Source organism: Bradyrhizobium sp. CCBAU 25360 (genome assembly GCF_028128695.1).
Classification (GTDB): Bacteria; Pseudomonadota; Alphaproteobacteria; order Rhizobiales; family Xanthobacteraceae; genus Bradyrhizobium; species Bradyrhizobium ottawaense.
The window spans coordinates 1-54368 of sequence record NZ_LBJA01000029.1; the positions used below are offsets into that span (position 1 = coordinate 1).

At 65.3% G+C, this 54368-nt stretch carries 60 protein-coding genes, 1 tRNA gene and 2 pseudogenes (1 of these 63 running past the window's edge); 31 read left to right on the forward strand and 32 right to left on the reverse strand.

All coding sequences use genetic code 11. The annotated features are described in order from the left end of the window. The 3 genes from XH81_RS06460 to XH81_RS06470 all read left to right on the forward strand — a co-directional run. The coding region (locus XH81_RS06460) for a DUF2118 domain-containing protein (protein WP_212436871.1) at window positions 1-297 on the forward strand (297 nt) is incomplete at its 5' end. A 148-nt stretch (window positions 298-445) separates the two neighbouring features. After that, window positions 446-1312, forward strand: a complete 867-nt coding sequence (locus XH81_RS06465; RefSeq protein WP_028140586.1) for an isocitrate lyase/PEP mutase family protein — start codon at window positions 446-448, stop codon at window positions 1310-1312. Further along, the gene (locus XH81_RS06470; RefSeq protein WP_018320639.1) at window positions 1309-1608 is read left to right on the forward strand and encodes an acylphosphatase; all 300 of its coding nucleotides are present in this window, start codon (window positions 1309-1311) and stop codon (window positions 1606-1608) included. The genes XH81_RS06465 and XH81_RS06470 overlap by 4 nt, the downstream gene beginning before the upstream one ends. A 173-nt stretch (window positions 1609-1781) precedes the next feature. Here the strand turns inward: XH81_RS06470 and XH81_RS06475 are convergent, their stop codons facing one another. After that, entirely contained in the window at window positions 1782-3302 is a 1521-nt protein-coding gene (locus XH81_RS06475) for a PAS domain-containing sensor histidine kinase (protein ID WP_028140585.1), read from the reverse strand. Between the two features lie 144 nt (window positions 3303-3446). Between XH81_RS06475 and XH81_RS06480 the strand changes: the two genes are divergently transcribed. The 3 genes from XH81_RS06480 to XH81_RS06490 are packed head-to-tail and all read left to right on the forward strand — an operon-like array spanning window position 3447 to window position 6119. Further along, window positions 3447-4004, forward strand: coding sequence for a GbsR/MarR family transcriptional regulator (locus tag XH81_RS06480; protein WP_028140584.1), 558 nt, complete (start codon window positions 3447-3449; stop codon window positions 4002-4004). 16 nt (window positions 4005-4020) lie between these two features. Further along, the gene (locus XH81_RS06485; RefSeq protein ID WP_028140583.1) at window positions 4021-4686 is read left to right on the forward strand and encodes a DUF4166 domain-containing protein; all 666 of its coding nucleotides are present in this window, start codon (window positions 4021-4023) and stop codon (window positions 4684-4686) included. Then, on the forward strand, window positions 4683-6119 hold the full coding sequence (locus XH81_RS06490) for a TIGR01777 family oxidoreductase (RefSeq protein WP_028140582.1): 1437 nt from the start codon (window positions 4683-4685) through the stop codon (window positions 6117-6119). Before XH81_RS06485 ends, XH81_RS06490 begins: the two co-directional genes overlap by 4 nt. 4 nt (window positions 6120-6123) lie before the next feature. Here XH81_RS06490 and XH81_RS06495 read toward each other — a convergent pair whose 3' ends face one another. Continuing rightward, complete coding sequence (locus tag XH81_RS06495) at window positions 6124-6978, reverse strand: LysR family transcriptional regulator (RefSeq protein ID WP_028140581.1); 855 nt, start codon at window positions 6976-6978, stop codon at window positions 6124-6126. A gap of 113 nt (window positions 6979-7091) precedes the next feature. On the opposite strand from XH81_RS06495, the gene XH81_RS06500 reads away from it, so the two are divergent. Then, window positions 7092-7514: a tautomerase family protein gene (locus XH81_RS06500; protein ID WP_028140580.1), complete on the forward strand. Its 423-nt coding sequence runs from the start codon at window positions 7092-7094 to the stop codon at window positions 7512-7514. Between the two features lie 44 nt (window positions 7515-7558). On the opposite strand, the gene XH81_RS06505 is transcribed toward XH81_RS06500, so the two are convergent. Both XH81_RS06505 and lipB read right to left on the reverse strand, forming a co-directional pair. Beyond that, window positions 7559-8272 carry a DNA helicase gene (locus XH81_RS06505; protein WP_028140579.1) on the reverse strand — a complete coding sequence of 238 codons (714 nt, stop codon included), beginning with the start codon at window positions 8270-8272 and terminating at the stop codon, window positions 7559-7561. A 196-nt stretch (window positions 8273-8468) separates the two neighbouring features. Continuing rightward, complete coding sequence (lipB, locus tag XH81_RS06510) at window positions 8469-9206, reverse strand: lipoyl(octanoyl) transferase LipB (protein WP_028140578.1); 738 nt, start codon at window positions 9204-9206, stop codon at window positions 8469-8471. A 95-nt stretch (window positions 9207-9301) separates the two neighbouring features. Between lipB and XH81_RS06515 the strand changes: the two genes are divergently transcribed. Together XH81_RS06515 and XH81_RS06520 are read left to right on the forward strand one after the other, a co-directional pair. Further along, the gene (locus XH81_RS06515) at window positions 9302-9544 is read left to right on the forward strand and encodes a FliM/FliN family flagellar motor switch protein (protein WP_011088012.1); all 243 of its coding nucleotides are present in this window, start codon (window positions 9302-9304) and stop codon (window positions 9542-9544) included. 220 nt (window positions 9545-9764) lie between these two features. Then, a tRNA-Leu gene (locus XH81_RS06520) sits at window positions 9765-9849 on the forward strand. 10 nt (window positions 9850-9859) lie between these two features. Here XH81_RS06520 and XH81_RS06525 read toward each other — a convergent pair. The 16 genes from XH81_RS06525 to XH81_RS06600 all read right to left on the reverse strand — a co-directional run bounded on the left by XH81_RS06525 (window position 9860) and on the right by XH81_RS06600 (window position 25381). Then, window positions 9860-10045, reverse strand: a complete 186-nt coding sequence (locus tag XH81_RS06525; RefSeq protein WP_038972899.1) for a hypothetical protein — start codon at window positions 10043-10045, stop codon at window positions 9860-9862. After that, a complete protein-coding gene (zigA, locus tag XH81_RS06530) occupies window positions 10042-11256 on the reverse strand; it encodes a zinc metallochaperone GTPase ZigA (protein ID WP_028140577.1) in 1215 nt (404 codons plus the stop codon). Before zigA ends, XH81_RS06525 begins: the two co-directional genes overlap by 4 nt. A 257-nt stretch (window positions 11257-11513) precedes the next feature. After that, window positions 11514-12335, reverse strand: a complete 822-nt coding sequence (locus tag XH81_RS06535; protein ID WP_028140576.1) for a DUF2182 domain-containing protein — start codon at window positions 12333-12335, stop codon at window positions 11514-11516. 51 nt (window positions 12336-12386) lie between these two features. After that, a complete protein-coding gene (locus XH81_RS06540) occupies window positions 12387-13016 on the reverse strand; it encodes a DUF1326 domain-containing protein (protein ID WP_028140575.1) in 630 nt (209 codons plus the stop codon). A gap of 233 nt (window positions 13017-13249) precedes the next feature. Continuing rightward, window positions 13250-14224: a tripartite tricarboxylate transporter substrate-binding protein gene (locus XH81_RS06545; RefSeq protein WP_028140574.1), complete on the reverse strand. Its 975-nt coding sequence runs from the start codon at window positions 14222-14224 to the stop codon at window positions 13250-13252. A 24-nt stretch (window positions 14225-14248) separates the two neighbouring features. Beyond that, window positions 14249-14965 carry a GntR family transcriptional regulator gene (locus XH81_RS06550; protein ID WP_038949975.1) on the reverse strand — a complete coding sequence of 239 codons (717 nt, stop codon included), beginning with the start codon at window positions 14963-14965 and terminating at the stop codon, window positions 14249-14251. A 23-nt stretch (window positions 14966-14988) separates the two neighbouring features. Continuing rightward, on the reverse strand, window positions 14989-15729 hold the full coding sequence (locus XH81_RS06555) for an SDR family oxidoreductase (protein ID WP_028140572.1): 741 nt from the start codon (window positions 15727-15729) through the stop codon (window positions 14989-14991). Window positions 15730-15751: 22 nt separating this feature from the next. Continuing rightward, the gene (locus XH81_RS06560) at window positions 15752-16522 is read right to left on the reverse strand and encodes an SDR family oxidoreductase (RefSeq protein ID WP_271596087.1); all 771 of its coding nucleotides are present in this window, start codon (window positions 16520-16522) and stop codon (window positions 15752-15754) included. Between the two features lie 15 nt (window positions 16523-16537). After that, window positions 16538-16918 (reverse strand): carboxymuconolactone decarboxylase family protein, encoded by a 381-nt coding sequence (locus XH81_RS06565; protein WP_028140570.1) that lies wholly within the window; start codon window positions 16916-16918, stop codon window positions 16538-16540. A 33-nt stretch (window positions 16919-16951) separates the two neighbouring features. Further along, window positions 16952-18190 (reverse strand): ABC transporter substrate-binding protein, encoded by a 1239-nt coding sequence (locus XH81_RS06570; RefSeq protein ID WP_038949972.1) that lies wholly within the window; start codon window positions 18188-18190, stop codon window positions 16952-16954. Between the two features lie 31 nt (window positions 18191-18221). Next, window positions 18222-19457 carry an ABC transporter substrate-binding protein gene (locus XH81_RS06575; protein WP_038949971.1) on the reverse strand — a complete coding sequence of 412 codons (1236 nt, stop codon included), beginning with the start codon at window positions 19455-19457 and terminating at the stop codon, window positions 18222-18224. A gap of 35 nt (window positions 19458-19492) precedes the next feature. Next, a complete protein-coding gene (locus XH81_RS06580; protein WP_097669427.1) occupies window positions 19493-20200 on the reverse strand; it encodes an ABC transporter ATP-binding protein in 708 nt (235 codons plus the stop codon). Further along, a complete protein-coding gene (locus XH81_RS06585; RefSeq protein WP_179880033.1) occupies window positions 20187-21959 on the reverse strand; it encodes a branched-chain amino acid ABC transporter ATP-binding protein/permease in 1773 nt (590 codons plus the stop codon). The genes XH81_RS06580 and XH81_RS06585 overlap by 14 nt, the downstream gene beginning before the upstream one ends. A gap of 2 nt (window positions 21960-21961) precedes the next feature. After that, complete coding sequence (locus tag XH81_RS06590; RefSeq protein WP_028140565.1) at window positions 21962-22897, reverse strand: branched-chain amino acid ABC transporter permease; 936 nt, start codon at window positions 22895-22897, stop codon at window positions 21962-21964. A 103-nt stretch (window positions 22898-23000) separates the two neighbouring features. Beyond that, window positions 23001-24395 (reverse strand): MmgE/PrpD family protein, encoded by a 1395-nt coding sequence (locus XH81_RS06595; RefSeq protein WP_097669426.1) that lies wholly within the window; start codon window positions 24393-24395, stop codon window positions 23001-23003. A 32-nt stretch (window positions 24396-24427) separates the two neighbouring features. Beyond that, window positions 24428-25381: an NAD(P)-dependent oxidoreductase gene (locus XH81_RS06600; protein WP_271596092.1), complete on the reverse strand. Its 954-nt coding sequence runs from the start codon at window positions 25379-25381 to the stop codon at window positions 24428-24430. Between the two features lie 152 nt (window positions 25382-25533). On the opposite strand from XH81_RS06600, the gene XH81_RS06605 reads away from it, so the two are divergent. The 4 genes from XH81_RS06605 (at window position 25534) to XH81_RS06620 (ending at window position 28872) form a co-directional block, all read left to right on the forward strand. Further along, the gene (locus tag XH81_RS06605; RefSeq protein WP_038949968.1) at window positions 25534-26907 is read left to right on the forward strand and encodes an MmgE/PrpD family protein; all 1374 of its coding nucleotides are present in this window, start codon (window positions 25534-25536) and stop codon (window positions 26905-26907) included. A gap of 43 nt (window positions 26908-26950) precedes the next feature. Next, window positions 26951-27340: a carboxymuconolactone decarboxylase family protein gene (locus tag XH81_RS06610; RefSeq protein WP_008557256.1), complete on the forward strand. Its 390-nt coding sequence runs from the start codon at window positions 26951-26953 to the stop codon at window positions 27338-27340. 7 nt (window positions 27341-27347) lie between these two features. Then, a complete protein-coding gene (locus tag XH81_RS06615; RefSeq protein ID WP_038949967.1) occupies window positions 27348-28154 on the forward strand; it encodes an N-acyl homoserine lactonase family protein in 807 nt (268 codons plus the stop codon). A gap of 109 nt (window positions 28155-28263) precedes the next feature. After that, window positions 28264-28872 carry a cysteine hydrolase family protein gene (locus XH81_RS06620; RefSeq protein WP_038949966.1) on the forward strand — a complete coding sequence of 203 codons (609 nt, stop codon included), beginning with the start codon at window positions 28264-28266 and terminating at the stop codon, window positions 28870-28872. A 12-nt stretch (window positions 28873-28884) separates the two neighbouring features. Here the strand turns inward: XH81_RS06620 and XH81_RS06625 are convergent, their stop codons facing one another. The 4 genes from XH81_RS06625 to XH81_RS06640 form a co-directional block, all read right to left on the reverse strand. Then, complete coding sequence (locus tag XH81_RS06625; RefSeq protein ID WP_097669425.1) at window positions 28885-30060, reverse strand: DUF305 domain-containing protein; 1176 nt, start codon at window positions 30058-30060, stop codon at window positions 28885-28887. After that, complete coding sequence (locus tag XH81_RS06630) at window positions 30057-30236, reverse strand: hypothetical protein (RefSeq protein WP_028140558.1); 180 nt, start codon at window positions 30234-30236, stop codon at window positions 30057-30059. The genes XH81_RS06625 and XH81_RS06630 overlap by 4 nt, the downstream gene beginning before the upstream one ends. A gap of 247 nt (window positions 30237-30483) precedes the next feature. Continuing rightward, window positions 30484-31017 (reverse strand): hypothetical protein, encoded by a 534-nt coding sequence (locus tag XH81_RS06635; protein WP_028140557.1) that lies wholly within the window; start codon window positions 31015-31017, stop codon window positions 30484-30486. Between the two features lie 11 nt (window positions 31018-31028). Then, complete coding sequence (locus tag XH81_RS06640) at window positions 31029-32204, reverse strand: zinc-dependent alcohol dehydrogenase (protein WP_028140556.1); 1176 nt, start codon at window positions 32202-32204, stop codon at window positions 31029-31031. 172 nt (window positions 32205-32376) lie between these two features. On the opposite strand from XH81_RS06640, the gene XH81_RS06645 reads away from it, so the two are divergent. Continuing rightward, entirely contained in the window at window positions 32377-33159 is a 783-nt protein-coding gene (locus XH81_RS06645) for an SDR family NAD(P)-dependent oxidoreductase (protein ID WP_028140555.1), read from the forward strand. Between the two features lie 418 nt (window positions 33160-33577). On the opposite strand, the pseudogene XH81_RS06650 reads toward XH81_RS06645, so the two are convergent. Continuing rightward, window positions 33578-33967 (reverse strand): annotated as a pseudogene (locus XH81_RS06650) (response regulator); the annotation flags it as partial. 219 nt (window positions 33968-34186) lie between these two features. On the opposite strand from XH81_RS06650, the pseudogene XH81_RS06655 reads away from it, so the two are divergent. Together XH81_RS06655 and XH81_RS06660 are read left to right on the forward strand one after the other, a co-directional pair. Then, window positions 34187-35355 (forward strand): annotated as a pseudogene (locus XH81_RS06655) (sensor histidine kinase); the annotation flags it as partial. After that, a complete protein-coding gene (locus XH81_RS06660; protein ID WP_028140553.1) occupies window positions 35355-36101 on the forward strand; it encodes a Crp/Fnr family transcriptional regulator in 747 nt (248 codons plus the stop codon). The pseudogene XH81_RS06655 and the gene XH81_RS06660, both read left to right, overlap by 1 nt. Here the strand turns inward: XH81_RS06660 and XH81_RS06665 are convergent. Beyond that, window positions 36094-36297 (reverse strand): hypothetical protein, encoded by a 204-nt coding sequence (locus XH81_RS06665; protein WP_028140552.1) that lies wholly within the window; start codon window positions 36295-36297, stop codon window positions 36094-36096. The two genes, XH81_RS06660 and XH81_RS06665, sit on opposite strands and share 8 nt — an antisense overlap. Before the next feature lie 234 nt (window positions 36298-36531). Between XH81_RS06665 and XH81_RS06670 the strand changes: the two genes are divergently transcribed. Then, window positions 36532-36732, forward strand: a complete 201-nt coding sequence (locus XH81_RS06670; RefSeq protein WP_038949958.1) for a hypothetical protein — start codon at window positions 36532-36534, stop codon at window positions 36730-36732. Window positions 36733-36911: 179 nt separating this feature from the next. Here the strand turns inward: XH81_RS06670 and XH81_RS06675 are convergent, their stop codons facing one another. Next, window positions 36912-37196, reverse strand: coding sequence for a hypothetical protein (locus XH81_RS06675; RefSeq protein WP_028140551.1), 285 nt, complete (start codon window positions 37194-37196; stop codon window positions 36912-36914). A gap of 302 nt (window positions 37197-37498) precedes the next feature. Here XH81_RS06675 and XH81_RS06680 point away from each other — a divergent pair, with 302 nt between their 5' ends. The 4 genes from XH81_RS06680 (at window position 37499) to XH81_RS06695 (ending at window position 39945) form a co-directional block, all read left to right on the forward strand. Continuing rightward, complete coding sequence (locus XH81_RS06680; protein ID WP_028140550.1) at window positions 37499-37705, forward strand: hypothetical protein; 207 nt, start codon at window positions 37499-37501, stop codon at window positions 37703-37705. Between the two features lie 2 nt (window positions 37706-37707). Further along, complete coding sequence (locus XH81_RS06685; protein WP_038972887.1) at window positions 37708-37908, forward strand: hypothetical protein; 201 nt, start codon at window positions 37708-37710, stop codon at window positions 37906-37908. Between the two features lie 64 nt (window positions 37909-37972). Continuing rightward, window positions 37973-39049: a flavodoxin family protein gene (locus XH81_RS06690; RefSeq protein ID WP_028140548.1), complete on the forward strand. Its 1077-nt coding sequence runs from the start codon at window positions 37973-37975 to the stop codon at window positions 39047-39049. Further along, window positions 39046-39945, forward strand: coding sequence for an NAD(P)/FAD-dependent oxidoreductase (locus XH81_RS06695; protein WP_028140547.1), 900 nt, complete (start codon window positions 39046-39048; stop codon window positions 39943-39945). The genes XH81_RS06690 and XH81_RS06695 overlap by 4 nt, the downstream gene beginning before the upstream one ends. A gap of 81 nt (window positions 39946-40026) precedes the next feature. Here XH81_RS06695 and XH81_RS06700 read toward each other — a convergent pair whose 3' ends face one another. Beyond that, window positions 40027-40965, reverse strand: a complete 939-nt coding sequence (locus XH81_RS06700) for a GlxA family transcriptional regulator (RefSeq protein WP_028140546.1) — start codon at window positions 40963-40965, stop codon at window positions 40027-40029. Between the two features lie 91 nt (window positions 40966-41056). Between XH81_RS06700 and XH81_RS06705 the strand changes: the two genes are divergently transcribed. Next, a complete protein-coding gene (locus XH81_RS06705; protein ID WP_028140545.1) occupies window positions 41057-41743 on the forward strand; it encodes a DJ-1/PfpI family protein in 687 nt (228 codons plus the stop codon). A 166-nt stretch (window positions 41744-41909) separates the two neighbouring features. Continuing rightward, entirely contained in the window at window positions 41910-43124 is a 1215-nt protein-coding gene (locus XH81_RS06710; RefSeq protein WP_028140544.1) for an ABC transporter substrate-binding protein, read from the forward strand. A 33-nt stretch (window positions 43125-43157) separates the two neighbouring features. Here XH81_RS06710 and XH81_RS06715 read toward each other — a convergent pair whose 3' ends face one another. Continuing rightward, complete coding sequence (locus XH81_RS06715; RefSeq protein WP_028140543.1) at window positions 43158-43415, reverse strand: hypothetical protein; 258 nt, start codon at window positions 43413-43415, stop codon at window positions 43158-43160. Between the two features lie 273 nt (window positions 43416-43688). Here XH81_RS06715 and XH81_RS06720 point away from each other — a divergent pair, with 273 nt between their 5' ends. Beyond that, on the forward strand, window positions 43689-44063 hold the full coding sequence (locus XH81_RS06720) for a hypothetical protein (protein ID WP_018320591.1): 375 nt from the start codon (window positions 43689-43691) through the stop codon (window positions 44061-44063). A gap of 7 nt (window positions 44064-44070) precedes the next feature. On the opposite strand, the gene XH81_RS06725 is transcribed toward XH81_RS06720, so the two are convergent. Both XH81_RS06725 and XH81_RS06730 read right to left on the reverse strand, forming a co-directional pair. After that, a complete protein-coding gene (locus XH81_RS06725) occupies window positions 44071-45348 on the reverse strand; it encodes a polysaccharide deacetylase family protein (RefSeq protein WP_038972881.1) in 1278 nt (425 codons plus the stop codon). Window positions 45349-45526: 178 nt separating this feature from the next. Further along, window positions 45527-46297 (reverse strand): polysaccharide deacetylase family protein, encoded by a 771-nt coding sequence (locus XH81_RS06730; RefSeq protein WP_038949951.1) that lies wholly within the window; start codon window positions 46295-46297, stop codon window positions 45527-45529. 115 nt (window positions 46298-46412) lie between these two features. On the opposite strand from XH81_RS06730, the gene mgtE reads away from it, so the two are divergent. The 4 genes from mgtE (at window position 46413) to XH81_RS06750 (ending at window position 50324) form a co-directional block, all read left to right on the forward strand. After that, window positions 46413-47834 carry a magnesium transporter gene (gene mgtE, locus XH81_RS06735; RefSeq protein WP_028140540.1) on the forward strand — a complete coding sequence of 474 codons (1422 nt, stop codon included), beginning with the start codon at window positions 46413-46415 and terminating at the stop codon, window positions 47832-47834. A gap of 173 nt (window positions 47835-48007) precedes the next feature. Then, window positions 48008-48325, forward strand: a complete 318-nt coding sequence (locus tag XH81_RS06740; protein ID WP_038949950.1) for a helix-turn-helix domain-containing protein — start codon at window positions 48008-48010, stop codon at window positions 48323-48325. 168 nt (window positions 48326-48493) lie between these two features. Continuing rightward, a complete protein-coding gene (locus XH81_RS06745; protein ID WP_038949949.1) occupies window positions 48494-49312 on the forward strand; it encodes an aldo/keto reductase in 819 nt (272 codons plus the stop codon). A 49-nt stretch (window positions 49313-49361) separates the two neighbouring features. After that, window positions 49362-50324 (forward strand): hypothetical protein, encoded by a 963-nt coding sequence (locus tag XH81_RS06750; protein WP_038949948.1) that lies wholly within the window; start codon window positions 49362-49364, stop codon window positions 50322-50324. Between the two features lie 1031 nt (window positions 50325-51355). Here the strand turns inward: XH81_RS06750 and XH81_RS06755 are convergent. After that, window positions 51356-52072, reverse strand: coding sequence for a DUF599 domain-containing protein (locus XH81_RS06755; protein WP_028143985.1), 717 nt, complete (start codon window positions 52070-52072; stop codon window positions 51356-51358). A 146-nt stretch (window positions 52073-52218) separates the two neighbouring features. Between XH81_RS06755 and XH81_RS06760 the strand changes: the two genes are divergently transcribed. From XH81_RS06760 to XH81_RS06770, 3 genes are all read left to right on the forward strand, one after another. Further along, complete coding sequence (locus XH81_RS06760) at window positions 52219-52881, forward strand: glutathione S-transferase family protein (RefSeq protein ID WP_028143984.1); 663 nt, start codon at window positions 52219-52221, stop codon at window positions 52879-52881. Between the two features lie 305 nt (window positions 52882-53186). Next, window positions 53187-53390 (forward strand): hypothetical protein, encoded by a 204-nt coding sequence (locus tag XH81_RS06765; protein WP_018321158.1) that lies wholly within the window; start codon window positions 53187-53189, stop codon window positions 53388-53390. Window positions 53391-53547: 157 nt separating this feature from the next. Continuing rightward, window positions 53548-54368 carry the 5' portion of a hypothetical protein gene (locus XH81_RS06770; protein WP_152102833.1) on the forward strand. 166 nt of this gene lie beyond the right edge of the window, so only the first 821 of its 987 coding nucleotides appear in the window; its start codon is at window positions 53548-53550; its stop codon lies beyond the right edge, outside the window.

Consider the following 54368-nt stretch of genomic DNA (forward strand, 5'->3'; position numbering starts at 1 on the left):
GGCGTCGAGGTCCCCGTCTATGTCTGGACCGAGACGGAAGCGACCTCGGCGCGGCTGATGCCGGTGACGACGGCCTCCGACACCGGCAAGAAGCTGCTGTGCCCGATGCCCGGGCTCATCGTCTCGATCGCGGTGACCGAAGGGCAGGAGGTCAAGGCCGGCGAGACGCTCGCGGTGGTCGAAGCCATGAAGATGCAGAACGTGCTGCGCGCCGAGCAGGACGGCACCGTGAAGAAGGTTCACGCCAGCGCCGGTGCGACGCTGGCGGTGGACGCGCTGATCCTGGAGTTTGCGTAAGGCGCTCCGGAGTACGACAGTCGACCCTCACCCTGAGGAGCCGCGCTTGCGCGGCGTCTCGAAGGGCGAGGCCACAGCCGGGCCTGCATCCTTCGAGACGCGCGCAAGAGCGCGCTCCTCAGGATGCGGAATTGAGAGTGAGGCACCCATGGCCTTTCGTTCCCGCCGCGAGAAACTGCGCCTCATCCTGTCGGGCTCGGCCTGCATCCATCCCGGCTCGGTCTATGACGCGATCTCGATCCGCATCGCCGAGGACCTCGGCTTTCCGCTTGGCATGTTCGGCGGTTCGGTCGCCTCGCTCGCGGTGCTCGGCGATCCTGATATCACGCTGATCACGCTCACCGAGCTTGCGGAGCAGATGCGGCGGATGTCGCGCGCAGCTAGCCTGCCGGTGCTGGTCGATGCCGATCACGGCTATGGCAATGCGCTCAATGTCCGCCGCACGGTGCAGGAGCTGGAGACCGCTGGCGCCGCCGGCCTCACCATCGAGGATACGCTGCTGCCGGCCGCCTTCGGTGAGGCGAAGACGCAGCTGATCTCGCTCGAGGAAGGCGTCGGCAAGATGAAGGCGGCGCTCGATGGCCGCAGCGATGCCTCGCTGGTCATCATGGGCCGCACGGGAGCAGCCTCGATCACCTCGATCGAGGACGCGATCCGCCGTGCGCAGGCCTATGAGGCGACCGGGGTCGATGCGCTGTTCTTCACCGGCATCAAGTCGCGCGCGGAGCTCGAGGCCGTCGCAGCCGCCACGCGCCTGCCGATCGTGCTTGGCGGTGCCCCGGAGGAGCTGAGCGCGCTCGACTATCTCGCCAGTCAGCGCGTGCGTATCGCGCTTCAGGGCCACGCGCCGATCGCGGCTGCGACGCAAGCCGTGTATGAAACGCAGAAGGCACTGCGCGAAGGCACGGCGCCGAAGGCGCTGAGAGGTCTGGCATCATCGGACCTGACCACCCGCGTCATGCGCGAGGCCGACGTCAAGGCGCGCAGCGCCGACTTTCTCGGGCTGAAAAAATGAGCCGGGCGATCCTCCAGGTGATGATCCGCGGCCGCGTCCAGGGCGTCGGCTACCGGGCCTGGGTCGAGTACCAGGCAACTGCGAGCGGCCTCGAAGGCTGGGTCCGCAACCGCCGCGACGGTTGCGTCGAAGCGCTGTTCGCGGGCGCACCGAAGCATGTCGCCGACATGGTCGCGCTGTGCCGCCACGGCCCGCCATCCTCGCGCGTGGACAGCGTGACGAGCGAGACCGCGAGCGCGGATGAGCTGAACCTGCGCAGGGCAGGGGAAGCGTTCTCGGTGTTGCCGACGGTGTAGGTGCTGTCTGTGCGCCGGCCGCATGGAAAGGTAAATGCCGAGCGGCTAAGTTGGTCTCGTAGGGTGGGCAAAGGCGCTCTTGCGCCGTGCCCACCACGACTTTCGCGATCGTCGTGAGATGGTGGGCACGCTTCGCTTTGCCCACCCTACGAAGTGTTCACCTCTCGAGAACCTCACCGCGGCAGCTTGGCGATCGCTTCGCTCAGCTCGTGGATTTCGTACGGCTTGCGCAGGATCGGGAAATCGCCGCGCACGCCGGCGGCGACGTCGCTGTAGCCGGTGGCGAGCAGGATCGGCAGGCCAGGACGGATCTGACGGAGGCGATGGGCGAGGCTGAGCCCGTCCATCTTGCCGGGCATGACAATGTCCGAGAACACGAAGTCGACGCCGCTATTCTCGATCTCGCGCAAGGCGGCTTCGGCGTCGGCGACCCGGCGGACGTGGTAGCCCAGCTGCTCCAGAAGACCGATGCTGACGAGCGCAACGTCGGGATTGTCCTCGACCAGCAGCACCGTGCCGCTGCCTTGGAAGGATGGTCCTTCAGCCGCTTCTCGCAACGGCGTGTCTTCTCCGCGCGGCAGCAGGATGGTGAACGTCGTGCCCTTGCCGAGCGCGCTTGCGACCTTGACGGTGCCGCCGGCCTGATGGGCGAAGCCGTGCACCTGGGAAAGGCCGAGGCCAGTTCCCTTTCCGATCGGCTTGGTGGTGAAGAACGGCTCGAAGATCTTGTCGAGAACGTCGGAGGGAATGCCGAGCCCGGTATCGGTGACGTCGATTGCGACGAAGTCGCCGGCAAGCGGCGCCTCGTCCAGCACGACATTGTGCGCACCGATCGTCACCGTGCCGCCGTCGGGCATCGCGTCGCGGGCATTGATGACGAGGTTGAGCAGCGCGGTCTCGAGCTCGGAGGCATCGGTCTTGACCGGCCAAACGTCGGGGCCGATGTCGAAGGCCAGGCGTACGGAACTGCCGACGCCGGCATCGAGCACCTCGCGGATCGCCGCGATGCGTTCGGCGAAATCGATCGCCTGCGGATTGACGCTCTGCCGCCGCGCGAAGGTGAGGAGCTGGTTGGTCAACGCCGCGCCGCGCTTGGTGGCGGTCTCGATCGCCGAGATCGCGCGCTGAACCTTGGCCGCGTCGTCGGGGCCCCGCTTCAGCATGTGCAGGCTGCCACTGATGATCATCAGGAGATTGTTGAAGTCGTGCGCGACCCCGCCGGTGAGCTGCCCCAGCGCATCGAACTTCTGGGACTCGGCCAGTTGCTTCTGCATCGCCTCGAGCTTGAGCTGCGTATTGCGGCGTTCTGTGATGTCGCGCGTGATCTTGGCGAAACCGACCAGCTCGCCGTCCTCGTAGATCGGGTCGATCACGACGCTTGCCCAGAAGAAGGTGCCGTCCTTGCGGACGCGCCAGCCTTCCTCCTCATAGCGGCCCTTTTCCCGCGCGATGCCGAGCGCGCGGGCCGGCCTGCCGTTGGCACGGTCAGTCTCGGTGTAGAAGCGGGAGAAATGCTGGCCGAGGATCTCCCCGGGCGAATAGCCTTTGATGCGCTCGCCGCCGATATTCCAGCTGGTGATGATCCCTCTGGGATCGAGCATGTAGAGGGCGTAGTCCGCAACTCCCTCAACCAACAGCCGGAAACTGCGCTCGCTCTCGAACAAGTCTCGCTGTTGACTGAACTTTCCGATCATTCCGGGACCCTGCCTCGACGGGAGCAAACGCCACAGGAGGCGGATGGTTCCCTGAAGTTGGGACATTTTTAGGCAGATATCCGGCACCCGTATACGGGATGAAGCCCGCTTGACAAGGGGACATTATCATCAGATATTTCTGTCATGACAGAAATGACCGGAAAGAAGAAACTTCCCGCCGCCGTCGAGCGCTTCATCCTGCATTGGGGCGACATGGGGGACGAGTGGGGCGTCAATCGCTCGGTCAGCCAGATTCACGGGCTGCTCTATCTTGCCGAGGCGCCGATGACCGCCGAGGACATCGCCGACACGCTCGGCATGGCTCGCTCGAACGTCTCCAACTCGCTCAAGGAGCTGCTCGCCTGGAACCTGATCCGGCGGGTGCCGATCCTCGGTGACCGCCGCGACCATTACGAGGCCGAGACCGACATCTGGGAGGTCGCCGCCAGAATAGCGGCGCGGCGCAAGGAGCGGGAGCTCGATCCGGCGATCGCGGCGCTCAGGGCGTGCGTGTCCGATGCCGCCGGCGATCCGACCATCAATCCGGTCGCGAGCAAGCGGCTGAAGGAGATGCTCGCCTTCACCGAGCTCGCCGATCACTGGTTCATGCAGATGCTGAAGGTGCCGCGGCCGCGGCTGGTCGCCTTGATGCGGCTTGGCGAGAAGATCGCCAACCTGCTGCCGCTGGGCAAGGCCAAATAGTATTGAGGAGGGTACGATGACGTCGGCAAGATTGTTACGCTGCAACGCATCGACCTCCGCTCACACCCGACTGCTCGACGATCGCCGCTTCCGCACTTTGCTGTCGAACGAGGATTGGGGCCGGCTGCCGCTGGCGACGTGGCGGCGTTTCTCCAAACGCGTCGCGGACGGCGAGAGCGTCGTCTATGTCGGCGTGGTCGACGAGGTCTCCTTCAGCGACATCGGCTGGTGGTTCGCCCAGGCTGCGCGCCTGATCGGCGGGCCGCTGCCGACCGGCCGCGACACCGGTGTTCCCATGATCGTCACCGTGACCGAGGACGGCACGACCGGCGGTCAGACCTGGACCCGCATCTGCGCGCGCAAGCGCGGCTTTCCGCACGTGATCCATTCCGCCAAGCGTTTTGCCGGTCCGACGGGGCTCGAGGAATATGTCGGCTTCGGCGTCTCGATGGCGCTCCGCACCGCGGTCGAGGACCAGACGCTGACCTTCCGCAGTGCCGGTTATGGGCTCCAGCTCGGACGCCTGTGGATCCCGTTGCCGCGCTGGTTCACCCCGGGCGATCTCACGGTGACGCACCGCGACCTCGGCAACGGCGCATTCCGCTTCACCCTCGATGTCATTCATCCTCGTTACGGCGCGCTGATCCACCAGTCCGCCACCTTCAGGGAGGCCGTATCATGACGCCGCTATTGTGGACGCTCATCGCCATCCAGATCGTGATGGGAGTGTTCGACACCTTCTATCACCACGAATTCACCGAGCGCCTGGCCTGGCGGGTGTCGCAGCGTTTCGAACTCAAGCTGCATGGCATCCGCAACATGCTCTATGCCTTGCTGTTCCTCGTGCTCGGCTGGCTCGAGGTTTATGGATTGCTGGCGCTGCTGATCGTCGCGGTGCTGGTCGCCGAGATCGTCATCACGCTGATGGATTTCGTCGAGGAGGATCTGAGCCGGAAACTGCCGCCGAGCGAGCGCATCAACCACACGCTGCTCGCGATCAATTACGGCGCCATTCTCGTGCTGCTGCTGCCGGTGCTGACCGATTGGGCGATGCAGCCCTTTGGCGTGACCGTCATGAACCAGGGCCTGCTCAGCATCGCCGCGACCGCCTGCGCGGTTGGCGCCTCGCTCTGCGGCCTCAGGGATTTTGCCGCAATGCGCCGGCTCGGCCGGATGCGCAGCGTTCCCGCCGAGGGGCTTGTCGAAAAGCTCCCGGGCCGCAAGACCGTGCTGATAACGGGTGCCACCGGCTTCATCGGCAGTCGCCTCGCGGCGAGCCTCAGCGGCGCCGGGCATCAGGTCATCGCGCTGATCCGCAATCCCGCGAAGGCGGAGATGCTGCCGCCGCCGGTCACGCTGATCACCAGCCTCGATCAGCTCGCCGCGGACACGCCAATCGACGCCATCGTCAATCTCGCCGGCGAGCCGATTGGCAACGGCTTGTGGACCGAGGCGAAGCGCGCGAAGATTCTTGGCTCCCGCATCGACATGACGGGCGAAATCGTCAAACTGATCGCGCGGCTCGATCGCAAGCCCGAGGTGCTGGTCAGCGGCTCCGCGATCGGCTGGTACGGATTGTGGGCCGACCAGGTGCTGACGGAGTCGGCCAAGTCGCACGCCTGTTTCAGCCACGAGCTCTGCGCGGCCTGGGAGAAGGCGGCGCGGCCGGCGGAGGAGCTTGGCGTGCGCGTCGTCTGTTTGCGCATCGGCCTCGTGCTCGGCACCGAAGGCGGCTTCGTCACGCGCATGCTGACGCCGTTCGAGTTCGGCCTCGGTGGTCCCATCGGCACCGGGCGGCAGTGGATGTCCTGGATCGAGCGCGATGATCTCATTCGCCTGATCGCCTATGTGATGGCGACGCCGGATCTGTCGGGCCCCGTCAATGCCACCGCGCCGATCCCGGTGACCAATGCAAAATTCACCGAGGAGCTTGGCCGCCGCCTGCATCGGCCGGCGATCTTCCGCATTCCCGGCGGCTTGTTGCGCCGGATCGGCGGCGGCTTCGCCGACGAGCTGCTGCTCGGCGGTCAGCGCGTGCTGCCCAACAAGGCGCTGAGCCGCGGCTTTGTATTCAGGCACGAGACGCTGCGCAGCGCGTTCGAGGCGATTTTGTGAGACATCAGGTGGCCGCGACGCTCCGAAACGTCGCCGCCACCGCGCGTAGCGCCGCAAGCTTGGCGGGATCGCTGACCTTCGAATGTAGCATCACCTTCGAGCTGCCGAGTTTCGGCAGCCTGTGCGCGGGTCCAATATCGACCAGCCCGGGAGGCGCGATCCGCCGCGCCAGTGGCGCAATCGCAAGTCCCGCGAGCGCAGCTGCGACCACCGCCGTGACGCCGCCGCCGACAAAGCGCTCGTGCCAGGCGAGGCCGGCCTTGTCGAGCGCGCGCACGGCGATGGCGCGGACGCCGCAGGGCGGAGCGAGGGTTGCGAGCGGCAGCGCTTCGCCCTTCGGCAGGGTGAAGCGCCGTGACGCGAACCAGCCGAATTCGTCCTCGGTCAGCCTCTCGCCGCCGCGGCGGCTGCCCTCCTGGCGGACGATCACAGCGTCCAGCTCGCCGGCGTCATAGGCGTCCTGCATCTCGCGCGAGAAGCCGATGGTGACGGCGAGGGTGAGATTTGACGACATCGCGTGCAGGCGTTCCAGCAGCGGCACCAGCTCGGGGCCGGCGGCGTGATCGGAGATGCCGAGCGAGAGCGATTGCGCGGCCGGGGCCTCGCCCGACAGCGCGCGGTCATGCGCCGCCATCAGCGCGCGGGCGCGATCGAGGAAGCTGGCGCCGTCGGCAGTGAGCCGGACCGCGCGTGGCGAGCGCTCGACGAGGCGTCTTCCCAGCAACGTCTCCAGCCGCTGCAGCTTGAGACTGACAGCGGCTTGCGTCGTGCCCAGCGCCTCGGCAGCACGCGTAAAACTCTGGAGGTCGGCGACCAGCAGGAAGGCCTTGATGGTGGCGATATCGAGGGTGGCTGTCATTATAGATCGTTATCACTGGTATCAACAGAGATAAGATATCAAAATGACGAGGAGAGGTCTAGCTTCTCACCAACGCCGGGCAAATCCCGCGCTGCATCTTGAGGAGAGCCACCATGCCGCTGATCACCGTGTCCTACACCTCGTCCCGCCAGTCGCCCTCGCTGAAGGCCGAGATCGCCAACGCCGTGTCCGAGCTCACCGCAAAGATCCTGCACAAGGATCCCAAGGTGACTGCCATCATCGTGAAGTCGGTCGAGGCCGACGACTGGTTCGCCGGCGGCAAGTCGCTCGCCGAGCAGAAGCTTGCCAGCTACTGGATCGACATCCACGTCACCGAAGGCACCAATACCAAGGACGAGAAGGCCGCTTATCTTGCCGCCATGTTCAAGCGCATGGCCGAGATTCTCGGGCCGCTGCATCCCGAGACCTATCTGCATGTCGACGAGGTCAAGGGCGATGCCTACGGTTTCGGCGGCCTCACCCAGGAACGCCGCTACATCGCCGGCAAGCTCGACGTGTCGCTGCAGGCGGCGTGAGGCTGCAAGCCGCGGGTAGAGCCATCTCACCCGCGGCCTGATCGTCAGCTTGCTGCCCTGAACTGAACTTCGGAATTGTTCAGGAAGCACGTCTTGTCGAACAGCTTCAGATCCAGCGGATTTGGCAAGCGGACATCGTCGAGGTCGGGGCAGGGCTTGACTGCGGGATCGTAGGAACGATCGATCTGCGAGATGAAGGCAACGATCAGCCCCTTATCGCGTGCGAACGATTTCAGCGCGCGAACCTGAACGGAGAGGTCGGGGTTTTCCCGCCTCTGGTCGAGCAGTTGCAGATAGTCGATCACCACGAACGTGCCGCGTGGTGCCGCGGCCATCTCCTTGACGACGTAATCGGCGCTGATGGCGTCGGAGCAATCGACCTCGAAAAGCTCGCGGAATTGCGCCGGCCCCACGCCGATCGCCCGCAAGCGATCCAGCACATCTCTCTCGGTGTATTCGAGCGAGAAGAACGCAGCGCGATGGCCCGACCGCATGGCTTCCACGGCTAGTTCGAGGCTCATCAGAGTCTTGCCCTGGCCGGGGCGCGCGCCGACCAGCACCAAATCGCCGGGCCGGAATTGCGGAAACAGCCTGCCCGCCGGCGTGATGGCCGCGGCTTTCGCTGCGAGCATGCTCCAGGCGGAAAACCCTTCCGTCGTCGCGATGCGATCAAGTGCATCGTGCAGCGGAATGCCTTCCTCGCGGGACAGGCGCTTCGCCTTGCGCTTCAGATGATAGATCGGTGCAGACAATCTCATCGTCAAAACCTCCCATTGCGAGCAGAAAGCGCAATCCCTCCTTATGCCTGGCGCTCGAACAGTCGGCCGATGATCTCATCGCCCGGCATGAAGTCTGCTTTCCCGGCGGAGGGGGGAGGCGTGGGCGACACCTGACGCGAGCATAACCGATTCCGGGACGAGCGGGGACTGCGCGCGGTTGGGCGCCACAAAAATGCTAGGCGGCCGCTTCCGGTACCAACGCTTTGGTCGGCCCGAACAGCTCCTCAAACGCCTGCCGAAGCGCGATGTCGACGTCAGCCATGGTCACGAGCTGGCCGAGGTCGACCAGCGAGGTGACGCCGTAGCGGGCGTCAGTGACGCCGCACGGCACGATGCCGGTGAAATGCGACAGCTCCGGCTCGACATTGATGGCGATGCCGTGGAACGAGACCCAGCGTTTCAGCCGCACGCCGATCGCCGCGATCTTGTCCTCGTAACCTTCGCCCTTGTCGGGGCGCCTGACCCAGACGCCGACCCGATCCTCACGCCGCTCGCCCCGGACGTTGAAGGCGGCGAGCGTGCGCAGAATCAGCTCCTCCAGGCTCGCGACATAGGCCCGGACGTCCGGCCGGCGGCGCTTGAGGTCGAGCATGACATAGGCCACCCGCTGGCCCGGCCCGTGATAGGTGAGCTGCCCGCCGCGCCCGGTGGCGAAGATCGGGAATCGGGGATCGAGCAGGTCGCTGTCCTTGCCCGAGGTGCCGGAGGTGTAGAGCGGGGGGTGTTCGAGCAGCCAGACCAGCTCCGCGGCCTCGCCCGCCGCAATGGCGGCGACCCGGGCTTCCATCTCGGCCACCGCCTCCGGATAGGGCACCGCCGCGTCCGAGATTCGCCACTCCACGGGCTGGCCGTGGGACGCCGAAAACGACGTCAAATCCAGCTCTTGGCGCGGGTTTTGGGGCAAATTAACCATTGGCTAACCATAACGTGGTGATCATTGCAGGCGCAAATGCCAAGTCCTTGTCCGAAGTCCTTGGTCCTTCGTCCCTGGTTGCGGCGGTCCTGACAGTGCCCACTCTCGATAAAGTCACCGTGGATCTCATGGTCGTCCTCGGGACGACTACGATGCCGATCCATCAAGTATTACGTCTTTCCCGCGGCGCCATCATCGAGCTGGACGCAACCGAGGCCGACGAGGTCAAGGTTTTGGCCAATAATCTGCCGGTCGCCTCCGGCGTCGTGCTGGTCGACCGCAACCGGATCGCGGTCGAGGTCAAGCAGATGCTGCCGCGCACGCCGGGCACGCGGTAGCGGCCCGGGGACCCGATAGGGTCGGGAGCACGCGGTCGCGGCCCGGCACACGGTAGGGGCACTGGGCCGGCGGTAAAGGCCGATTCGGGTGGAAGGCCAGGAACTTTCCTGCAAAGCTGTGGAATTCAGGGCCTTTGCAGGCTTGTACCCCTCTGATGGATTTGTTAGATCGGCGCCGTTGATCCGGCCGGCCTTCAAGCCTCAAGCCGGCATCCCCAAAGCGCTCGTGGCGGAACTGGTAGACGCGCTGCCTTGAGGTGGCAGTGAGTAAAATCGTGGGGGTTCGAGTCCCTCCGAGCGCACCACCTTCATCCCTTATCGTTGTTTGGGCTGGATTTCGGCGGCCGCTTCGCGTGCCGCCCATTGATCTGGCGGGTCATGCGCGCAGCCGCCGGCAGGGATATCCGGCGGGAAGATGCTGTCGTAGATCGCACGCGCCTCGCGGATGAGGCGCTGCCGCTCGAGTTCGGATTTCGAGGCGAAGCGGACGACGTTCGTCATTCGTGCTCCAAAACTTCGTTCGCGCGCCGCCAGACTGGAAACGGGTCTGCAAGCTTCGCCCATTCCGTGACGTTCATGGCCGGCTTGCCCGGGACAAGGCAGGCATCCAGGCGTGCGCGGAGCGCGCTCTCGTCCATGCCCGCGCCGATGAACACGATTTCCTGGCGGCGATCGCCATAGATGTCGTTCCAGTTCGCACGCAACCGCTTGCGCCAAAACGGGTCGTCCGGCCAGCGTTCCGCAGGCACGCTCGCCCACCAGAATCCAAGGGCCTCGGTGCGCGTGATCGCGCCGGCCTGGCTGATCTCGCCCAGCCATTGCGGCCGCGTCGCCAGCCAGAAATGTCCCTTGGCGCGAATGACACCGGGCCAGGGCTCTCGCACGAACTTGTCGAACTTTTCGGGATCGAACGGCCGGCGCGCCCGATAGACGAAGCTGCTCACGCCGTATTCCTCCGTCTCCGGCACGTGATCGGCAAAGCCGTAGAGTTCCTTGAACCAGAGTGGATGCGCTTGCGCCTTTTCGAAGTCGAACCGGCCGGTGTCGAGAATGCGATCGAAGGCGACCCGGCTGTAGTTGGCTTCGATCAACTCCGCTTCCGGATTGAGCGCGCGGATGATCTTTCGCGCTGCTTCGCGTTGTGCCGGCGAGGCGTCATCGACCTTGTTGAGCACGATCACGTCGGCAAATTCGATCTGCTCGACGAGCAGATCGACCAGCGTGCGCTTGTCGTGCGCCAGCGCTTCGCCGCGCTGCTCCAGGAAATCCGTCGATGAATAATCCCTCAGCAGATTCACCGCGTCGACCACGGTGACCATGGTGTCGAGGCGTGCCACGTCGGAGAGGCTTTCGCCGTCCTCGGAACGGAAGTCGAAGGTCGCAGCAACCGGCAGCGGCTCGGAGATGCCGGTGGATTCGATCAGCAGATAATCGAACCGGTCGTTTTCGGCGAGGGCGCGCACCTCCTTCAGCAGGTCGTCGCGCAGCGTGCAACAGATGCACCCGTTGGTCATCTCGACGAGCTTCTCGTCAGTCCTGGACAGGTTCGCACCGCCACCACGGACCAGATCCGCATCGATGTTCACCTCGCTCATGTCGTTGACGATCACCGCCACTTTCAGGCCGTGCCGGTTGTTCAGGACGTGGTTCATCAAAGTGGTCTTTCCAGCCCCGAGGAAGCCGGACAAGACGGTGACGGGGAGTTTTTGCATGGAGATCGAACAGTCTTTTCAAGGGGATAGAGTGACGCGGGGGCATTGGGACCGGATATGTAATGTTATAACATTACATTCATTGTCGGCGTCGTCGTCAAGCCGTTTTGCGGTTCAACTGAAGTTGCGAACGTTCAAGTGATTGTTCTTTGCCCCGTGGGAGCGGTCGGGGCAGGCAAAATGCCGGACAGCGGTGCGCCGGAGAACGGGCGACGCAGCCCAGCGTAGAAATCGAACTGAACGTCAAGCAGATTGCATCACTGCGGCAAGTGCACCAGCAGCCAGGCGCCCGCGGCCACACATGCGATGCCGGCAGCGCGCGCGATCCATCGTCCGACCGGCGTAACTTTCTCCAGGAGGACAAGCAGCGCCAAAACCGCGATCCAGAGCACGTTCATCACTCCGCCGACGAACAACAGCGCCATCAAAACCCAGCAGCAGCCGACACAATAGCCTCCGTGCCGAAGTCCCAGCAGCAGGCAGCCGCGCAGGTCGCCGCGAAAGCCGCCATGGCGCATCAGGAACAGAAACGGCGACTGGCATTGGGCGAGACAGACGTCCTTCAGCGGTGTCCATTGATAGACACCAGCCGCGACCAGCACGATGGCGCCGAGCAGGTTGCTTGCGAGCGCCATTCGGGAATCCAGCAAGGTGGCGCGCTCGACCGCCCATTGAAGAAGGGTGGCCGCCAGCGAAAAGCCGCACCAGGCGAGGAGATAACCGGCGGCAAACCAGCCGGTCGCGGCGAACGGCTTGCCCTGTGCTTTGCCCTGTCGGCCTACGCGGGCGTACATCAGGATCATCGGCGCGGCCGAAGGGGCCATCATTCCGATCATCATCACCGCCCACATCAGCAGCACGTAGGCGAACTCGAACGTTCGCCACGGTTCGCTCGTCGGCAGCATGATTCCGATCCCGGCCGGGATCATGCGGAATCCGGCCATGTCCATGCCGCCCATGTCCATGTCGTTGGCGAGCCAGAGCACATAGCTCCATGCCAGCACGACAATGAGGCCGATCGCGCCGCCGACGATCCAGCGATCGCGACGCAGCACGGTTTCCAGTGGGCTGTCCGTCATTGGCGATCGAAATTGCCCGGCCCTGACGCCGGCCGGTATCGGAAGTTTACATCACGCCTGGTTCGACCAGCGGATCGGCGCATAGAGGCCGTTCCTGCCGGAATTATCCCAGCGCATGCCATGATCGCTGAAGGTATTGCCGGCGGCGCCGACGGCCATCACCATGGCATCGGGGCTGACCGCATGGCCGATGTTCACCCACATCTCCCCGCTCGGATGCATGGTTGGCAGGGGATCGACGGACATGTGCAGGATGCCGGGGATTTCCGCGGACCGCGTCTTGCCGTCGATCCGGAACGTGATCGGGACCTTGCGCACCCCCAGGTTCTTGCTGATCAGCGGCGTGAACGCGGCCATCGGACCGCCGGCACCGCCGGTGAAGATCGCAGCCAGGGCCTCGGTCTGCTCATCGCTGGCGCGCTGATCGATATAGGCGGCGATTGACCAATCTCCGTCTGCCATGACCCCAGGTGCGTGGAGGACGACGAGGACATTAAGTCCATCCAGCTCGATGTCACCGTAGCGGCCGCTCTCGATGTGGAAGATCAGCGGTACGTTGCAGAAGCCTTCGGTCGGTCGTGCGGTCAACGGGGGCGCCGCCGACACCAGGCAGGGACACACGATGCTGCAACTGCAATTCTCGAAATAGTCACCGGAAAGGTGCCATGGGACATCTGCCATCGCTGTCTCCCGCTAGGCCGAACCCGATAGATGCTTTCGAATGAGCTACGCTTGGTTGAAAGTTACGCCGCGCGGCGGAGCCCCGCAATGGGGCTCGGCCGATTTACGGAAAAGTGCACCGATCAGCTGGAATTGCACCTGAACTCCAAACGCGACCGTCCTCCGAGCGTACCGAAGCCAATTTTCCCTTTGAGATCACGGATATTTTGGACGTGTTCCGGAGATGGCCGAGCCTACTGCGGCTCGATTCCGGCCGCTTTGATGATCCGTCCCCATTTGCCGATCTCGGCTTTCAGAAAAGCTTCGAGGGCTTCCGGCGTCGCGCGCTCGATCTCGACCGGCGCCATGCTGAGCTCGGCAAAGCGGCTGATCAGCGCGGGATCCTTCAGCGCCGTCTGCAGTGCGCCCACGAGATGGTCGACGACGGGCTTGGGCGTGCCGCGCGGCGCGTAGAGGCCGTACCAGGTCGTGACATTGAACTCGGGAACGCCGGCTTCGGTCGAGGTCGGCACATCAGGCAGCGTCGCGACACGCGTCTTGCTGGTGATGGCATAGCCCTTGATCGTCTTCGACTGGATGTACGGCGTCGGCCCTGTCGCGGGATCGCAATAGACGTCGATATGGCCTGCGATGACGTCGTTCAGCGCTGGTCCGCCGCCCTTGTAGTAGATCGGGGTGAGCTTGGTATCGGTGGCGCTCATGAACATCAGGCCGCAGAGCTGCGAGGCCGAGCCGAGACCGACATTGCCGAAAGTGACCTTGTCACCGGCATTGCGGATATGCGCGACCAGCTCGCCGAGATCCTTGGCTGGAAAATTCGGCCGCGCCACCAGGATCATCGGAACGTCGGTGACGAGCCCGATCGGAGCGAAATCGCCGACCGGGTCGAACGGCAGCTTGGCATAGAGGGCAGGCGCGGTGGCCTGGCCGACATGCATCAGCAGCAGCGTGTAGCCATCCGCGGCCGCCTTGGCGACGCGGTTGGTGCCCAGCGTGCCGCCGGCACCGACGACATTCTCGATGACGATGGACTGTTTCAGCGTTGCGCTCATGGCGCTGCCGAGGATACGTGCGATGACGTCGCCGGGACCGCCGGCGGAGAACGGCACGATCATCGTGACCGGGCGATTGGGAAAGTCGTCAGCGAGCGCTGCGCCGCAGGGATGAAGCAGGAGGAACAGGATCAGCGATCGTACGAGAAACTTCATCGAACACTCCCTGGCGGCATTATTCTAGTCGTCGGAAGGCGCCGCCTCCTTGGCCGCCGACGATTTTTCGATCATGTCGAGCGCGGCCACCGCGGCCGCGTTGATGTGGTCGACGCAGCAACGCTCGGCGAGATCCGGATCGCCGTTCTGGATCGCACGCCAGATCGCAGTGACCTCGCGCAGACTCTTGTTGATCCGCTTCGGTTGCGACATCGAGGTGATCCGCAGCAGCTGGATGCGATCGTGCAGCGGCTTGAGCATGCGCTGGATAAACGCGTTGCGGCAGCCGCCGATCAGCGCCGCGTAGAAATCGGTCTTGGCTTCGAGGCATCCGACGAGGTCTTGCTTGGCCGCGGCCGCCTTCAGCCGTGTCAGGGCGTCGCCGATCCGGCGTGCCACTTCGGGGTCGTGAAGCCTGGCGCATTCGCGGCCGGCGAATCCTTCGAGCACCGCGCGCGCCGCGTAGAGCTGCCGGGCCTCTTCGAGGCTGATCGTGGACACCACGGGGCCGCGGTGCGGAACCGTATTGACCAGCCCGTCGGCTTCGAGCGCACGCAGCGCTTCGCGGATCGAGGGGCGGCTGACGCCCATCATCTCGCAGAGCTCGCGCTCGACCAGGCGCTGGCCCGGCTTCAGCGTTCCCGACATGATCGCCTCACGCAGCTTCTGCGCCACCATCGCCCGGACGGTCGGGACGTCCTCGATGCGGAGTGTCGACTGCAATTCGTTGCGTCTTTCCATGTCCGGGTCCTGTTCGGGAAAACTCAGTACCGGTTTACAGGCAGAATCATCATTTCGGCAATTTGAACGTGGGCGGGCTGGTCGAGCGCGAAGACGATCGAGCGGGCGATATCGGCCGGATCGAGCGCCATCCTGAACTGGTCGAAATAGTCCTTTTCCTTCTGCTGATCGCCGCGGTAGCGGGTCAGGATGATGTTGGTCCGGGTCAGGCCGGGCTGCAGCTCGGTCACCCGGATCGCGGTTTCCGCCAGCTCGCCCCGGAGGGTCTCGGTGAACATGTGCACGCCCGCCTTGCTGGTGCTGTACGCCGCCATGTCGGGCACGATCCGCACTGCGTTGATGGAGCTGATGTTGACGACATGGCCGGCGTTGCGCTGGACCATGCCGGGAAGGATCGCGCGCGTGACGCGCATCAGGCCGATCAGGTTGGTCTGGATGATGCTGGACCAGTCGTCCGCAGAACCGATGTCGAAGCGCGTCCGGCCGCCGATGTCGTGGCCGGCATTGTTGATGAGAACGTCGACCGGCTTGAAATGACCGGGAATGGCATCCGGCAGGCGATCGACGGCCGTTGCATCGCTGACGTCGAGCTGGATCGGAAACACCGCATCGCCCGCCGTCGCCGCCAGCTCTTCAAGCGCCTTGGCGTCGCGATCGACCAGCACGACGCGGCGGCCGCTATCCAGCAGCGCCTTGGTGATGGCGCGTCCCATGCCGCCGGCGGCACCCGTCAGCACCACGGTCTGGCCTGATTGTTCAGTCATCGCTGCACTCCCATTCCAGTTCTCATGCCACCGACCAGCCGCCGTCGATCGGCAGGCTGGCGCCGGTGATGTCGTTCGCGGCCGGACCGCAGAGGAAGACGATCATGGCGGCGACGGCGTCCATTTCGACGAAGCGCTGCGTCGGCTGGCGCTCGCCGAGATAGTCCCGCGTCACGTCCTCGACCGGACGATCGCTGCTCGATGCCATCGTCGCGACCTTGTTCAGGATGGCCGGCGTCGGCAGTGTGCCGGGGCACAGCGTGTTGCAGGTGATGCCGCTGCGTGCCGTCTCGATGGCGACGGCGCGGGTCATGCCTGCAATCGCCGTCTTGGTGGTGATGTAGTCGATGCGGTCCTCGACCGCGCGGCTGGAATAGATCGAGCCCATGTTGACGATCCGGCCCCAGCCGCGCTGCTTCATCGCCGGCAGCGCCAGGCGGATGAGGTGGAACGGCGCCGACAAATTGACGGCGAGCGCCTCGTCCCAGCGCTCGGACGGAAACTGTTCGATGGCAGAGAAATGCCTGACGACGGCGTTGTTGACGAGGATGTCGATGGCGCCGCAGCGGTCGAGCAGGTCCGCCATCATGGCCTCGATCCCCTCGCGCTGGGCGAGGTCGACGCCGGCGGCGATGACCTCCACGCCGAAGCGGGCGCGGAGATCGTCCGCGGCCTGCTTTGGCTGAGCGAGGTCGTGCAGGACAATATTGGCGCCCGCGCCGGCAAGGCCTTCCGCCACGGCGAGGCCGAGGCCCGCGGTCGCGCCGGTCACGAGTGCCCATTTGCCCTTCATCGCAGCCACGCTCCGCTACGTCTTGTCCAGTTCGGCGAAGACTTCCTTCGCGTTCCGGAACGCATCCACACCAGCCGGCACGCCGCAATAGATCGCGACCTGCATGAAGACCTCGCGGATTTCCTCCTTGGTCGCGCCATTGGCGAGCGCGCCGCGGACATGGGTCTTCAGCTCGTGAGGACGGTTGAGTGCGCAGAGCATCGCCAAATTGAGGAAGCTGCGCGTTTTTCGTGTGAGGCCCTCGCGGCCCCAGACGTAACCCCAGCAATATTCCGTGGTGAGGTCCTGCATCGGCCGGTTGAACTCGTCGGCGGATGCGATCGCCTTGTCGACGAATTCGTTGCCGAGCACGCTCTTGCGGATTTCGAGGCCGCGGTCGTAGGTCGCTTTGTCCATTGTGGTCTCCGTTTCTTGGTCTCAGCTCTCAGGTCAACTCTTGGGCCAGAACGGTTTTGCTAGCGCGAGTTCGGGCGGGAACACCGTCACCGGCACGCCGGCTTGCCACTGCACGATGGTCATGCCGGCGCCGACGCGGCGGCCCTTCTCGTCGAACTTGATCTCGCCCAGCGGGTAATACTTCGAGGGGCCGCCATCCATGGTGCGCAGCGCTTCGCCGACGGCGACGCGATCGGCCTTGCCGGCCTTCTCCAGCGCGTCCTTGATCACCCACATGTCGCCATAGGTGGAGATCGCGTTCTGCGTCATCCACGGCTCCTTGTAGCGCGTCTTCAACTCGGCGATCAGCGCCTCATGGCCCTTGGCGCCCCAACTGGCGACGCACGTCAACACGCCCTGGAGCAGTTCGGGGCTGACAGTCTGCAGCATGTCCGGCTCGGCGATCGCGATGCCGAACGAGATCGTCGGGATCTTGCCCTGGCCGAGGCCGAATTCGTTCATCTTCTCGAGCAGCAGTTTTGCATCCGAGATCACCGTCGGCAGGAAGAACAGCAGGTCGGGCTTGGCCGAACGGATCTTCTGCACCAGCGACGTCGCATCCGCCAGCGGCGGCGTGAACGTCTCGTCGACGATCAGCTGCAACTGGTTCTCCGCCAGCAGGCCCTCGCGCATTGCCTTGGCGGAGGCGATCGAGGCCCCCGTGTTGTCGGTGAGGATCGCGACCGTCTTCGGCCGCTTGCCGGAGGCCGTCTCCGCCAGCTTGATGAGCTGGGGCAACGCCTGCCGTGCCTGCGACCCCGCGGTGGCCGCGGTCTGGAACACGTATTTGAATCCGCGCTCGGTGATGAGATCCGAGTAGGAGAGGGTGAGCATCGGCAGGTTGGCGCGCTCGGTCACCTCGGTCACCGCGAGGGTGAACGAGGACAGATAGGCGCCGCTCGCCGCGACCAGATCGGTCTCCTGCGCCACCATGCGCTGTGCCGCGTTCTTGGCCTTCTCCGTGGTGTCGCCGGAATCGAGCACGACGAGCTTCAGCTTGGCGCCGCCGAGCGCCTTGACGCCGCCTTGCGCGTTGATGTGATCAATCGCCATCTCGGCGCCTTCGCGCATCACCGTTCCCGGGCGGGCATAGAGCCCCGAGATCGGCACCAGCAGGCCGACCTTCACTTCCGAAGGTTGCTGCGCCCAGCCGGCGCGGGACGCGATCAGCGTGCCGGAGGCGCCGGCCAGCAGGGTTCGCCGCGATATCGTGATCTTGCTCTTGGCAGTCATGACAGTCTCCTCCCCAGGATTTGCGCGACGCCTAGGATTTCTTCGGCCAGAACGGCTGCGCCTGCGCGAGCTCGGGCGGATAAACGGTGACAGGCACGCCCGATTGCCATTGCACGATGACGACGCCGGCGCCGACGCGGCGGCCCTTCTCGTCGAATTTGAGCTGGCCGCCCGGGTAATATTTCGACGGGCCGGCATCCATGGTGCGGAAGGCCTGCGCGACCGAATTGCGGTCGGCCTTGCCGGCCTTCTCCAGCGCTTCCTTCATCAGCCACATGTCGCCATAGGTCGAGATGACGTTCTGGGTCATCCAGGGCTCCTTGTATTTGGCCTTGAGCTCGGCGATCAGCGCCTCGTGGCCCTTCGAGCCCCAATTGGCGACGATGGTCATGATGCCTTGCACCGTCTCCGGGCTCACGCTCTGCAGCATGTCGGGCTCGGCGATGGTGATGCTGAAGGACACGGTCGGGATCTTGCCCTGGCCGAGGCCGAACTCGCTGATCTTCTCGAGGCCGAGCTTGGCGTCCGAGACCGCATTGGGCATGAACAGCAGCAGATCGGGCTTGGCCGAGCGAACTTTTTGGATCAGCGGCGTCGCATCCGACAGCGGCGGCGTCCAGACCTCCTCGACCACGAGCTGGAGGCCCTCCTGCGCGAACAGCTTTTCCTTCAGCGCCTTGGCGGTGGCCACCGACGTTGCGGTGTTGTCCATCAGCATCGCCACGGTCTTCGGCTTCTTGCCCGAGGCATTCTCGGCCAGCTTCATCAGCGTCGGCAGGCCGAGCTCTGACTGGCGGCTCGCGGTCGCTGCGGTCTGGAAAATGTATTTGAAGCCGCGGTCGGTCAGCAGGTCCGAATAGGACAGCGTCAGCACAGGCAGCTCGGCGCGCTCGGTCACCTCGGTGACCGCCAGCGTGAAGGAGGACAGATAGGAGCCGGTGGCCGCGACCAGATCTGGCTCCTGCGCCACCATGCGCTGTGCCGCGTTCTTGGCTTTCTCGGTGGTGTCGCCGCAGTCGATCACGACCAGCTTCAACTTGGCGCCGCCGAGCGCCTTGATGCCGCCCTGCGCGTTGATGTGTTCGATGCCCATCTCGGCGCCCATCTTCATCACCTGGCCGGGGCGGGTGTAGATACCCGACAGCGGCACGATCAATCCGACCTTGATCTCGCCAGGTGCCTGCGCGCGCGCAACGCCGGCGAGGCCGACTGCGGCGGCGCCGGAGAGCACCGTGCGGCGACTTAGCCCTTTTGAAGTCTTGTTCATTTTGTTTTCTCCCTGATCTCTGTTTTTTGTGTTGGTCACATGCCGAGATAGGCCTTCCGCACGCGGTCGTCGGCGCGCAGCGTGGCGTTGCTGCCTTCGAGCACGACGTGTCCGGCTTCGAGGACATAGCCGTGGTCGGCCGATTCCAGCGCTTCCGCGACGCGCTGCTCGACCAGCAGCATGGTCAGCTCGGACTGGCGCCGGATCTCGATCAGCCGCTCGAAGATGAAGTCCGCGGTCGAGGGCGCAAGCCCCATCGAGGGCTCGTCCAGCATCAGAAGCTTTGGCGAGGAGGCGAGGCCGCGGCCGATCGCGAGCATCTGCTGCTGGCCGCCGGACATCGTGCCCGCGAATTGATCGCGGCGCTCCTTCAGCACCGGCAGCCATTCGAAGATCCGTTCGATATTGGCTTGCCAGTCGCGGCGGCCGCTTTCGGTCATCGCGCCCATTTCCAGATTCTCCATCACGGTCAGCGACGGGAAAACCTGGCGTCCCTCCGGGACGTGGGCGATGCCGAGATGGGCGCGCTGCGGCGGCGGCACTGCGAGCAGGTCGACGCCGTCGAACGTGATCGCGCCGCCGCCGGGCTTGACGATGCCGGAGATCGTCTTGAACAGCGTGGTCTTGCCGGCGCCGTTGGGGCCGACGATCGCGACGAACTGGCCCGCGCCGACATTGATCGAGACGTCGTTCAGGACGGGCTTGGCCGAATAGCCCGCGCTCAATCCCTCAATTCGCAGCATGGCCCACCCACTTTTTGCCGAGATAGGCCTCGATCACGCGGTTGTCGCGCGTCACCACTTCCGGCAGGCCTTCGGTGATGACGGCGCCGTGGTCGAGCACGAGGAATCTGTCGACCAGCCGGACCATCGCCTGCATGGTGTGCTCGATGATGGCGATGGTGATGCCATCGCGCGCGAGCTGCTGGATCACGGCCACGACTTCGTCCGCCTCGCCGTGGCCGAGGCCCGCGAGCGTCTCGTCGAGCAGCAGGATGCGCGGCTGGCCGGCGATCGCGCGGGCCAGCTCCATCAGCCGCAGTTCCTTGGTCGAGAGCTCGCCGGCGACACGGTCAGCCACGGCAGACAGCCCGACGCGGGCGACCGCGTCAGCGGCCAGCTTGCGGGCTTCATCGTCGGTGCGGGCGCGCACATAGGCCCCGACCACGACGTTGTCGAGGATCGACATGCGCAGGAACGGCCGCATCACCTGGAAGGTGCGGCCGATGCCGGCCTCGCAGATCACGTGCGGCCGCTGGCCCGACATGTTGCGGCCGTCGATCAGCACCTCGCCCTGGCTGGGCTTGAGGAAGCCGTTGAGGAGATTGAACAGCGTGGTCTTGCCGGCGCCGTTGGGGCCGATGATGCCGAGGATCTCGTTCTTGTGCAGCTTGAAGCTGACATCTTGCACCGCCTTCAGGCCGCCGAAGGAGCGCGAGAGGTTCTTCACTTCGAGGACGACCTCGCCGGTGGCGGCACGCTGCCGGGAGGCGGGCTTCAGGGCCGTCACGTTGGCAGCTGCTGCTTCCGCGGTATCACTGACCGCCGCCTTGGGCGCGCTCCGCTTGCGCAGGAGATCGCGCAGCTTCCAGAACAGGCCTTCCGGCGCCAGCAGGATGACGCAGACGATGGCAATACCGAAGATGACGCCCTGAATGCCGGGGATGCGCGCGCCGGCCTCGGCGTGCAGGATCTCGGCGAGCGGGATCAGGATCACCGAGCCGATCACCGGGCCCCAGACCGTGCCGACGCCGCCGAACATCGCGACCGTCAGCGCCTGCGCCGACACCAGCATGCCGAACACCGATGCCGGGGTCACGACCAGCAGCACCTGCGCGTAAAATCCGCCGATGGCGGCGGCGATCGCCCCGCTCAGCGTGATCGCGCGCAGCTTCCAGGCGAGCGTATTGATACCGGCCGCCTCGGCCGCAGCCTCGTTCTGCTTGATCGCGAGCAGCGCCATGCCGAAGCGCGATCGCTCGATCACCTGCGTCAGCACGATGGTGGCGAGCATGAGCGCCAGCCCCAGCAGCGTGTAGAGGTGCGGATCGGCGAATTGCATATAGGCGATCGGCGCCTCGCGCTTGATCGGAAGCGTCACCTCCTGGAAGCCGAGCCACTCGAACACGTAGAGAATGGCGAGCGGATAGGCGAGCATGGCCAGCGCGAAGTAGTGGCCTTGCAGCCGGAAGGTCGGAAAGCCGATCAGGAGGCCGGCGATACCGCCGAGCATGGCGGCGACCGGAATCAGCAGCCAGGGGGAGATGTCGAAATAGATCTGCCCGAGCGCGGTCGCGTAGGCGCCGATCCCGAAGAAAGCGGCGTGGCCGAACGAGATCAGGCCGGTATAGCCGCTGAGCAGATTCCACGACAGCCCGAACACCGCCCACACCGGCACCAGCGTCAGGATCAGCTGGTAGTAGGAGTTGGTGACGCCGAGCGACACGACCGCATAGGCGAGCGTGAAGAGCAGGGGAGGCAGAAAGGAGCGCATCCGGAGCATGGTCACGTCCTCTCCACCATGCGCCCGAAGAAGCCTTGCGGGCGGAAGAAGATGATGAGGAGGAAGACGGCGAAGATTGCCGCGTTCTGCAATTGTGTCGGCAGGATCAGCGTCGACATCTGCTGCACGAGGCCGATCGTCATGCCGCCCCAGAAGGCGCCGATGATGCTGCCCATGCCGCCGAGCACGACGCCGGCATACATGACGATGACGTATTCAAGACCGACGAAGGGGTGGAACGGGTAGTTGGTGGCGAGCAGGCCGCCGGCAATCGCGGTGATGCCGCAGCCGAGTGCGAAGGCGGTGCGATGCGCGCGGTCGACGTCGATGCCCATATAGGTCGCAGCCGTCGGATTGTCCGCGGCGGCGCGGAGCGACTTGCCGATCCGCGTGCGCGTGATCAGCAACGAGAGCAGGATCATGATCGCCAGCGAGACGATCATATCGATGCTGCGGGCCTTGTTGAGGAAGATGCTCATGTCGAAGAAGGGCCCGAGCTCCCACGCCGAGCTCGACAGCGGCGTACGGATCGAGGCCAGCACCGAGCCGAACACGATGAGGCCGCCGTTCTGCAGGATCAGCGCGATGCCGAGCGTGAGGATGAGCTGGGCGTAATGGCCTTCGCCTTCGAGCGAGGCAGTACGTGTCCCGGAGACGTGCGAAATCAAAGCCAGATGCACGAAATAGCCGAACACGGCGAGCACCGGCCCGGCCAGCAGGATGGCGACGAAGGGCCCCACGGCATTGCCGAACAGCGTCTGGATGCCGGCGGCGGTGAAGAGATAGAAGGCGGTGTACATGCCGAGCATCATGAAATCGCCATGGGCGAAGTTGATGACGCGCATGACGCCGAAGATCAGGCCGAGCCCGACGCACATCAGGCCATAGACGGCGCCGATCAAAAGCCCCGCGGCGAGCGCTTGCAGAAAGCCTTCCATCAGCCTGGCCTCCGAGTATCGGCTTGCCGGCAGCCATGCGCCGATGGCATTACTAAGCTGGTCTCGAAATCGACCATGTTTCCCCCGTACTCTCCGGCACTTCTCATGATGCCGGTCGTAAAGCCCGTTCCGTTGCATTCAGGCGGCACTGCGCGGCGATGTCGCCTGCATTGCCGAGCTGCTCGCAATCGTCGATGAGTTGCTCGAGCCGCCGCACGCGATCCTCGCCGAGGCCTCCGGCTGCCGAGCTGCGAAAGCGTGCGCGAATATCGGCAGGTGTTGCGGCGATGACGTCGGGCAGAGCGTGCCGGATGGTCCGGCCGCCGCGCAGCTGCACGATCACCTCCGCACCCTGCTTGCCGGGGAAGGCGGCGGTGAAGGCGGGATCTGCCTTGAGATCGGTGACCGCCACGAGGCGGATGATGTCGGCATCATCGAGCTCGGCGTAGTTCTCTTCCTCGATCTCGCCCCGCGCCAGCGTCGCCGCGACGCTGAAGGGAATGCTCATCTTGGCCTGGAGCGCGTTGCGGTAGGGCCCCATGGAATCGCAGCCGGGATAGCGCACCGCAGCGTCGGGCGCGCGGATGACGACGTGGTCGATCTCGTCGACGCTGGCGAGCTCGTGTGAGACGCGAAGCGCGGCCTGTGCCGCTGTCTGCGCGAAATTGCAGGCGGGGACCGGCTTGTTGTAGACGGCCATGATCTCGCACTCGCCATTGGGGAAGAGCGCGATGCTCTCCGGCGCGGGCTGGCGGCGATAGGCGGCGAACAGGCCGGCTTCACCCTCCAGTATGGTTTCCGAGCCGAAGGCGCCGGCCGCGGCAAGGCCAATTGCCCTGATCGCATTGCCGGCGGCAAAGCCGGGATGGAAATACATGTCGGAGCCGCCGGCATGCGGCCACTCGTTGAGACCGCTGGAGGTATTGGCCGCGATCGCGATGGCGCTGGTCGCCTGGGCCTCGGAGAGGCCGAGCGCGAAACTTCCCGCGAGCGCTGCGCCCAGAGGGGCCACGAGGCCCGTCGGGCGATAGAGGCGTGCGAGGTCCGAGGTCAGCAGCGCGCGGCCGATCCGCGCGCCGGTCTCATAGCCGATGATGGCGGCCGCGAGCAGCCTGTCCCCGCGCAGCGGCGTCTGTTCCGACAGCGCGAGCAGGGCCGGCCAGATCACGACGCCGTGGTGCGCGATGCTGGCCGCATGCATGTCTTCCCGCACGAGGCCGTGCCCCATGACGGCATTGGCGAAGGCTGCGTCGGCCGGCGAGGAGAGCTGCGACGTCCCGATGATCGTTGCGCTGCCGCCGGCCTGCGCAATCGCAATCGCCTGGCGGCTCCAGGGATGATGGCCGGCCTCGAAGGCGCAGGACAGGAAGTCGAGCAGGCAGAGCTTTGCCTTGGCAATGACGTCCTGCCCGAAATAGCCAATATCCAGCGCAAGCACGCTCCGCGCCATCTGGCGCGCAAGCGGGACCTTGCCTGATACGGTCGGACCGATCGTCATCGCGGGTCGCTCTCCCTGAAAAGCGTGCGCGATCAGCCGCGCATCTCGACCCCGGCCCACTCCTCGAGCACCTTGGCGATCGAGGTGAAGTCGGATGAGGCGCCGTATTTGGCGTTGGTGATCGCGAGCATCTGCCGCACCACTGCGCCGCAGACCATCGGCACGCCCATGGCCTCGGCCTCGTCCACGCAGAGACGAACGTCCTTGTAGGAGAGGCCGGTGGCGAAGCCGAAATCGAAGGTACCGGGCAGCACCGCGCGGGGGAATTTGTCTTCGGAGGCGCTGTTGCGGCCGCTGCTGGCGTTGATGATGTCGATCAGCACCTTGGCATTGACGCCGCCCTTGACGCCCATCGCGACGGCTTCCGAGGTGATCACGAGGGCTGCGGCCGCCATCAGGTTGTTGGCGAGCTTAGCCGTCTGCGCCACGCCGGGCTTGTCGCCGGTGTAGAACAGCTTGCCAAAGTTCTTCAGGATCGGCTGCACGATGTCGTAAGTCGCCTGCGGGCACGAGACCATCACCGCCAGCGTGCCGTTGACGGCGCCCTTGATGCCGCCGCTCACGGGCGCATCGACCAGGGTCATCCCCTTGGCCTTCAAGCCTTCCGCAACGAGCTTCGCAGCGCCTGGACCCGACGTCGAGAGATCGATGACGATCTTCGCACGGTTGCCGCTGCCGATGCCGTCCTGGCCGAGCGCAACGGCCTTGACGATGTCGGGCGTCGGCAGGCTGGCGAGCACGATGTCGGAGCGTGAGGCGACGTCGGCCGGCGAGCTGGCGAGGAGCGCGCCACGCTTGACCAGCGGCTGAGTCGCCTCGGCCTGCGTGTCATAGACGACGAGCGAATAGCCCGCGTCCATCAATCGTCCCGCCATCGGACCGCCCATGCGGCCCGTGCCGATTACGCCGAGAATCTCTCCCGCCATCGTCTGCTCCCTGTCGCGCGATCCCGTGACGGGCGCGCCTTCTTGATCTCGTTGGTCGATCGTTGTCGCCGGCCGGCCGTCTCGGCCGCCGTCGTCGTGGCAGCGGGGACCCCGCGCCAACGGGCCGGATTGTTATGATTGTCAGACAAGCTGTCAAGCATAACATTTTGGGGTCGACAGTTTGCCGCGGATCGGCATAAGGTTCGAACAAAATGAGGAAGACGCCCCGCGTGCCGCCAGTCCCAATTCCGAGTGTGAGCAAGACGCTCGCCGATTTCGTCGCTGCCTCGTCATGGACGGACGTCGAGGCGCAGAGCCTTGAGGCGCGGCGATCGATTCTCAATTTCTTCGCGACGGCGCTCGGCTCCGCGCGCGATCCTGTCGTGATCGCGGCGATGCGCACGCTGTCGCCGTTCACCGGGGCCGCGACATCGACGGTCATCGGTCACTCGCAGCCGATGGATGCGTTGTGTGCATCATTTCTCAATGCCATCTCGGCCAATCTGCTCGACTTCGACGACACCCATCCCGAGACAATCATTCATCCCGCCGCGCCGGTTGCCGCGCCGATATTGGCGCTTTCGGAGATGCGCAAACTGTCGGGGCGGGATGTATTGACCGCGTTCATTCTCGGCGTGGATGTGGAGTGCCGCATCGGCAATGCAGTCTCGCCGCACCACTACGCGCGCGGCTGGCACATCACCTCGACCTGCGGGATTTTTGGCGCGGCGGCGGCGTGCGCGAAACTATTGGGCCTGCCCGCTGCGGGAATCGCAAACGCGATCGGGCTTGCGGCCAGCCAGTCGGCGGGCAATGTCGAGAACCTGCCCAGTGCCGCCAAGAATGTCAGCGTGGGCAACGCGGCTCGGAACGGATTGTTCGCGGCGCTGCTGGCGCAGCAGGGCTACGAGGCGGCGCCCCGCGCCATTGAAGGCCCGCTGGGCTGGGCGCGTACCATGGGGGACGAGCCCGATATTGCTCGCCTGCTCGACGGTCTCGGCAAGACCTGGGAGATTGCGAAGAACACCTACAAGCCGTATCCCGCCGGCATTGTCTTTCACGCGGTGATCGACGCCTGCCTCTCGTTGCGCCAGCGCATCGGCGGGCGGGTCGACCAGATCGAGTTGGTGACGGTGCAGGGCTCGGCGCTGCTGCTGGCGCGCGGCGATCGCCCGGTCAATAACGAGCGCGATGCGCGCGTCAGCATCCATCATTGCGTGGCTTGCGGATTATTGCTCGGCACGGCCGGGGTCGCCGAATTCGCGCATGAGACGGTGGTCCGGTCCGACATCGCGCAGCTGCGGCAGAAGGTGAGGGCGGTGCTCGATGGCGCGATGCCGGATGGTGCCGCGCGCGTGACGTTGCGCCTGTCGTCCGGTGAGGTCCTCACCGAGACCGTGATCGCGCCGCGTGGCAGTCTCGCCGCGCCGCTCACAGACCGCGACCTCGAGGCCAAGCTGCGCGAGGCCATGCGGACAGGTCGAAGCGATTGGGATGCGGACCGCGTCATCGACGCGATCTGGCGGCTCGATTCGGTCGACGACGTCGGCAATTTCCTGCAATCGCTGCGACCGGCATCGCGCTAATCAACTTCCAACTCAACTCTCTCAAGACCTGAAAGGGACGATCATGAGCAAGACCGAACTGTTCGAAAAGGGCCTCAAAGTTCGTAAAGAGGTGCTCGGCGAGGACTACGTCAACAAGTCGATTGCCGGGGCCGACGAGTTCACGCGCACCATGGCGGAATGGTCGACCGAATTCTGCTGGGGTGCCTTGTGGACGCGGCCCGGCGTCGACCGGCGCACGCGCTCGATCGTCAATCTGGCGATGCTCGGCGCGCTGAACCGGCCGCATGAGCTGAAGCTGCACGTCAAGGGCGCCCTGAAGAACGGGCTGACCAAGGAGGAGATCAAGGAGATCCTGCTTCAGGTCGCGGTCTATTGCGGCGTTCCCGCCGGCATCGACGCCTTCCGCAATGCGCGCGAGGCCTTCAACGAGGTTGACGCGGCGGGGTCCTGAGCATCCCATGGCTGACCCGGACTACGAGCTCTTCGCGATCCGCTATGCGACGCGGGATGCGCAGCGGAGCGAGCACTTCATCGGCGGCGATCCGCATGACGGACCGATGCCGATGGACTATTTCATGTGGCTGGCGCGGGGAGGCGGGCGCAGCTTCGTCATCGACACCGGCTTCAACGCGGAAGTGGCCAGGCAGCGCAGGCGGAGTTTCCTGCGCTGCCCGGTGGAGACGCTTGCCGCGTTCGATATCGACCCCGCCGATGTCGGGGACGTGATCCTCACCCATCTGCACTACGACCATGTCGGTAATTTCGACCGATTTCCGAACGCGCGATTTCATCTGCAGGAACGCGAGCTCGCCTATGCCACCGGCCGCTATATGCAATATCCGAGATTGTCGCATTCGTTCGAGGTCGAGGACGTCTGCGGGATCGTGCGGCTGAATTACGCGCGCCGGGTGCTGTTCTACGACGGCGACGCCGAGATTGCGCCCGGGCTGACGGTCCATGCGGCGGGCGGCCATTCCGCAGGCCTTCAATTCGTCCGCGTCAACACACGCCGCGGCCCTGTCGTGCTCGCCTCCGACGTCAGTCATTTCTACGAGAACATGACCAGCGAGCGTCCGTTCACGACGGCGTTTCATGTCGGCGACATGCTTGTGGGCTTCGACAAGCTGCGCGCCGCGGCGCCTGACGCGGACCACATCGTCCCCGGCCATGATCCGCTCGTCATGAAGCTCTACCCGGCGCCAGGCCCGGAGCTGAATGGGATCGCGGTTCGCCTCGACGTGGCGCCGGCCGCAACGCCGGCGTAACCGCGCGTCGCGGGTTCCAAGTCTGCCTCTGCACCGCGGCGGTTCGGAACCAAAGCCTTCGCCTTCGCATTCGCAATGGATCGCCGAATGCGCTTGATGGTGGAGGACGATGAGGGACAGCACGTCGGAAGTGGCCGAGATCAGGGAGGCCGTTCACCTCTGCATCGACATGCAGAACATTTTCGCCCCCGGCGGTCTGTGGGCGACGCCGTGGATGGAGCGTGTTCTGCCGACGATCGCCTCGATCGTTGCGCGCCACCAGGCCAGAACCATCTTCACGCGCTTCATCACGCCGCAGGATCCGGAAGATCGCCCGGGCCAGTGGCAGAGCTATTTTCATCGCTGGAGCCAGGCCACGCGCAAGCATCTGCCGCCATCCGCGCTCGAGCTCGTGCCCGCGCTGAGCAAGTTCGTTCCGCCGGCTGCAATGATCGACAAGCCGGCCTATTCCGCATTCAGCAATCCCGCCCTCGCGGGCCGGCTGATCGACAAGAACGTCGGCACGGTCGTGATCTCGGGCGCCGAAACCGACGTCTGCGTGCTCTCGACGGTCCTGAGCGCTGTCGATCTCGGCTTCAGGGTCGTGATCGTCGAGGACGCCTTGTGCAGCTCGTCCGACGTCGGGCACGACGCGCTCATGACGATGTACCGCACCCGCTTTCACGGCCAGGTCGACCTGGTGACAACGGAAGAACTGGCCGAGTTCTGGCGGGAGTAGGGGGCGATCCGCTCAATTGACGTTGTCGGCGAGCATGTTGCGGACGGCCGTGGCGACGGCCGAAATGCCGCTCGCATCGTGCATCAGCGCGATCTCGCCCTGCTGGGCGTGACGAATGGCATGCGCCATGAGGCGCAGCCGTGGGTCTCCGCCACTGCGCCACATCCGGTCGGCCATCCTGGCCGCGCCCATGTGATGCTTGCTCATGGTCTCGACGAACACCGCATCGAACCGGTCCGCCGGCGCGGCCTTGACCTGTCGCATCTCGGCCTGAGCCAGGAAGCCCGGCATGGCGGCACGCTCTTCGGTGCTGCAGTCGGGCATCTCCGTGTCGAACCAGCTCAGCCACCAGTTCTCGAAAATCCTGATCTCGCCGGCCTGGCTCGCGACCATCAGCATCGCGAGCTTGCGCAGATGCGGGCCCTGGGCGCGCTCCACGGCGATCCGGGCCAGCTCGATACCCTGGGCATGATGCGCCGTCATGTGACGGATATAGGTCTGGTCCGCATCCCTGTCGCGGCCCATCCAGGGCGGCTCGTAGCCGTGGCTGCCGAACAACGCGATCGCGCCGAGCAGCGCCACCACGACCAGCGCACCGGTGATCCAGGCATTGGTGAGACGGATGTCGCGCTCGGCTGCTGCGCCGCGCCTCCAGCGCAACCGGGCGAACAGAGGATACATCAGGGCCGAGGTGCCATGAACGAGCAGGCCGATCCAATAGGGCTGCTGCAGCGTGAACAGCGGCTGCCAGAACGGAAACAGCGGCACCAGCACGAACCACTCCGTGGCTGACGAGAACGCGGCCCAGGGCAGCGCGAGCAGCAGGATGGTCGCCGGCCGCAAGTCGGCGGTCCAGCGTCCGAGCACACCGAAGAACACCAGCGCCCAGGAAAAATCCGCCCATTGATGAAAGGCGATCCCCGTCAGGATCGCGCTCCATGACGGCTCTGCGCTGATCGCCCAGTCGCGCGCGGGAATGGCAGCGACCGTCATCCAGTCGACCGCGGCATCGCGGCCGATCCGGGCGGCGAAGAGCTGGCTGACGATGGTCGAGAAGGTGCTGCTGATCAGGCCGAGCGCGACGGCGGCAATCCAGCGCGAACGTCGTCGTCGCCCCTTGACCCGCGACAGGCCTTCGTCGGTGCGCCGCACTGCATTGGCAAGTGCTGGTCGCGGCTCTGCGTTCACGTCAGCTGCTTGAGCTTCTTCAGCGGGTTGAGCTTGCTCGGCCTGTCCTGTTCGTCACGGCCGCGCTCGGCCTCGGCCTTGCCGGCGTCGTGCAGATCCTGGTCGCCGATGATCTCGCCGACGGCTTGTCTGGTCTTGCCGACGATGCGTTGCTGGAGTGCCTTCGTCTTGCCCATGGCTTGTCTCCGAGGTGACCTGCCTCCAGACCCACGCCGCTAACCCCGGCGCCTGAAGGGGCGGTGAGCGCCGGGGTCGCGGTTTCGTGCAGTCTGCCTCCGGCAGGGGGGACGTCGGAGGCGTTGATCAGACTCTCTGGCTCGCGGATGGTTCCTCGCGGCCCTCAGCGCGGATCGAGCACGATGATCACGCCTTCATTGCCCCGGAGCCGTGCTTCACCTCGTCAGGCCTTGGCCATGCCCTTGGTCATGCTTTGGCGGGCGCAGCAATCTGCCTGGCCGCTGTTCTGACGCTCTCGATGCCCTTGGGGAAGCCGCTGCGGTTCGGATAAAGCTTGCGCCGTGCCTCGCGCGGCGGCCGCCTCGGCTTGGTGTCCTGCGCGGCGCGGTAGTCGAGCATGGCGATGCCGCCGACCATCAAGAGCGCCAGCGCGATGTTGCCCTTCTTGGGATTGTCGATTGTCAGCCCCGACAGCAGCGCAGCGGCATCGAGACCGTCGCCGCCGACGCGGGCCCACAGGCCGGCGTTCTTGTCGACCGACAGCGACATGATCCCGGCCAGGATCTCGCGCACGCCGAAGGCGCGGACCATGGTCTCATGGCCTTCCATGCCCAGCGTTTCCGTGACGCGTCTCGGCGCGAAGAATTCGACGACGCCGAGTCCGATGCTGAACCAGCCGAGCGCGCGGGCGAGCTGGTCTTCCGGCCGCTTCAGGCTCGGCCCGCCCTCGACAATCTTCGGGTCGCCCTTGGTGCGGACGATGTTGGAGAAATGAAACATGGCTTGCTCCTTCAGGGCCTCAGCACGACCTTGACGCAGGAGTCGCGCTTGTCGCGAAACACCTGGTACATCTCCGGTCCTTGTTCGAGCGGCACGGTGTGGGTGATGACGAAGGAGGGATCGATCTCGCCCTCCTCGATGCGGCGGAGCAGATCGTCGGTCCAGCGGTTGACGTGGGTCTGGCCGGTCCGCATCGTCAGGCCCTTGTTCATGAAAGCGCCCATCGGCAGCATGTCGGACAGGCCGCTGTACACGCCCGGCACCGAGATGATGCCGCCGGGCCGGCAGACATAGATCATCTCGCGCAGCACGTGGGGCCGGTCGCTTTCCGCCATCACCATCTGCTTGGCGCGGTCGAGCAGTGTGTCGGGCAGGGAGGCCATCACGTGCGATTCCATGCCGACGCAGTCGATGCACTTTTCCGGTCCCCTGCCGTCGGTGAGATCGTTCAGCCGCTCCACCACGCTCTCGGTTTCGAAGTTGATGGTGGTGGCGCCGCCGGCTTCCGCCATGCTGAGCCGCTCGGGCAGGCAGTCGATCGCGATCACCTGGTTGGCGCCGAGCAGGATGGCGCTGCGGATCGCCATTTGCCCCACGGGACCGCAGCCCCAGATCGCGACGGTGTCGGTGGGCTCGATGTCGCATTGCACGGCGGCCTGCCAGCCGGTCGGGAAGATGTCGCTGAGGAACAGCAGCTGCTCGTCGGGAATGCCCGGTGGCACCTTGATGTGGGTGGCATCGGCATAGGGCACGCGGAGATATTCGGCCTGGCCGCCGGGATAGCCGCCGGTCAGATGCGTGTAGCCGAACAGGCCGGCCGTCGTGTGTCCGAACACCTTGTCGGCCAGATGGCGCTTGCGGTTGGTGGTCTCGCACACGGAAAAATTGCCGCGCTTGCACTGGTCGCATTCGCCGCAGATGATCGTGAAGGGCACGACGATGCGGTCGCCCTTCTTCAGCTTGCCGTCGACGCCGGAGCCGACCTCGACCACTTCGCCCATGGTCTCGTGGCCCATGATGTCACCGGGCAGCATGCCCGGAATGAAATTGTGGAAGAGGTGCAGGTCGGAGCCGCAGATGGCGCAGCTGGTGACCTTGATGATGGCGTCGCGCGGGTCCTGGATCTCGGGATCGGTGACGGTGTCGCAGCGGATGTCCTCCTTGCCGTGCCAAACCAGCGCCTTCATCGTCCGTCCTCCCGGCTGAACCAGTTGGCATCTAAGTCGAGGGGTGAACGATGGTTGCTACGCCGCGCGCAAATTCCTCGCACTGCACCGGCTGGCGCAAATCGCGACGCGGATTGGAACGAGAGCGCAGGGCAGTGATTGGGCGTGATCAACGTCAAGCGAGGACACGCTCATGCCCGCCAATCAGCTCGCAATCGTCACCGGCGCTTCCACCGGTATCGGCCTGGAACTCGCTAGGTGCTGTGCCCAGGCGGGTTTCAACCTCGTCATCGCGGCTGACGAGCCGATGATCGAGCGGGTGGCGGTCGATCTGCGCAGGCTCGGCGTCAGCGTGGAGGCCGTTGAAGCCGATCTCGCCACCACCGATGGCGTCGACAGGCTCTGCGCCGCGGTCGGCGACCGGCCGATCGATGCGCTGCTGGCCAATGCCGGCGTCGGCCTCGGCAAGGCGTTCCTCGATCAGGACTTTGCCAGGATCAAGCATCTCGTCGACACCAACATCACCGGCACGCTCTATCTGATCCATCGCGCCGGCAACGAGATGCTGCGGCGCAAGTCGGGGCGCATCCTGATCACGGGCTCCATCGCCGGCTTCACGCCCGGAAGTTTCCAGGCCGCCTATAACGCCAGCAAGGCGTTCCTGGACTCATTCTCCTTCGCGCTGCGCGAGGAGCTGCGCGACAGCGGCGTCACCGTCACCTGCCTGATGCCGGGCGCCACCGAGACCGAGTTCTTCCGCCGCGCCGACATGATGGACACCAAGGTCGGCACCGAGAAGAAGGACGGCGCGTACGACGTCGCCAAGGCCGGCTTCGATGCAATGCTGCGCGGCGAGTCCGATGTCGTCACGGGGCTGAAGAACAAGATCCAGACCACGGTTGCCAACGTGACGCCGAACGAGATGCTGGCCAGGCAGCATCGCAAGATGGCCGAGCCGGGCACGGCGAAGTCGTAGAGCGAGGTCGTCGCAATTTCTGCGGCGCTGCGCGGCCGAACGGGCGGACCGGCAAAAGGAAGAAAGCCGATTCACATAGCCTCGATTCACATAGCCTAATGCGCGGCGGCCCCGAAGCGGTCACATTGTGTGGGCTGGAGAGGGGCTGCGATGGCGATGGACCGCATCGAACGGGCCTTTGTCGCGACTGCGATCACGGGGTTTCTCGTGATGACGGTGGCGGTCGCCTGGATGATGATGAGCTGACGCGGAAAGGCTTGCCGTCGTGCGCGTCGCGCTACCTTACGCCGCCGTCGTCTTGTGCCTGGCAGTGACCGTCTGGCTCGCCTTCGCTCACCTGCTCTGATCCGCGCGGGGTTGCGGGCTCGCTCAGCGCAGCCGGTACAGGCGGTGATTGCTGTGGCCATGCCGGTTGACCATCGACGAGGCTCGCCAAATTCTGCACCATGGCCACGACGTCGATCGGCTTCTCCCAGATCGGCACGTCCTGGAATTCCGGCTCGATGCTGATCCTGTCGTAGCCCGTGGTGAACACGAAGGGCACCCGGCGTGCCCTGAGCTCCCGGGCGATCGGAAAGATCGGCTTTGCACGGATGTTCACGTCGAGCACCGCGGCGTCCAGAACGCCGCCATCGTGCAGCATCTCGATTGCATCCTCGATATGGCCGACGGGACCGGCGATCTCCGCGCCGAGCGCGCGCAGCGCCTTGCCGATGTCATCGGCAAGAAAATATTCGTCCTCCACGACGAGGATGCGGCGTCCCGTCAGCGGCGCGCGTTGACGAGACGACGAGGGTAATACGGACATGATCCCTCCGGCGAGCCTGCCGACCGATGGGAAAACCAAGGGTCGGGGCCGGCGTGCTACCAACGAGGGAGGCCAAGGCGGGTTCCAAGGGCAAACGCGACTCCTTCGTCATTTGCCTTTGATCCGTTGGGAGAATATCGATTTCTGCTATTGGTAGGAGCCGGTGCACGCCGGGCATGTCGAGCGTCCCGAGCGAACTGCACGCCCCAGACGAACTTCCAGGCTACTTTCGAGGAGTTCGAGAGCAGCCCCGAGCAGCTGAAACCGTCCACGAGGAAGACCAGTCTCTCAACGAGGAGTTACATTTGGCCCACGAGGAGATCGGAACCTCGCCTGAGGAGTTGCAGTCGGTCAACGAGGAGCTGACCTCCGTCAACGGCGAGCTGACGCACCGTGTCGAGGAGTTGACGCGCGCCACCCGCGATCTCAGGAATTTCCTGGAGAGCACGCGCATCGCGACCGTCTTTCTCGACAATGATCTTCGCGTGATGAACTTCACACCGGCGATTACCCAGGTCCTGCATCTCGTCGAGACCGACACGGGCCGCCCCATCGGTCACATCAAGGCGCGCATCCCGATCGAGGATCTCTACGACGACATTCGCCGCGTGCTGCGTACGCTTGCGAGCGCCGAGCGCGAGCTGAGCGCGTCGGACAGCGGCACGCGCTACATCGTGCGCATCCTGCCTTATCGCAGCACCGACGATGTCATCGCCGGCGTCGTCATCACTTTCATCGACGTTCCGGCGATCACCCGCGCCGAGGAGCGCCAGCGCCTGCTGCTGGCCGAGCTGCAGCACCGCGTCCGTAATACGCTTGGCGTGGTGCGCTCCATCGCCCGCCGTTCGGCCGAATCCGCCACCACTGTCGAGGAATATGCTTCTCATCTCGACGGACGGCTCAACGCATTTGCCCGCACCCAGGCGCTGGTGACACGCGATCCCCAGGGCGGTGTCGACCTGGAATATCTCGTGGTCGAGGAGCTTCTCGCCTATAATGCCCGCGAGGGCGAGCAGATGCAGGTCTCAGGTCCCAAGGTGCGTTTCCAGCCCAAGGCTGCCGAAACGTTCGCGCTCGCGATCCACGAGCTAGCGACGAACGCGCTGAAATATGGCGCCTTGAGCCAGCCGAGCGGACATGTTGAAATCTCCTGGCGCCTCGATGAAGGCACCCAGCCCGCGGAGCTGGTGTTCAAATGGCGCGAGTGCGGAGGGCCACAGGTCAAGCCGCCGCTTCGAAAGGGTTTTGGCACGGAGCTTCTGGAGCGTACGCTCGCGTTCGAGTTCAAGGGGCAGACCACCCTGGCATTCGACCCCGCGGGGCTGCAATGCACGATCGCCATTCCGCCGAGCAAGCGCACGTTCCACACACCGGCGGTGGCTGATTGATGCCCTTGTCGACCTCCGATCGCAGCCTCGTGGAGCTGGTCATTCGCCGGCTGACCGTGCTGCGGCCGTTGTCGACGGAGGCCCGTGCGTCGCTCGAATATGCGTTGCTCGAAGGTCTCGAGCGCGTCGGGGCGAATGAAGACCTGATCTCGGAGGGCGATCCCGTCGATAGCGTCCGGGTGGTGCTATCGGGCTGGCTCTGCCGCTACAAGACGCTCGAGGACGGCCGGCGCCAGATCGTCAATTTCATCTTTCCGGGCGAGAGCTGCGACGCGCACGCGTTCTTGCTCCCCGTGATGGACCATTCCATCGCGACAATGACGCCAGTGGTCTACGCCGAGATCAAGCGCGCGCGTTTCGAGAGTCTGACGATGGGCGATCGCTCGCTCGCCGAAGCGTTCTGGTGCGAGACCCTCGTCAACAACGCCATCCAGCGCGAATGGGCCATCAACCTCGGTCGCCGCACGGCCCTGGAGCGGGTGGCGCATCTGTTTTGCGAGATATTCGAGCGGCTTCGGCCCGTCGGGATGGTCGACGGCAATTCCTGCGTCATGCCGGTCACGCAGATGGACCTTGCCGACGCTACCGGGCTGTCGGTGGTGCACCTTAACCGGACCGTGCAGGAGCTGCGTGCGTCGGGCTTGATCGTGCTGCGCGATCGGACCCTGACCATCAACGATCTCGACGCGCTCAAGGCAGCGGCGTTGTTCGCGCCGAACTATCTGCAACTCTATCGACTCACTTGATCAGAGTGGGACGGCTGGTTTGGCCGAGGCTTTCGATGCGCCGGGGATTGACCGGCTCGGGCCCCTGAAACGCGTTGGATTCGGCTCGCTTGCGATACTCCTCCGCCATTTCCAGCAGCGCAGTTCGCGTTTCGGGTGAGGAGCTGAGAGCGGCCTGGCTCTCGCAGGTTTTCTGCAGTCGGCGATAGTTGTCCATCTGCGCCAATCCCAGGCGGTCCTACCACGTTCCTAAATTAGCAGATTTGGCCACCGACTAATTTAACCCATGTTACGCAAGCGAGCTTGTCTTGCAGCAGTCTCTTCCTCCTTCTGACCCCGGCAAGCAACCGTTCCGCTTCTGGAACGTTGTGGGAGCGTCGCCTATGCGCGATGACCTCAATCGGTGAGAACGCAACGGAGCGCTCCGACCCAGTGATCAGGGAGAACGCCCATGTTGACGCGGCGTCGAGTGAAGCTGACGGATCCGCTGGAGATACGTCTGGCCGTCGAAGCGGAGCGGCTGCGCGCGGAAGCCAGATCGCTTCCGCCCGGAGCGGCTCGCGACGAGATGTTGCGCAAGGCGCGCCAGGCGGAGACCGGGTCCCAGATGAGCGAGTGGCTGCGGTCGCCGGGGTTGCAGCCGCCGGATTGACGCCGGCTTGCCCTGTCCGTGTGAACGGAGCGAAGCGTGCCGCAGGTCAGGCTGCACCGCCGGGAACGGGTTAGATGTCGGCGCGTACCGATGCGCTGGTGTCGTGGGCAGAAACCGGAAAAATGAGCGCCACGTCCATCGTCCCCGTTGTGTCCGGTTGTCACCCGGCGGTGCCTTCGTCAACGCCGCTTCGCGGCTTTGGTTCGCCGGTTGTAGGGTGAGCGATTGACGGGTCGCAGCGAAATCCCCTCGCGCTGCGCCTTGCTGCGAATGGCCGCGACCGGGCGCTGAAGCTTGATGCTCATCACGCCGGTCGGCGTGTTTCCCTTCGCGAGCTGCTTCAGCTTGCTCACATCCGAGGGTGTCCAGGGCTGGCGCGCGCGGCGCTTATACGCGGGATTTGCCTTGCGCGGTCCCTTGCGGCCGATCGGTGAGCCCGGCCGCTTCCATGCTGCTTTTGCCATGACGATCCTCCTTCAAGTCCTTCTTGAACAAGCGAATCAGCAATTCGGTTCCGGCGCAGTCGATTGTCGTGACGAACGGCACGCGAGAGCGAGGGACGATGCCGTGCGGCCGTCCTCGCGCAAAATCGCGCAGCGTTAACTTTTTGAAATGCCGGAACCCGCCGTCGCGGCCGAAGCTGAAAACCATTGCCCGGCCGGGCCGCCCCCAACCGGCAAGCCACTCGAGTGACAAGAGAACCTGGGCCCCGGCGCCCGATCCCAGCCGGGGCCGATTTCCGTCCAACCGAATAGCCGTGAGTCCAATGACCGCCAAACGCAACCGCAACAAGCAGACCCGATCGCTCCAGGAGCGATTGGCCGCATTTGCCGAAAACGCCCGCGAGCGCGCGCGCAGCCTGCCGCCTGGCAGGGAGCGCGAGATGCTGCTGCGGCGCGCCAAGCAGAACGAAGTGACCTCGAACCTGACCGACTGGCTGAGCGCACCGGTCTGCACGAGACGAGGAGAATGACGATGCGCAGCTTCAAGCACTACCGCGCGTTCCAGATCGACCCGGATGGGCATGTGTTCGGATGTATCAATCTCGTCTGCGTCAATGACGAGGAGGCCAAGCGCGAGGCCGCTTCGCTCGTGCTCGGCCACCGCATCGAGCTGTGGCGGCTGGACCAGCGGATCGCGAAATTTGATGCGCCGCAGGACGTGGCGCGCCAGTAGCGGCAAGGAACCGGGTGCTGCCCCCCGGGTTGGTCGGATGATACCGACTTCGCCGGGAGCCTGCATGACGGACGCTGAAATTCGCAAAGGAATGCCGCCCGTCAAGCTGTCGCGCGAGGAGTTCGAGCGCCGCTACAAGCGTCAGTTCGTCGATCCCGCCTTTGCCCCGCTGCAGCGCGAGCTCGATGCCGTCGTCGGTGCCGCCTGGGACGCCTATAGCCATTCGCGCAAGGCGCCGTTGACGCGGAAGGCGGGCGCGGGTTTCTCCGATCCCGACTACGACATTGCCGTCGACTGGCTCGATGCGCGCGCGAAAGTCCTATCCGCGCAGCGCCGGCACGACGATGCGCAGGAGACGCCGCGCATTCTCGTCATCAACGGCTCGGCCCGCAGCGAGCACACCTGTCCCGGCGAGATGTCCAAGACCTGGCGTCTGGTCGAGCTGGCTGAACCTGTCTTCGTCGAGATGGGATTTGCCGTGGACATCCTCGATCTCTCTCGCCTGGCTTCGGAATTCGGCAAGACCATTCATCCCTGCAAATCCTGCGTCTCGACCGCGATGCCGCTCTGCCACTGGCCGTGCAGCTGCTATCCGAACTATTCGCTGGGGCAGACCGGCGACTGGATGAACGAGATCTACCCGCTGTGGGTCGCCGCGCACGGCATCCTGATCGTGACCCCGGTGAATTGGTACCACGTGCCTTCCGGGCTCAAGGCGATGATGGACCGCATGGTCTGCGCCGACGGCGGCAATCCCGATCCGACCTCGACGCATGGCAAGAAGGCCGACGCGGCCAAGGCGATGGAGCTGAAGGGCTGGCCCTATCCGCGCCATCTCGCCGGCCGCCATTTCGGCGTGGTCGTTCATGGCGATGCCGTCGGTGCCGAGGGCGTGCGCCGCGCCTTGTCGGACTGGCTGACCGACATGCAGCTGATCTCGGCGGGCCGCTTCGCCGAGCTCGACGGCTATGTCGGCTACATGGAGCCATATGCCGTTTCGCATCGCGAGCTCGATGACGACGGGGAATTCCAGCAGGAGGTGCAGAACGCGGCGCGCGCGCTCGGCAACGCAGTCCGGCTGGCCAGGAGCGGGTGCCTCCAGGAGCCCGGGACCGGGTTGCAGGACCCGAATCCCAAATGACCGGCGCGCGGTTTGATTGCCTGGTCGTCGGCGGCGGCCCCGCCGGGCTGATGGCCGCGATCTATCTGGCGCGCTTCCGCCGCAGCGTCTGCGTCGTGGACACTGGCGCCAGCCGTGCCGCGCTGATCCCCCGCAGCCACAACGTTCCCGGCTTCGTCCACGGGCTATCAGGTTCTGACTTGATCGCGCGCATGTCGGCGCAGTTGGGCGAGCTCGCCGTCGAGCGCGTGGAAGCCGAGATCACCGCCTTGCAGCGGCGCGGCAACGGCTTTCAGGCGGTCTGGAACGGTGGCGCGCTTGAGGCCACCACCGTCATCCTCGCCAGCGGCATCGTCGACAGCCATCCGCCGTTCGAGCAATGGCGCGCCGCGGTCGCGGACGGGCTGCTGCGCTATTGTCCCGTCTGCGACGCCTTCGAGGTGATCGGCCGCCGCATCGGCATTGTCGGCCCGCTTGGCCGGGCCGCCGGCAAGGCGCTGTTCCTGCGCGGCTATTCGCGCGAGGTGACGCTGCTCGCAACCGGACAGGATGACGAGGAGAGCGCGATAGCGGAGCTGGAAGAGGCCGGCGTCGACATCGTGTTGGCGCCCGACCTGCGCTTGCGGCGGAGGGTGGGGGGCCTCGAGGCCGTCTTGGCCGATGGCCGGACGATGCAGTTCGATACGGTCTACCCGGCGATGGGTGCCGAGGTGCGTTCGCAGCTCGCGGTCTCGCTGGGCGCCGAGCATAATGGGGAGGGCTATCTGAAGGTCGACGACCATCAGCGCACTTCGGTCGACGGCCTTTACGGCATCGGCGACGTCGTCACCGACCTGCACCAGATCTCGGTCGCATTCGGCCACGCCGCGCTTGCCGCCTGCACGATCCACCACAGCCTGCCCCGGCGCCTGGCGTGACCGGGAACGAAGGGCGCGGCTTCGCCTTGGTTGAGCGGGACGCGCGACATCGACGCGCGATGCCGGCCTGAAGGCCGCTTCTCATGCGCTTCGTGCCGCGCGTCGCAGCGACTGCGGCGGCTGACCGAAGGCGCGGATGAAGGCTCTGCGCATCCGCTCGGGGTCGCGAAAGCCGGTGGATTGGGCGACGCGCTCGATGGCCTCTCCGGAGGACTGCACCCGCTCGCGCGCCACCTCGACCCGCAAGCGCTCGACCGCCTTGGTCGGCGTGGATCCGGTCTCCGCGGTGAAGGAGCGGACGAAATGCCGTGCGCTCAATCCGGCGCGTTCGGCCAGCGCCTCGACCGTGAGATGCGCATCCAGATTCTCGCGCACCCATGAAAGAAGGCTGCCGAAGCGGCCGTTCGGCGTCTTGAGCTCGAGCAAGCTCGAGAACTGCGATTGTCCGCCGCTGCGGCGATGATAGAGCACCAGCTGCCGCGCGGTCGCTTGCGAGACCTCCTCGCCATGGTCCTGCGCGATCATGGCGAGCGCGAGATCAATCCCGGCCGTGATGCCGGCCGACGTCCATACCCGATCGTCGCGGATGAAGATCTGGTCGGGTTCGAGCCTCACCTTCGGATAGCGTCCGATGAAATCGCGGGTGCAGGACCAGTGCGTGGTGGCGCAGCGGCCGTCCAGCAGTCCCGCCTGCGCGAGAAGATAGGCGCCGTTGCAAACGCTGGCGATGCGCACGCCGCGGCTCGCCAGTCGCTGAATGAAAGCGATCGTCGTCTTGCAGCGCGCCGCGGCTTCCACGCCCTCGCCACCGGCCACGAACAGCGTCGTGACCGAGCTTGCCGATCGCAGATTGCGCGCCAGCATCTCGATGCCCGACGAGCTGCGCACGGCGCCCGCCTTCGTTGCGACCGTGATCACGCGCGGCGCATTCGGCGTGTGACGCCTGGCGATCTCGAACACCGAGATCGGACCGGCCGCATCCAGCAACTGGAATTCGGGAAAGATCAGGAAGCCGATCATGGGCGTGTCCAGAATTGAGGGAATTAAGCCATTTCGACCACAAGGCCAACATGGCAGGCTGCAACCGTCAAGCGCGTTGTCGAGGTTGGACATGTCGGGCCTGTTGCAGATCGGTCTTCTGGTTTTTCCGCGCGTCACCCAGCTCGATCTCACCGGTCCCGCCCAGGTCTTCTCCAGCCTGCCTGACGTGACGGTGCATCTGATCTGGAAACGCATCGAGCCCGTGCCGAGCGATTCCGTGATCGCGCTGATGCCGACTGTCACCTTCGCCGATTGTCCGCAGCTCGACGTGATCTGCGTCCCCGGCGGCTACGGCACCGACGAGCTGATGCTGGACGAGGACGTTCTCGCCTTTCTGCGAAAGCAGGAGAAGGGGGCGACATACGTGACCTCGGTCTGCACCGGCTCGCTGGTGCTTGGCGCCGCCGGCTTGTTGAAGGGATATCGCGCGGCCACGCACTGGACCGCGAGGGATGCATTGCCGTACTTCGGAGCCGAGCTGTCGCAGGAGAGGGTCTGCATCGACCGCAATCGCATGACGGGCGGCGGCATCACCGCCGGCATCGACTTCGCGCTCACTTTGGTGTCGATGTTGCGCGGCCGCGCCGCTGCGGAGATGATCCAGCTGCGCATGGAGTACAATCCCGCACCACCCTTTGCGGCCGGCTCGCCGGACACGGCGCCGGCGGCGATCGTCGCTGCCATGAAGGAACGGGTTGCGCCTGCGCAGGCACGGCGGCTGGAGTTCGTCAGGAAGGCCGTCCAGCGGCAGGGATAGCGAGCCAGCTTCGACCGGCCGCGCGCCGCGTGGACCGGCGCATGCGCTGTGAGCGAGGGCACATCGATCGATCATCGCGACATGCCGTCGCGATGCTGAAGCGGAGGGGGCAATGGCGCCTTGTCGTGTTGGAGAATTGCTATCGTCGCGCAGCCGGCTTTGCCGCTTGACCTTCGGCCTCATCCTGGCGCTGGGTCAGGCAGCGCTCGCCGAACGGAGCGCGGCTGCCGATTTCTCCGGTGGCGTGGTCAGGATCGGCATCATCAATGACCAGGCCGGACCGTTGTCGGACCTGGCCGGGCCCGGCTCCGTCGTCGCCGCGCGGATGGCCGTGGACGATTTTCAGCGCGCAACGCCGGGGCTGAAGGCCGAGATCGTCGTCGCCGACCATCAGAACAAGCCGGATATCGGCGCCCAGATCGTCCGCAAATGGTTCGACGTGGATGGCGTCGACATGGTCGCCGACGTCGGAAACTCCGCGGTCGCGCTCGCCATCCAGTCGATCGCACGCGACAAGAACAGGATCGTGATCTATTCGGCGGTCGGCACCACCGATATCGGCGGCAAGCAATGCTCGCGCACCGGCCTGATGTGGCTGCACGACAATTACAATCTAGTCGCCGGATCGGTCCGAAAGCTGGTGTCGCAAGGCTATGACAGCTGGTTCTTCATCGCGTCAGACTACGCGTTCGGACGCAATATGGTCGAGGTGTCCCAGCGCGTGCTGGCGGCGGCAGGGGCCAAGTCGCTCGGCGCGGTCTTTCATCCGCTCGGAAATGCCGATTACGGCTCCTTCCTGCTGCAAGCCCAGGCTTCCAAAGCCAAGGTGGTTGCGTTCGCCAATGCCGGCGAGCAGCTCGTGACCTCGATGAAGCAATGGAACGAGTTCGGAATGAATGCGGGGCCGCAGAAGGCCGTCGCCGAGCTGATGTTCCTGACCGATGTGCACGCCATGGGGGCCGAAACGGCCAAGGGCCTGACGACCGTCACTGCCTGGTATTGGGCGCTCAACGAGGAAACGCGCGCGTTCGCCCAGAGGTTCTACAAGCTTCACAACGCCATGCCGACCGCGCCGCAGGCCGCCGTCTACTCCGCCGTGTCGCAATATCTGAAAGCCGCTTCTGCGGCCGGAACGGACGAGACCAACGCTGTTCTGGAGCAGATGCGCGCGATGCCGGTCGACGATTTCTACGCGCGCGGCGCGCGGCTGCGCGCCGACAACAAGCTGGTGCATGATTTCTATCTCGTCGAGGTCAAGAAGCCCTCGGACGTGAAGACGCCGTGGGACTATTACAACGTCGTCGAGAAGATACCTGCCGAGGACGCCTTTCTGCCGCTGAGCGACAGCGAATGCCCGTTGCTCAAGACGTCACGAAACTAGCATTTGCGTCAAAGAAAGCGGCGGCCGGCCGCTTCAGCCATATTCCTCGCCGATGCCGTATTCCCGGTAGATCTCCAGCGGGTCGAGGTCGGGAAACAGGCGGCATTTGGCCTGGGCGAGGTGCAGGCTCACCGCCGCCGGCTCCTTGCCGTTCGCCAATATCTTGCGGATGTCGTCCATATGCGCGTTCGGCTGGTGCTTCGGTTCGAGCTGCTCCAGCGCGACCAGGGCGGTCGCGAGGGCCTCGGTCAGAACCCAGTCGTCGTGGCCGGTGATTCCCTTCTTCGGCATCGGCAGACCTCAGATGTGGCGGCAGCGTCCAGTCTATCGCGACTTTCGCCAAATCGCCATTGAGCCGTAGCGGGTGCGCTGCGTCAGGGCAGGCCCACCGCCATCGTCCGGCTTGCATTATGGCGGCGTGTGGCTAAAAGGCGGCGACTTGCAGTATCCTTGTTGAAACAAAGTTGGCGTAGACGGGCCGTCACAACCCAGCTCCCGGTCTGGGTCCCGATCCCGAATCTCGCAGCACGATCCGGCTGCGCACCCCTCAAGGCTCGAGCCAGCATGGTTTTTCTCAGCTTCGTCTACCGCTTCATCACCAACTTCGCGTTCATGGCGGTGGTCTATTTCAGCCTGAACTTCATGGAGAAATATCCGAACCGGGCGATCCTGGCGATCCTGGTGCTGATCTATGCCGCGATGCGTGCGGTCTCGACGCTGCGCGCGTTCTACTTCTTCCAGAAGATCGAGAAGCTGGAAGCCGAGACGCGGCGGCTTCAGGGCCCGATCAATGACGGCTCCGGGGGAACGAATGCGCGCAAGCAGGTGGTCGCCGACGTGGCCCGGCTGCGCCGCGACGGCGAGCTCAAGTCCTATATGGACCTGTTCTTCCTGGCGCTGATCGTGCTGCTCTGCGTCGCCGCCATCATGCGGCAATAGGTAGGGACTAAGCGCGCTTCTTCAGACTGGCGATGCGGGTCGAGCGCGGCGTGGCGCTCTTGGCCTGCGCGGCAGGCTTGGGTGCGGCCGGTGCCGCATGCGCGGTGTGCCGAACCTGGGACTTGGCCGTCTTGCCCTTTGCCGCCTTGCCCCTGGCCGCATGCGGCGTCTCGGCCGCCATTGCCAGCCGGGTCGCGGCACGCCGCGACAATGTCGTCGACAGCAGCACCTCGACCGAGCCTTCCGGGATCGCAAACAGCGCGCGGCCGGGCACGGGCAGGGCGGACGCGACGTCCATCTGACCCTTGGTCCGGCGCGGCAGCAGCGGCTGATGCTCGGTCCGCGCATTGAGGTCGGCGAGCGAGGGCGCCGGCAGCGTCCTGGTCTGCGTGAACACGAAGCTCGGAACGGAAGGCCAGCGCGCGATCGGCACGGTCTCGGTCGGCGGATGCAGCAGCCATTCCACCGGCGTGGTCGGCGTCGCTGGCCGGTCGGCGGTCGCGGGCACAACATGCACGATGCGATAGCCGCGCGCTTTGAGGTCGCGGATGATTTTTGGCAGCGCCGCCACCGTCCGCGCCTGGATGTCGTGCAGCAACAGGATGCCCTTGCCCTTGGCCTCCAGCCGCTGGATCGCGAGCTGATAGACGCGGTCGGAGGACACATGGCGCCAGTCGTCGGCCGGGAAGTCAGCGCTCCACACCTGGATGCCGCGCGAGATCAGATGATGCTCGACGCCTTCGGCGCGCATCAGGCCGGGAATGCGGAAGAACGGCGCCAGCTTGGACGGATCGGTCATCGCGGCCGAGGTCCACTCGATGCCGCCATTGATCTCGGCCTCGGCCTTCTCGATCGGCATCCGGTCGAAGGTCAGCGGATGGTTCATGCTGTGGGTGCCGACCGTGTGGCCCGCCGCCACCAGCTTGCGCACGCCTTCGGGGTTCGCCTTGGCCTGGCTGCCGATGATGAAGAAGGTCGCCTTGATGCACTCGTCGTCGAGCATCTTGAGGACCTGGTTGGAATATTTCGGCAGCGGACCGTCGTCGAAGGTAAGGACGACCTCATGATCCCTGAGCGGCAGCGTCTCGCGGTACTGCATGGTGCCGATCAGCGGATGCTCGCGCGGATCGACCACCAGGGTGCGGGACGTCCCGAGCGCGTCGGGATGGCCCGGGCAGTCGGCTGCAAGCGCCGCCGGCGATCCGATGGTCGAACATCCAAGGAATCCGCCGAGGCAAAGGACGATCCACGATCGCGTCCGCAAGACAACGCTACTTCCGATCATGAACCCCGTCTGCCCTCATGTGCGATTGCCGCCATAGTAGGTCGGAGACATCAGGAAACGGTTCAGGCCAAAGAACCTTTCCCGTCACAAAGTCCCCATCCATTTGCATGGGGTATCATGAACAGAGTGTTAATAGGGCCCAAATCACCCCATTTTGCGCCGGCGTGACATTCCGGCATCAGCGCGCATCGGCATTCTTCTGCGGGCCTGCCGGCGCGATGTGGACCACCCGATAGCCGTTCTCCCTCAGATACCGCAGGAAGGCCGGCATGATCGCCGCGGTGCGCGCCTTGGGGTCGTGGAAGAGGACGATGCCCTTGCCGCTAGCTGCGAGGCGCTCCGTGACCAGCTTCAATTCCTGCTCCGGCGTCATCTCGTTCCAGTCGCTGGCCCAGAGGTCCGCGCCGAACACGACGATGCCACGGGATTGGAGCAGGTCGAGCTGCGCTTGCGTCCCCTGGAAATAGGGAAAGCGGAAGAACGGCGTCGAAGGCGTCGCCGTCGAGCTGCCGTGCAGCGCCATCTCGACGGCCGCGACGCCGCGGTCGACCTCGCTCTTGGCCTTGTCGAACGGGATCCGCGCCATGAACGGATGCGAGAAAGTGTGGTGGCCGATGGTGTGGCCCTCGCGGGCGATGCGCTTGACCATGTCGGGATGCTGGCTGGCGTGGAGGCCGATCAGGAAGAAGGTCGCGCGCACGCATTCCTGCGCCAGCGCCGCCAGCACCTTCGACGTCGTCGGCGGGTTCGGCCCGTCGTCGAAGGTCAGCACGACCTCGTGATCGGCCAGCGCAAGCGTCTGCGGAAAGCTCTTCAAGCCCACGCGCGGCGTGGTCTTGGCATCGACGCTCAGCACGCGCGAAGTGCCGAGCGCGTCCTTGCGCGGACACTCAGCGGCCACGGCCGAAGCGACGCCGATCAAGGCCGCGAGGGCCGCGCCCGATGACATCGAGGTCCACCTCAGTCGAAGCATCTTTGTCATTGCGCTCGGAGTTGCCTTGTGGGTATTGCCTGACCGTCAGCCCAGACCATTCGTTCCAACCTGTCAAACGGCGAGGCGCGCCATGGATGAACATATGGACGTTGCCCGATCCGCCGCGGACTCGGTACTCGACCACGTGCCGATGCGCAATGAAGACGGCGATATCAGGCACGAATTCGTCGAGGAGGTCGCCCATGCGATCGAGGCCGGCGACAGCGCCTCGCTGCGCGCCTGCGTCGCCGAGCTGCACGAGGCCGATCTCGGCGATCTCATCGGCGCTCTGGAGCCCGACGACCGCGTCCGCCTGGTCGAGCTGACCGGGCGCGATTTCGACTTCTCCGCGCTGAACGAGCTCGACGAGGGCGTGCGCGAGGAGATCCTCGAGGAACTGCCGCCGGAGACCGTCGCGGAAGGTGTTCGCGAACTCGAATCCGACGACGCCGTCGAGCTGCTCGAGACCCTCGACCAGGCCGAGCAGGAGGAGATCCTCGAGAAGCTGCCGCTCAAGGAGCGCGTCGCGCTCGAACGCAGCCTGCTGTATCCCGAGAATTCCGCGGGCCGCCGGATGCAGACCGAGTTCATCGCGGTGCCCCAGGATTTCACCGTCGGGCAGGCGATCGACTACATGCGCGAGACGCCGGATCTGCCCGACCGCTTCTACGAGATCTACGTCGTCGACAAGGACCAGCACTGGCAGGGCGCAGTCCCCCTCGACGTGCTGCTGCGCGCGCGCCGGCCGGTGCCGCTCACCGAGCTCACCGACGAGGACCGCCGCCGCGTCTCCGTCCTGGAGGACCAGGAAGAGGTCGCGCGCATGTTCGGCAAGTATAATCTCGTCGCAGCTCCCGTGCTCGACACCCAGGACCGCCTGGTCGGCGTCATCACGGTCGACGACGTCGTCGACGTCATCGAGGAGGAGGCGGACGAGGACCTCAAGGCGCTCGGCGGCGTCACCAGCGACGAAGAGCTGTCGGATACGTTCCTGACGATTGCGCGCGCGCGGTTCAACTGGCTGCTGGTCAATCTCGCCACCGCCTTCCTGGCGTCCTCGGTGCTCGGCCTGTTCGAGGGCCAGCTGGAGAAGATGGTCGCGCTCGCCGTGCTGGCGCCGATCGTGGCGAGCCAGGGCGGGAACGCCGCGACCCAGACCATGACGGTGGCGGTGCGGGCGCTGGCGACGCGCGAGCTGGGCTCCTCCAATGCCTGGCGCGTGGTGATGCGCGAGGCGCTGGTCGGTCTCGTCAACGGGCTCGCCTTCGCCGTGATCACGGGGATTGCGGCGGTGGCCTGGTTCAAGATCCCCGGCCTCGGCATCGTCATCGGCCTGGCGATGGTGTGCAACCTCATCGCCGGTGCGCTCGGCGGCATCCTGATCCCGATGGCGCTCGAACGCGTCAGGGCCGACCCCGCGGTGGCGTCGGGCACGTTCGTCACCACGGTGACGGATGTGGTCGGGTTCTTCTCGTTCCTCGGCATCGCGACGCTCTGGTTCGGGCTGAGGTAGGTTTCACCCCAACGTCATTCCGGGGCGCGCCTCTTGGCGCGAGCCCGGAATCCATTTTTCCGCATCGCTTGCAGCCTGATGGATTCCGGGCTCGCGCTTCGCGCGCCCCGGAATGACAATCATCTTTAATCCGAACTTAAGCGACCTGCCGCATCATCGCCTCGCTTGGGGGAATGAGCATGCGGTTGCGGCTGAAGGCGGACGGACGGGTCGTTGAGTTGCGGGATGGACAGGAATTTCCGGTCCAGCCGTCTCCGGTCGAGCCCACGGCCAATGCCGCGCCGGCCGACGCCAACCCGCTCGCGGTGCGCGATTTGCGTCGCCGCGCCTGCCTGACCCAGATGGAGTTCGCCGCCAAGCTCGGCGTTCCCGTCGAGACCATCCGCAACTGGGAGCAGGGCAAGCGGGCGCCGCGGGGACCGGCCCGCGCGCTGCTCGCGGTGATCGCGCACGCCCCGGATACGGTGTTCCAGGCGCTCGCCAAAGCCTGACGCCAAAGCCCGACGTCGAGGGCGGCCGGGCCCTGACGCGAACCTCCTGTTAGCATTGCGCCAAATATCCCGCTGAACTGCCGCGGCCTTCCGTTGGCAGCGTCATGGGCCGGGTCCATAATGAGGCCTGATGACGTCAGGGGCTGCCGCAACGGAAGAGGAGTCCTCATGCTGTTCGTCGAGGCCAATGGCGCAAAAATCCCGGCGATCGGACTCGGGACCTGGGAGCTGAGCGGAAGACCTGCCGCGCGCGTGGTCGAGCAGGCGCTGCGGTTCGGCTATCGCCACATCGACACCGCGCAGGTCTACGAGAATGAACGCGAGGTCGGCGACGGCTTGCGCGCCTCGGGCGTGCGCCGGGACGACATCTTCCTCACCACCAAGGTCTGGACCAACCATTTCGCGCCCCACGATCTCGAGCGCTCGGTCAAGGAGAGCCTGGCTCGGTTGCGGCTTCCCTCCGTCGATCTGCTGCTGCTGCACTGGCCCAATTCGCATGTGCCGCTGGCGGAGACGCTCGGCGCGCTGTCGCATGCGAAGACCATGGGCCTGACCCGCCACATCGGCGTCTCCAATTTCACGGTGGCGCTGATCGAGCAGGCGGTCGCGCTGTCGCCTGAGCCGCTGGTCTGCAACCAGGTCGAATACCACCCTTATCTCGATCAGGCGAAGGTGAGGGCGGCCTGCGACCAGCATGGCCTTGCGCTCGTCGCCTACAGCCCGATCGCCAAGGGACGCATCAAGTCCGACCAGAGGCTGGCCGAGATCGGACGCGTCCACCGCAAGACGCCGGCGCAGGTCTGCCTGCGCTGGCTGGTGCAACAGAATGTCGCTGCGATCCCGCGCACCTCGCGCATCGAACGCCTGTCTGAAAACATCGAGATCTTCGATTTCGAGCTGTCGGAGGACGAGATGAGCCGGATCGCCGCACTCGCCAGTCCGAAGGGTCGCCTGACCGACTTCGGCTTCGCCCCGAAATGGGATTGAGAGGGGGCTGGGGTATGCTAGGACCGCGACGGCAACCCAAGATCGGTCGATGGAACTGCGGAAGATCATACGGACGGACATTGCGGCGTCAGCAATCGCGCATCTGACGCTGGTGGCGCTGATCATCGTGATCAGCGAGGTCCATCCGTTTCGCAGCCAGCCGCCGGAGACCGTGACCGTCGACATCGTCACGCCGGAGCAGGTGAAGGAAGAGATCAAGGAGCAGGAGACGAAGGAGGCGGCCAAGGAGAAGCCGCCGGAGCCAACGCCCGATCTGAAACTGCCGAAGCTTGATTTCACCGACCAGTCCGAAGCGGCGGGCAAGCCCGCGGCCAAGCAGCAGGACGCGGCACCGTCGTCGCAGCAGACGCCACCTGAACCGCAGCAGAAGCAGCCGCAGCCGCAACCCTCGCCGGCGCCGAAGCAGCGTGAGGCCAACGTGCAGCCTCAACCTCAACAGCCACAGCCGTCGCAACAGCCGCCGCCCCAACCGCAGCAACAACCGCCGCCCCAGCCACCGATGCAGCCGCCGCCTCAAGCGATGCAGCAGCCGGAGGCCGCGCCGCCGCCGGCCTATCAGGCTCCGCAGCCTGACGTCACCGTCAAGTACGGCGTCATGCTGGGCCTGCCGCCGGAATTGCCGCCGGAGCTGCCGAAAGACACCCCCAAGGACGATGGCGGCGATGCCAAGGATTCGATCGCAGCCAAGCTGCCGCAGGAAGTCATCGCCGCGCTTCGTCGCCATTTGCGCAGCTGTGCGAAATTGCCGGCCGGACTCAGCCCCACCGACGCCGTTCGCATCAAGCTGCGCACGGTGTTTGCGACCGACGGCACGCTGGCGCGCGAGCCGATCCTGATCGAGGCTCCGCCGTCCGCGAAAGGCGTGGCGCTCGTGAAGTCCGCCATGAGCGCGCTCCAGAACTGCCAACCTTACAAGATGCTGCCGGCAAATCTGTACGGGGAATGGAAGATCATGGACCTGCCGTTCAGCCCGCGGGATTTCGGATCGTAGCTCTTGTAGCCCGTTGGCTCCATCGGGGCTACGCGATCGTGCCTGTGTCGCGCTCTGTCAATCCATCCCGCCAAAAATATTCCACTTTACCGAAATTCGGTTTCGGCGTATGTGTCGTCCATCCCGGCTCACCAAGAGGGGCGATCATGTGTCGTCACGCATCGCGAGCCGGGCTTGCGGTGGACGCGGCAGCGTCGGCACGAGAGGCGCGGGCAGGGCGGGTAGTCCCTGTGAGCCCGAGGCTTCGTGCGACGAGCGGCGCTGCTAGGCTTCGTCTCGTCTGTAAGTTTCCGGCTTCGTCGACAGGGCCAGGAAAAACTGCGGCGAAATGGCGGGCCGTGCGTACGGCAAAACCGTGTGGTCCTGGCCGTCGTTGCCACGGTCAAGTCCTTGCGAAGGTGCGAGCGAGCCCAACCGGGCAGACTGCATCATCCAATTCGCGGGGCGAGGGAGGCCAGAAGGAATGGTCGGCTCCCGGGAGATCACGGCATAAGCCGTACGACCATCGCGCAGGGAAGGCCGAGTGATCGGCACCACCTGTATGCTGCTGTGCGGTTCTTTCTGCGTGTGCTTTTCGCGCAGCGGACCGCGGGTGCGAGCTGGCACCCGGCCTTCCCTGCGCCCTCTTGGCTAATGAGGGTACGAGATGAAGCAAAGCTCGGGCGAAACGCGCCGCGAGAATGCGAAGGCGTGTCTGCGAGCTGAGCTGCGTGCCACAAACTCGATCTCGCAGGGTGGGCAAAGCGGAAGCGTGCCCACGCCTTGTTGCTTATGGAGAGAGATCGTGGGCACGGCGCTATGCGCCTTTGCCCACTCTACGGCACTGCCGCTGGGATGCGCACTGGCGCATTGTAATGACGGTGGAGAGCGCGCGCGCCACTCACCGCTCTCGTGCCCCGGACGCGGCGCAGCACGAAGTGGTGCGCTGCAGAGCCGGGGCCCATCCATCCGCATCGCGCCGTGTTGCCCTGGGTCCCGGCTCTGCGCCGCAACACTCGCGCGTTGCAGCTTGTCCGGGACACGGGAGCGCCTCAATGACCGCGCTTCATCGCCTCATCGCCATCCGCCACCTCCGGCGCCATCGCGGCCCACGCGCTCGATGCGAATTGCCGGCGCCAGGTCACGACCACCACGGCCGCCGTGGTCACGAACAGCAGCCAGGGGCTGACGAACCAGCCGAGATAGCCGAGCGCGAAGAAGAAGGCGCGCTGGCCGCGGTTGAAGTGGCGGCCGGCAGATTCGAACAGGCGCGTGGTGCGGATGACATGGGCCTCCGCCTCCGGCGTGTCGCGCCGCTCGGCCGGGGGCATGCCGCCGAACAGGATCGCGACATAGTTGAACAGGCGATAGGACCAGGCGAATTTGAAGAAGGCGTAGACGCAGATCAGCACGAGGCCGACGCATTTCAACTCCCACATCGCCGGCGACGTGCTGAGGTCGATCGGCAGCTTGCTCAAAATCGTGATCGCGTCGTTGGTGGCGTGCAGCAGCGCCAGCGCGCCGCCGAGCGCGATCAGGCTGGTCGAGGCGAAGAAAGCGGTTCCGTTCTGCAGCGAGGCCATGATCTGCATGTCGACCATGCGCGTCTCGCGGTCGAGCAGCCGGCGCACCCAGACCTCGCGATAGCGGTTCATGCGCGCCGACAGGCTGTCGCGGCCGTAGGCCGAATGCTCCAGCGTCAGGGCATAGACCAGCCATTCGATGATGAAGAAGCCGACCGCGGTGATGTCGACCCAGTGCCTGCTCATGTCTGTCTCATGTCCGTCTCTTGTCCGTCTCTTGGCGAGGACCGCAACGATTGCCACGCATGACGGGGCGCAGCAACGATTGATTGGCGGCAGGGGATGGCGTTAAAAGCGGCTCGCCCTAGGACGTCTCGGGAAGGACTGATGACATGGCTGCGCTGAAACTCGCGATCGGTAACAAGAACTACTCGTCATGGTCGATGCGGCCATGGCTCGCGCTTCGCGCCAACGACATCCCGTTCGTGGAGACGCTGATCCCGCTCTACACCGACAATCCCGCGGACAAGGAGCAGATCCTGTCCTTCAGCCGTGCCGGCAAGGTGCCGGTGCTGGTCGACGGCGATGTCACGGTGTGGGATTCGCTCGCCATCATCGAATACATCGCCGAGCGCTATCCGGAAGTGAAGCTGTGGCCCGACGACGTCGCCGCGCGCGCGCATGCCCGATCGGTGTGCGCCGAGATGCATTCCGGCTTCGTGCCCCTGCGCAACGAATGCGGCATGAACCTGCACCGGCCGGTCCGGCCCTTGGCGCTGTCGGCCGACGCCAAGGCCAACGTCGCGCGCATCGAGGAGATCTGGCGCGAGTGCCGCACGCGCTACGGTGCCAAGGGTCCGTTCCTGTTCGGCCGCTTCGGTGCGGCCGATGCGATGTACGCGCCGGTGGTGCATCGCCTGCGCACCTACGCGATCGACGTCGCGCCGGACACCAAGGCCTACATGGAGACGATGATGGCGCTGCCGGCGTTCCAGGAATGGACCCGCGACGGGCTGGCCGAAACCCTTGTCATCGAGAAGTTCGAGGACGCCTGACCGGTCGGTCCGAGCGAGGCCGCTGGCTGTGTGCCGGCCGGCGGCGCTCACGTTCCGGACATTGACCGGGGCTATATGCCAATCGGGCTGCGACCGGCCCTGCGACATGCCGCCTGAACATGCGGCCCCGGCGGTATCATCGACCTGTCGGTTCCATCCCTATCATTCTGAAAAGATTGCAGGATTTACACGTTTGCCATGGTGGCATGGCGCTGGCCAAAACGGCTGGCCGCGTGCTATACAGCGCTGGGTTTCTGGCCGGCCGTCGCAGTGGGACCATGGGCGAGGCAGGCGTTGTTTGAGTGATGGAGAGGGTGTTGAAGCACAAATTCCCGATTGGAACGCGCGTATTGTTCACGGCCAGCAACGTCGCGCGCCCTGCTGCCAGCGGCTCGTACGAGGTCATTCGCCTGCTGCCGACCGACGGCGACGACTGCCAGTACCGGATCAAAAGCTCGACCGAAGCCTTCGAACGCGTCGCCAAGGAAAGCCAGCTCGCGCTGTCCTGAAAACCGACGCTCCCGCGCATTCGCGCCCCCTGCGGAATTGTGTCCTGCCGCCGTCAAAAGGCCCGCTTCACCTTCCCAAGGTGGGCCTGGGGGCAGTTGCCGACTCGCGGTGCTTGCTTGACCATTCGCTCTCTGCTCGCGTGAGGGGACGTCGCGCATGAACTGGGCATGGGCCACTTCGCTCGACCAAATCTGGCGCTCGCCGGCCTTTCCGATGTGGATGACGCTGGCGGCTGCCGGATTCTTCGGATTGATCCTGCTGATCACGCTGCTGCGCGCCGACAGGTCGGTCGCCAACGGCGCGCTGACCGTGATCACGCTGCTGTCCATCGCGATCGCCGGAGCTGCCACCGTGCGCGTCTATGGACCGGCGGGGCAGGACGCTCCGACCGAAGCGCGCGCGCAAGGTGCCGTCATCGCGAGCCTGCCGGCGCTGTCCTGTCTCGACGATCTCGCCGGCGATGCGGTCGCCATTGGCTGCGAGAAGGCGCTGTTCGGCTCGCCGGATGCCGCGGCTGCCGCCGTCTCCTATACCGCGGCCCGAATCGACCGGCTGACCGCGCTCGGTGATGCCGCGATCGCCGAGAAGAGCCTGACGACGGACATGAAGGTGCTGCGCAAGGCGCTGGAGCACGATCGCTACGGCTTCGTGGCGCAGGTGCTGGTCGTGCGCGACGGTTGCACGCAGTTCGACTGCGCCGCGTTCCGCTCGCTGACCGACCAGCAGCGGGTTGCCGCCAACATGGACGCCCATCTCTACGACATGCTGGTCGCGCGCCATGCGCCAACCTGGAACGCGCCTGCAACGGCGTCGGCGATGCCGGCCACGGCCGCGCTTGCCGGGCTGCCGCCCGCGATGCCGACGGGCAAGCCGACCAGCGCTGAGTTCCCTAGCGCCTCGTCGACGCCGCCGGTCAGCATCATGAATCCGGAGCCCACGGCGACGACGCGCCAGGCGGCGCCCGCCGCCGCGAACGC

Coding starts and splice junctions, on each gene's coding strand:
- XH81_RS06465 (WP_028140586.1), top strand. CDS start 446: ATGGCCTTTCGTTCCCGCCGCGAGAAACTGCGCCTCATCCTGTCGGGC.
- XH81_RS06470 (WP_018320639.1), top strand. CDS start 1,309: ATGAGCCGGGCGATCCTCCAGGTGATGATCCGCGGCCGCGTCCAGGGC.
- XH81_RS06475 (WP_028140585.1), bottom strand. CDS start 3,302: ATGATCGGAAAGTTCAGTCAACAGCGAGACTTGTTCGAGAGCGAGCGC.
- XH81_RS06480 (WP_028140584.1), top strand. CDS start 3,447: ATGACAGAAATGACCGGAAAGAAGAAACTTCCCGCCGCCGTCGAGCGC.
- XH81_RS06485 (WP_028140583.1), top strand. CDS start 4,021: ATGACGTCGGCAAGATTGTTACGCTGCAACGCATCGACCTCCGCTCAC.
- XH81_RS06490 (WP_028140582.1), top strand. CDS start 4,683: ATGACGCCGCTATTGTGGACGCTCATCGCCATCCAGATCGTGATGGGA.
- XH81_RS06495 (WP_028140581.1), bottom strand. CDS start 6,978: ATGACAGCCACCCTCGATATCGCCACCATCAAGGCCTTCCTGCTGGTC.
- XH81_RS06500 (WP_028140580.1), top strand. CDS start 7,092: ATGCCGCTGATCACCGTGTCCTACACCTCGTCCCGCCAGTCGCCCTCG.
- XH81_RS06505 (WP_028140579.1), bottom strand. CDS start 8,272: ATGAGATTGTCTGCACCGATCTATCATCTGAAGCGCAAGGCGAAGCGC.
- lipB (WP_028140578.1), bottom strand. CDS start 9,206: ATGGTTAATTTGCCCCAAAACCCGCGCCAAGAGCTGGATTTGACGTCG.
- XH81_RS06525 (WP_038972899.1), bottom strand. CDS start 10,045: ATGACGAACGTCGTCCGCTTCGCCTCGAAATCCGAACTCGAGCGGCAG.
- zigA (WP_028140577.1), bottom strand. CDS start 11,256: ATGCAAAAACTCCCCGTCACCGTCTTGTCCGGCTTCCTCGGGGCTGGA.
- XH81_RS06535 (WP_028140576.1), bottom strand. CDS start 12,335: ATGACGGACAGCCCACTGGAAACCGTGCTGCGTCGCGATCGCTGGATC.
- XH81_RS06540 (WP_028140575.1), bottom strand. CDS start 13,016: ATGGCAGATGTCCCATGGCACCTTTCCGGTGACTATTTCGAGAATTGC.
- XH81_RS06545 (WP_028140574.1), bottom strand. CDS start 14,224: ATGAAGTTTCTCGTACGATCGCTGATCCTGTTCCTCCTGCTTCATCCC.
- XH81_RS06550 (WP_038949975.1), bottom strand. CDS start 14,965: ATGGAAAGACGCAACGAATTGCAGTCGACACTCCGCATCGAGGACGTC.
- XH81_RS06555 (WP_028140572.1), bottom strand. CDS start 15,729: ATGACTGAACAATCAGGCCAGACCGTGGTGCTGACGGGTGCCGCCGGC.
- XH81_RS06560 (WP_271596087.1), bottom strand. CDS start 16,522: ATGAAGGGCAAATGGGCACTCGTGACCGGCGCGACCGCGGGCCTCGGC.
- XH81_RS06565 (WP_028140570.1), bottom strand. CDS start 16,918: ATGGACAAAGCGACCTACGACCGCGGCCTCGAAATCCGCAAGAGCGTG.
- XH81_RS06570 (WP_038949972.1), bottom strand. CDS start 18,190: ATGACTGCCAAGAGCAAGATCACGATATCGCGGCGAACCCTGCTGGCC.
- XH81_RS06575 (WP_038949971.1), bottom strand. CDS start 19,457: ATGAACAAGACTTCAAAAGGGCTAAGTCGCCGCACGGTGCTCTCCGGC.
- XH81_RS06580 (WP_097669427.1), bottom strand. CDS start 20,200: ATGCTGCGAATTGAGGGATTGAGCGCGGGCTATTCGGCCAAGCCCGTC.
- XH81_RS06585 (WP_179880033.1), bottom strand. CDS start 21,959: ATGCTCCGGATGCGCTCCTTTCTGCCTCCCCTGCTCTTCACGCTCGCC.
- XH81_RS06590 (WP_028140565.1), bottom strand. CDS start 22,897: ATGGAAGGCTTTCTGCAAGCGCTCGCCGCGGGGCTTTTGATCGGCGCC.
- XH81_RS06595 (WP_097669426.1), bottom strand. CDS start 24,395: ATGACGATCGGTCCGACCGTATCAGGCAAGGTCCCGCTTGCGCGCCAG.
- XH81_RS06605 (WP_038949968.1), top strand. CDS start 25,534: ATGAGGAAGACGCCCCGCGTGCCGCCAGTCCCAATTCCGAGTGTGAGC.
- XH81_RS06610 (WP_008557256.1), top strand. CDS start 26,951: ATGAGCAAGACCGAACTGTTCGAAAAGGGCCTCAAAGTTCGTAAAGAG.
- XH81_RS06615 (WP_038949967.1), top strand. CDS start 27,348: ATGGCTGACCCGGACTACGAGCTCTTCGCGATCCGCTATGCGACGCGG.
- XH81_RS06620 (WP_038949966.1), top strand. CDS start 28,264: ATGAGGGACAGCACGTCGGAAGTGGCCGAGATCAGGGAGGCCGTTCAC.
- XH81_RS06630 (WP_028140558.1), bottom strand. CDS start 30,236: ATGGGCAAGACGAAGGCACTCCAGCAACGCATCGTCGGCAAGACCAGA.
- XH81_RS06635 (WP_028140557.1), bottom strand. CDS start 31,017: ATGTTTCATTTCTCCAACATCGTCCGCACCAAGGGCGACCCGAAGATT.
- XH81_RS06640 (WP_028140556.1), bottom strand. CDS start 32,204: ATGAAGGCGCTGGTTTGGCACGGCAAGGAGGACATCCGCTGCGACACC.
- XH81_RS06645 (WP_028140555.1), top strand. CDS start 32,377: ATGCCCGCCAATCAGCTCGCAATCGTCACCGGCGCTTCCACCGGTATC.
- XH81_RS06660 (WP_028140553.1), top strand. CDS start 35,355: ATGCCCTTGTCGACCTCCGATCGCAGCCTCGTGGAGCTGGTCATTCGC.
- XH81_RS06665 (WP_028140552.1), bottom strand. CDS start 36,297: ATGGACAACTATCGCCGACTGCAGAAAACCTGCGAGAGCCAGGCCGCT.
- XH81_RS06670 (WP_038949958.1), top strand. CDS start 36,532: ATGTTGACGCGGCGTCGAGTGAAGCTGACGGATCCGCTGGAGATACGT.
- XH81_RS06675 (WP_028140551.1), bottom strand. CDS start 37,196: ATGGCAAAAGCAGCATGGAAGCGGCCGGGCTCACCGATCGGCCGCAAG.
- XH81_RS06680 (WP_028140550.1), top strand. CDS start 37,499: ATGACCGCCAAACGCAACCGCAACAAGCAGACCCGATCGCTCCAGGAG.
- XH81_RS06685 (WP_038972887.1), top strand. CDS start 37,708: ATGCGCAGCTTCAAGCACTACCGCGCGTTCCAGATCGACCCGGATGGG.
- XH81_RS06690 (WP_028140548.1), top strand. CDS start 37,973: ATGACGGACGCTGAAATTCGCAAAGGAATGCCGCCCGTCAAGCTGTCG.
- XH81_RS06695 (WP_028140547.1), top strand. CDS start 39,046: ATGACCGGCGCGCGGTTTGATTGCCTGGTCGTCGGCGGCGGCCCCGCC.
- XH81_RS06700 (WP_028140546.1), bottom strand. CDS start 40,965: ATGATCGGCTTCCTGATCTTTCCCGAATTCCAGTTGCTGGATGCGGCC.
- XH81_RS06705 (WP_028140545.1), top strand. CDS start 41,057: ATGTCGGGCCTGTTGCAGATCGGTCTTCTGGTTTTTCCGCGCGTCACC.
- XH81_RS06715 (WP_028140543.1), bottom strand. CDS start 43,415: ATGCCGAAGAAGGGAATCACCGGCCACGACGACTGGGTTCTGACCGAG.
- XH81_RS06720 (WP_018320591.1), top strand. CDS start 43,689: ATGGTTTTTCTCAGCTTCGTCTACCGCTTCATCACCAACTTCGCGTTC.
- XH81_RS06725 (WP_038972881.1), bottom strand. CDS start 45,348: ATGATCGGAAGTAGCGTTGTCTTGCGGACGCGATCGTGGATCGTCCTT.
- XH81_RS06730 (WP_038949951.1), bottom strand. CDS start 46,297: ATGTCATCGGGCGCGGCCCTCGCGGCCTTGATCGGCGTCGCTTCGGCC.
- mgtE (WP_028140540.1), top strand. CDS start 46,413: ATGGATGAACATATGGACGTTGCCCGATCCGCCGCGGACTCGGTACTC.
- XH81_RS06740 (WP_038949950.1), top strand. CDS start 48,008: ATGAGCATGCGGTTGCGGCTGAAGGCGGACGGACGGGTCGTTGAGTTG.
- XH81_RS06745 (WP_038949949.1), top strand. CDS start 48,494: ATGCTGTTCGTCGAGGCCAATGGCGCAAAAATCCCGGCGATCGGACTC.
- XH81_RS06750 (WP_038949948.1), top strand. CDS start 49,362: ATGGAACTGCGGAAGATCATACGGACGGACATTGCGGCGTCAGCAATC.
- XH81_RS06755 (WP_028143985.1), bottom strand. CDS start 52,072: ATGAGCAGGCACTGGGTCGACATCACCGCGGTCGGCTTCTTCATCATC.
- XH81_RS06760 (WP_028143984.1), top strand. CDS start 52,219: ATGGCTGCGCTGAAACTCGCGATCGGTAACAAGAACTACTCGTCATGG.
- XH81_RS06765 (WP_018321158.1), top strand. CDS start 53,187: ATGGAGAGGGTGTTGAAGCACAAATTCCCGATTGGAACGCGCGTATTG.